Source organism: Pseudomonas sp. P4_C4, from assembly GCF_056402055.1.
Genome location: NZ_JBFUID010000009.1, coordinates 57672 through 113526, shown reverse-complemented (window position 1 = coordinate 113526; position 55855 = coordinate 57672). Strand labels below are relative to the sequence as shown.

Here is a 55855-nt window from a genome sequence, read left to right as displayed (position 1 = left end):
AAGGTCAGGGCGAGCAGAACTGGGCCTGTATCGAACACAGCCTCTCGGCCAGTGTCGGCGACGATCACCACGCCTGGCATCGCATGCTCGACCAGGCGCTGACTCAGCAACGTTTCGAGCTGTATTTCCAACCGGTAGTGGCCGCCCAGGACACGCAACTGGTACTGCATTACAAAGTACTGTCGCGACTGCTCGACGAACACGGCCAGACCATCCCCGCCGGGCATTTTTTGCCATGGCTGGAGCGCTTCGGCTGGACTGCGCGTCTGGATCGGCTGATGCTCGAACGGGTGTTGGAGCAAATGAGCGAGCATGAGGAGTCTCTGGCGCTGAATCTGTCGTCGGCGACCCTGGGCGACCCGCAGGCGCAAAACAAAATCTTCGAGATACTGCGTGCGCATTCCAACCTGGGCCCGCGCCTGACCCTGGAGATTGGCGAAGAGCAACTGCCTGACCAGGCGGTGCTCGAGCAGTTGACCCGGCGCCTGCGCGAACTCGGCTTCTCCCTGAGCCTGCAACGTTTTGGTGGCCGCTTCAGCATGATCGGCAACCTGGCACGGCTGGGGCTGGCGTACTTGAAGATCGACGGCAGCTATATTCGGGCCATTGACCTGGAGAGTGATAAACGCCTGTTCATCGAGGCGATCCAGCGAGCGGCGCACAGCATTGATTTGCCGCTGATTGCCGAGCGGGTCGAGACTGAAGGCGAGTTGTCGGTGATTCGCGAGATGGGGCTGTACGGTGTGCAGGGCCAGTTGTTCGGCGAGCCCAGGCCCTGGAAGTAACTCTTTAGAGCTGGGTTGCCCGCGATGAGGTTGGAACAGTCACTGAAGATCAATGATCAGATCAACCCGGTCTCTTCATCATCGATCAATTGGCTCAAGCCACCCAAGGCTTCACGGGCCTGGTTACGGTCCATGAGCTTGGCCTGGGCCGCCGTTGGCAGGTCGGTGACGCGGATCACGCCTTTCTGGGTCAGCACCTGAATCAAGTCATCGAGTACCCGGATCATTTCCAGGTCACTTTGCTTGAGCTGCTTGAGGCTGTTCTCCACAGCCGCGTTGGCAAACCAGGTCTGGATTTCATGATGGTCGGCCGGCAGCGTTTCCGTGGCCTCGGCGTAGGCGGCGGGTTCCACGCGTACCAACAGACCCTGCGCATCGCGTTGCACGTAAAACATTGAGCACCCCTCGGATTTGAGCCAGCGTCATGCTGTCAGCAGCATAGGTCAACTGCACGCCAGTATGTGGCGCGGTGACGAAATCGTCACCGGGCAGTGGATGCAAACGTGACGGCCACCCCATCAGCGTGTCGTTGCCAGTGCCGCCGAGCAGGATGTCATTGCCCGCACCTCCAAGCAGACGCAGTATCGCCAGCAATTGGGCTTCCAGCGTCAGGAAATCAGCATGTCCGAGCCGTTGGTGGCCCAGGGCGCGGTATCGCCGGTGGAAGTCCTGCGGCTAAGGCGTGCCGAAGCGGAGACCCATGGTCGGCTCGACGCCACCACCCTGGCGATTCCGCGAGCCGAATCGGCAATCAAGGAAATGCAGCGCAAGGTTGATGAAACCCGTGGCAAATTCCGTAGCGAAGCCCTGACCCAACTCAACGAAGCACGCACCGAGCTGAACAAGGCCCAGGCCACCGGCAAGGCCTTGGAAGACCGGGTCAGCCGGACGCTGGTCACTTCGCCGGTCTGGAAACCGTACTACCAGAGCTATCTGACCAGAGGCCTAAAAGGCACTCAAGCCTTGGTTATCCTGGCACGCAAGCTGGCCAGAGTGATGTTCGCGCTGATGAAAAACCAAAGTGAATACAGGCCAGATTCTATGCTTGGGGTTCCCCCCAAACATAGAATCTCCCACATTGGATTTTTGCTGGAGCACAATCTTGTGCCCAACGGAGAACCACTGTGGTAGCGAGCTTGCTCCGGGCGGCGTTCCGACGATGGCGTCAGTGGAAACACTCAATCCACATCAATAAGTGACATAAAACGTCACTCATCATCCCCGACCATTCCTGATCAATCGCCATATCGTTATTCATTAACGGTATTTAAATTTCAATTCTTATATCTATAAAGTCAATCTCCTGCGTACCTGCCGATCAATCGGCGCGCCGCACGACACGAACCAACACGGGATCTCCGTGAGTTTCTGATCGACGCGCGCGCCTTTGAGCGTGCCGTGCGTGGGAGTGATTTATGTCTGCAGCTTCAGCTTCGCCAAGCATCGCGCCACAGTTCTTTGAAATCCGCCCGTTCAGCGGTGCGGTGGGGGCCGAAATCATCGGCCTCGACCTGTCCCGTCCGATCAATGATCAGGACTTCGCACGCATTCACCGCGCGCATCTGGACCATCATGTGGTGGTGTTCCGCGACCAGCGCATCACCCCCGAACAGCACATCGACTTCAGCCATCGTTTTGGTGTGTTGCAGATTCACGTGCTCAAGCAGTTCCTGCTGGCAGGGCATCCGCAAATCCTCATCGTTTCCAACATCGTCGAGAACGGCCAGAACATCGGCCTGGGCGACGCCGGCAAGTTCTGGCATTCAGATCTCTCCTACAAAGAACTGCCGAGCCTTGGCTCGATGCTGCATGCCCAAGAGCTGCCAGCGGAGGGCGGCGACACGCTGTTCGCCGATATGCACAAAGCCTGGGACAGCCTGCCCGACGCGCTGCGCAAAGCGGTGGAAGGTCGATCGGCGGCACATTCCTACACGGCGCGTTACAGCGAGACCAAATTCGAAGGCAACTGGCGCCCGACCCTGACCCCGGAGCAACTCGCCCAGGTCGCCGAAGTGGTGCATCCGGTGGTGCGCACCCACCCGGAAAACGGTCGCCAGGCGTTGTTCGTCAGCGAAGGGTTCACCACCCGTATCGTTGGTCTGCCGGAGGACGAGAGCCAGCAACTGCTGACCGAGCTATATGCCCACAGCGTGCTGCCGCAAAACATCTATCGCCATCAATGGCAGGCCCATGACCTGGTGTTCTGGGACAACCGTTCGCTGATCCACCTCGCTGCTGGATGCCCCAGCCATCTGCGCCGCAAGCTGTATCGCACCACCATCCAGGGCGACACGCCTTTCTGATTTGTCGGAGATTTGATCATGTCCAAACGTCTTCCATTCGCGCCGCTGGCCGCAGCCATCGGCCTGGGTTTCAGCCTGATCGCCGGCAGCCTGGTGGCGCCGACCGTGGCCCACGCCGAAGGTGAAATCCGCATCGCCGAACAGTTCGGCATCGTCTACCTGCTGCTCAATGTGGTGCGCGATCAGAACCTGATCGAGAAATACGGCAAGCAGGAAGGTATCGACATCAAGGTCGACTGGACCCAGCTCTCCGGCGGTGCAGCGGTCAACGATGCGTTGCTGTCGGGCTCGATCGACATTGCCGGCGCAGGCGTCGGCCCGCTGCTGACCATCTGGGACCGCACCCATGGCAAGCAGAACGTCAAGGCCGTGGCTTCCCTGGGCAACTTTCCGTACTACCTGGTGAGCAATAACCCCAAGGTTAAAACCATCGCTGACTTCACCGAGAAGGACCGCATCGCGGTGCCGGCGGTGGGCGTGTCGGTGCAGTCGCGCTTCCTGCAATACGCGGCGGCCAAACAGTGGGGTGACAAGGACTTCAATCGCCTCGACAAGTACACCATCGCCGTTCCACATCCTGATGCCACGGCTGCGCTGGTGGCCGGCGGCACCGAGCTGAGCGGGCACTTTTCCAACCCGCCATTCCAGGATCAGGAACTGGCCAATCCCAATGTGCACGTGGTGCTGAACACCTATGACTTGCTCGGTCCGAACTCGCCGACGGTGCTGTTCGCCACCGAGAAATTCCGCGACGAGAACCCGAAAACCTACAAGGCATTCATTGATGCGCTGACCGAAGCGGCCGCGTTCGCCCAGAACGACAAAGGCGCGGCGGCGGACACTTACATCCGCGTTACCAAGGCCAAAATCGACCGCGCCGCGTTGCTGAAAATCATCGACAACCCGCAGTTCGAATTCAGCGTCACGCCGAAAAACACTTACCCGTTGGCCGAGTTCCTCTACCGCGTCGGCGCGATCAAAAACAAACCGGATTCATGGAAGGACTACTTCTTCCAGGACGCCAAGCCGCTGCAAGGGAGCTGATCGAAATGAACGCCCCTTTGCAAGGCCACACGGTCAGCAATCCGATCGCGGCAGCCCAGGCGCTGCTGTCGGTCGATAACGTCAGCCTCGAATACCGCACGCCGCAGCGTGTGGTGCGGGCGACCCATCAGGTCAGTTTCGAGATCGACCCGGCGGACCGCTTTGTCCTGCTCGGGCCGTCCGGCTGCGGCAAGTCGACATTGCTCAAAGCCGCCGCCGGATTCATCCAGCCCGTGGAAGGCGAGATCCGTCTGCAAGGTCAGCGCGTCGATGCGCCGGGACCGGACCGGATCGTGGTGTTCCAGGAGTTCGATCAACTGCCGCCGTGGAAAACCGTGAAACAGAACGTGATGTTCCCGCTGCTGGCCTCGAAAACCCTCAAGCGCAAAGAGGCCGAAGAGCGGGCGCTGCACTATCTGGAGAAGGTCGGTCTGGCGGCGTTTGCCGATGCTTATCCGCATACCCTGTCGGGCGGGATGAAGGCGCGGGTTGCTATTGCCCGGGCACTGGCGATGCAGCCGAAAATCCTCCTCATGGACGAACCCTTCGCCGCCCTCGATGCGCTGACCCGACGCAAGATGCAGGAAGAATTGCTGCTGCTCTGGGAGGAAGTGCGTTTCACGCTGCTGTTCGTCACGCACTCTATCGAAGAGGCGCTGGTGGTGGGTAACCGCATTCTGTTGCTGTCACCCCATCCGGGCCGGGTGAGGGCGGAAGTCCACAGCCACCAATACGATTTGCACAGCCTTGGCGGTGTGGCGTTTCAGGAGTCGGCGCGACGTATTCACCGGCTATTGTTCGATGAAGGTCAATCACCGCAAGCCGAGCATGAACTGGATTTCGCCGACATCCGCATCGCTTATTGAGCCAGTTGAGAGGAGGGCCCGATGAGCCATTTATCATCCCCGCGTGAAGAGTTTGAAACGGTTTTGCAGCCACTGACCAGCGTGCCGCTGGAGCGGGAGCTACCCCTAGGCCAAAGACTGTGGCAGCAAGGTTGGCTGCGTAAAAGCCTGATCCTGATTCTTCTCGCGGTACTGTGGGAAGCCATTGCTCGCTATCAGAACAACGACCTGCTGTTGCCGAGTTTTGTACAGACCGCTCACGCACTGTATGACGGCCTGCTCAGCGGTGAATTGCTGGGCAAGGTGTGGATATCACTGGTGGTGTTGCTCAAGGGGTACCTGATCGGCATCGTCCTGGCGTTTGCCCTGACGACGTTGGCGGTGTCGACACAATTCGGTCGAGATCTGCTCAGTACCCTGACCTCGATGTTCAACCCCTTGCCAGCCATCGCCCTGCTGCCGCTGGCGCTGCTGTGGTTTGGATTGGGCCAGAACAGCCTGATTTTCGTGCTGGTGCATTCGGTGCTCTGGGCACTGGCGCTGAACACTTACGCTGGCTTCCTCGGCGTCTCGGAAACCCTGCGCATGGCCGGGCGCAACTACGGCCTCAAGGGCATTCGCTTTGTGCTGTTCATTCTGATTCCGGCGGCGCTGCCGTCAATTCTCGCCGGGCTGAAAATCGGCTGGGCGTTTGCCTGGCGTACGTTGATTGCTGCTGAGTTGGTGTTTGGGGCTACCAGTGGCAAAGGTGGGTTGGGGTGGTACATCTTTCAGAATCGCAATGAGCTGTATACCGACAAGGTGTTTGCCGGGTTGGCGGTAGTGATTCTGATTGGGTTGCTGGTGGAAAATCTGGTGTTTGATTCGTTGGAGCGGGTGACGGTGAAACGGTGGGGGATGGTTCGGTGATGTTTGCTAGCATTGCGTCTGAATCAACCCTGATCAGACACGAGTGCTCGCAATGCAATTGCCAGACATGAACCTGTTGGTCGCCCTCGATGCCTTGCTCGACGAGGGCAGTGTGGTGGGCGCGGCGCGGCGGATGAACCTGAGCCCGGCGGCCATGAGCCGGACGTTGACACGCATCCGCGAAGCCCTTGGCGATCCGATTCTGGTGCGCGCCGGCCGGGGCCTGGTGCCGACCCCCAAGGCGCTGGCGTTGCGTGAGCAGGTGCGCAGTGTGGTGGAGCAGGCCGGGTTGCTGTTTCGTTCGGCCGATACGGTGGAACTGAGCTCGCTGCGGCGGCGGTTCAGTATTCGCGCCAACGATTTTTTTGTCGGCGTCTACGGCGGCAAGCTGTTCGACACCCTTGACCGGCAGGCACCGCACTGCGAATTACGTTTCGTCCCGGAAGGCGATGGCGATGATGAGGCGTTGCGCGAAGGGCGGATCGATCTGAGCGTCAGCAACACCCGGCCGCTGACCCCGGAAGTGAAGATTCAGAACCTGTTTTCCACCCACTTCGTTGGTCTGGTGCGCGAGGATCATCCGCTGTTGGAAGAAGAGATCACGGCAGAGCGCTATGCGGGTTATTCCCATATCAGCATGTCCCGGCGTGGCATTGCCCGGGGGCCGATCGATACCGCGCTCAATGCCCTGGGGCTGGAACGACGGGTGGCGGTGATCGCGCCAAGCTTTCATGCGGCGATGTTTGCCTTGCCCGATTCCGACCTGATTCTGCCGGTGCCCAAAGAGGCGCTGCTGAGCGTGCGACGGCTCGGGCTGAAGCTGCGCTCGTTCGACCTGCCGATCCCTTTGCCGACCCTGATGCTGACCCAAGCCTGGCATCCGCGTTTCGACAAGGACCCGGCACATCGCTGGTTGCGTGAAACGCTGAAATCCTGCTGCGATGAAACGTGGTTGGCCGCGCAACCGGACTGAGGTGAACGCAAAACCCTGTGGGAGCGAGCTTGGTCCGGGCGGCGTTCCGACGATAGCGGCAGGTCAGCCAATAAAGATGTTGAGGCTGCCGGCCTCATCGCGAGCAAGCTCGCTCCCACAGGGTTTTGTATCGTTGCGTATAACGCACTTATAACCTGTCAATAAGTTGATTTTCGTCAGGCATCACGCTTCCTAGAATGCTTCGGTCTTTCCACGACGGAGCTTGCAGTACATGACTTCCCTTACGGTCACGGCACCTGTTGCTGCGGCCAGCCCGGCAGCCGCTCCACCCGTCTTCGGCCCGCGGATCATCATCGGCCTGGTGGGCGTGCTGCTGGCGGTGCTGGTGTCGGGCCTGAACGAGATGGTGACCAAAGTCGCCCTGGCTGACATCCGTGGTGCGTTGGCCATCGGCTACGACGAAGGCACCTGGCTGGTCGCCTGTTACACCGCGACTTCGGTGGCGGCCATGGCGTTCGCACCGTGGTGTGCGGTGACGTTCTCGTTGCGGCGTTTCACCCTGTGCGCCATCAGCCTGTTCACCCTGCTGGGTGTGTTGTGTCCCTTCGCCCCGAATTACGAAAGCCTGTTGTTGCTGCGCACCTTGCAAGGCCTGGCGGGCGGCGCATTGCCGCCGATGCTGATGACCGTGGCCCTGCGGTTTTTGCCGGCCAATGTGAAGTTGTATGGCCTGGCCGGTTATGCCCTGACGGCGACGTTCGGCCCGGGCCTGGGCACGCCATTGGCCGGGTTGTGGACCGAGTATGTCGGCTGGCAATGGACCTTCTGGCAAATCATCGCGCCGTGCCTGATTGCCATGGCCGCGGTGGCGTATGGCTTGCCCCGGGACCCGCTGCGTCTGGAACGCTTCAAGTCCTTCAACTGGCGCGGTGTGCTGCTGGGTTTTCCCGCCATTTGCATGCTGGTGATCGGCATTCTGCAGGGCAATCGCCTGGACTGGTTCGAGTCGAACCTGATCTGCGGATTGCTCGGTGGCGGGCTGTTGCTGCTGGTGCTGTTTTTGAGCGGCGAGTGGTCGCAGCCGATGCCGTTTTTCAAGATGCAGATGCTCGGCATCCGTAACCTGTCTTTCGCCCTGCTGACTCTGGCGGGCGTGCTGGTGGTGTTGCAGGCGGTGATCATTATTCCGTCCAGCTACCTGGCGCAGGTCCAGGGTTATCGTCCGGTGCAGACCGCGCCGATCATGCTGCTCGCGGCGCTGCCGCAATTGATTGCGCTGCCGTTGGTGGCGGCGCTGTGCAACTTTCGCTGGGTTGATTGCCGCTGGGTGTTGGGCATCGGCCTGAGCATGCTGGTGCTGTCGTGCGTCGGCGGCTCGCAACTGACGTCCGCGTGGATTCGCGACGATTTCTATGTGCTGCAATGGCTGCAGATTTTTGGTCAGCCCATGGCGGTGTTGCCGCTGCTGATGCTGTCCACCGGCAGCATCAACCCGATGGAGGGGCCGTTCGCATCGGCCTGGTTCAACACCGTCAAAGGCCTGTCGGCGGTCATCGCCACCGGGGTGATCGAAGCACTGACCACGGCACGACTGCATTTTCACTCGACCATGCTGGTCGACCGCCTCGGCAACTCGCCGCTGGCCGAGCACGACAGCGCAAGCCTCGCTCATCGTCTGCATGAGCAAGCGGTGGTGCTCACTTCCTCTGATCTTTACCTGTGCATGGCCGGTATCGCCGTGACCTTGATCCTGCTGATTTTCTGGCTGCCAACGCGGATCTATCCGCCGCGCGCACCGACCTGAATGCTCCACTGATACAGAAGGTTTTTATGAACACTCAAGCAAAGCAGAAAGTCGCGGTTGCCGTGGCCGCCGCAGTGGCCGTCGGCGTATTGCTGTACCTGGCGATGCCCGGCCTGTTCGGCAAGCGCACCCAACAGAACACCAACGATGCTTATGTCTCGGCGGATTTCACCCTGGTCGTGCCGCGGGTCGCCGGGTTTATCAAGCAAGTGCTGGTCGAGGACAACCAGCAGGTCAAGGCCGGGCAGTTGCTGGCACTTATCGATGACCGGGATTTGCGCGCAGCCGCCCAGGCCGCCGATGCCGAAACGCTGGTGGCCAGGGCGCAACTGCAAAACGCCCGGGCGACCCTCGAGCGCCAGGCGTCGGTGATTGCCCAGGCGCAATCCTCGGTGGTCTCGGCCAAGGCGGAAATGGCGTTTGCCGAACATGAGTTGAACCGTTACAACCACCTCGCCGGAGTGGGCGCCGGCACAGTGCAAAATGCGCAGCAGGCGCAAACGCGCATCGACCAGGCCTCCGCGCGGCTGGCCAACGCCACTGCAGTACTGGCGGCGGAACGCAAGCAGGTGGAGATCCTCACGGCCCAGCGCGATGCCGCCGAAGGCGGTCTGAAACGGGCGCAAGCGAAGCTGGAAATGGCCAGCTATGAGTTGTCCTATACGAGGATCGTTGCGCCACAGGACGGTATGGTCGGCGAACGCGCGGTGCGGGTCGGCGCCTACGTCACGCCGGGCAGCAAAATCCTCGCAGTGGTGCCGCTAGCTCAGGCTTACGTGATGGCCAATTTCCAGGAAACCCAACTGACAGATGTGCAGCCGGGGCAGGCTGTGCAAGTGCGCGTTGACAGTCTGGGCGGTGCGGCACTCAACGGTCGTGTCGAAAGCATTGCGCCGGCTACCGGGGTGACGTTCGCCGCGGTCAAACCGGACAACGCCACCGGCAACTTCACCAAAGTGGTGCAGCGGATTCCGGTGAAGATCGTGCTTGAGCCGGGGCAGTCGCTGGCCGAGCGCTTGCGGGTGGGGATGTCGGTGGAGGCGAGCATCGATACCGCAAGTGATGTATTGCGTGAGGTGACTCAGCGATGAAAACCAGTGTTGACGGCGCGGACGCCATCGCGAGCAAGCTCGCTCCCACAAGGGTTATGTGCGATGTACAAGATTTTCGCATCACAGAAAGTCCATTGTGGGAGCGAGCTTGCTCGCGAAGGGGCCAACTGTCGCAACTTACCTTGAGTGCCTTGCTCGTCATGAGTTTCAGTGGCTGCACCGTCGGCCCCGATTTCCAAAAGCCCGAAACCACACAAATCACCGATTGGGCAAAACCGGCCAAATCCGCCGCCAGCCAGGCCGTCGCCGAAACAATGGCCGAGCGCTGGTGGGAGGTGTTCCACGACCCGAAACTCTCGGCCCTGAGCCAGCGCGCCCTGACCGACAACCTCGACCTGAAACTGGCCGGTAGCCGCTTGCAGCAAAGTCGTGCTGTGCATCAGGTCATCACCGCCGAGCGCTACCCCAACACGGCCGCCAGCGGCCGTTACGGACGCAACCGTAACAGTGGTGAAGGCCTGAACGACCCATCAGGACACAACGGCAAATCCGCCTTCAACCTGTGGGATGCCGGCTTTTCCGCTTCCTGGGAGCTGGATTTATGGGGCCGCGTGCGGCGGGAAACCGAAGCCGCCGACGCCAACCTGGAAGTCGCCGAGAACGACCGGCGCGGTGTGCTGCTGTCGGTGCTGGCCGAAACCGCCCAGGACTACATTCAACTGCGCGGTGTGCAGAACACCCGGCTCGTCACCGAACAGAATCTCGACGTTGCCCGCCATAGCCTGAAGCTCTCGCAGTTGCGCCTGGCCGACGGCGTCGCGACGGACCTGGATGTCGCCGAAGCCGCCGCACAAGTGGCGGCCATCGAATCGCGCCTGCCCGCACTGGAGCAGCGCCAGTGGCAACTGATCAACGCCTTGAGTTTGTTGATGGGCGAACCGCCCCAGGCATTGGCGGCGGAGTTATCCACAGACGCACCGGTGCCACAAACGCCGCGCCAGGTCGCCATCGGCTTGCCCTCGCAACTGGCTGCACGTCGGCCGGACATTCGCCAGGCCGAAGCACGGCTGTATGCCGCCACGGCCAGCATTGGCGTGGCCAAGGGCGATTTCTATCCGCGAATCACCCTGTCGGGGAACATCGGTTCCCAGGCCATGCAACTGAGCGATTTCGGCTCCTGGGGTTCGCGTTCGTTCGGCATCGGCCCGCAATTCACTTTGCCCTTGTTCGACGGCGGCCGCTTGCGTGGCGTGCTCGAGTTGCGTGAAGCACAGCAGCAGGAAGCCGCTATCGCCTATCAGCAAACCGTGTTGCGCGCCTGGCATGAAATCGATGACCAATTGACCGCCTACAACGCCAGCCAGTTGCGCCGCGACAGCCTGGCCGAAGCCGTGCGCCAGAACCGCATTGCGCTGGACACCGCGCAACAGCAGTACGTTGAGGGCGTGGTGGATTTCGTCACCGTACTCACCGTGCAAGGGGCGTTGCTGGCGACGCAGGAGCAGTGGGTCGAGAGTTCGACCGGCGTGTCGCTGGCGGCCGTCGGGTTGTACAAGGCGTTGGGTGGGGGGTGGGAGTCGGTGTATCCGTTGGTTGAGACGGCGCAGCGCTGACGGTGCAGCCGCCGGCTATCGCTTCATTATCGGGTCAGCATCGACGTTGCTCGGCTTGAAGGGCTAAAGTGATGCACAAACAATCTGGCTCTTCACTCAACGTCGCAAGGGGAGGCAATGGAGGCGCGCAGAGAAACGCCGATGGGCGACACTCAGGGACCGCACGCCAATCCTGGTTTCGCCAGGGGCGCGCAACCGTTGATCCGCTGGGCGCGAGAGCATTGGCTGGTGCCGATTCTGGTATTGGCCGCGCTGGTGCGCTTTTACGATCTGACCGCTGCCGCGATTTGGGGCGACGAGGGTTCCAGCCTGCTGCTGGCCCGTTACTCATTACCTGATATCTGGGTGCACGCCGCCTACGACGTGCACCCGCCGCTGTATTTCATACTGCTGCACGGCTGGATCGCGATGTTTGGCGACGGCATATTGTCGATCCGCTGCCTCAGTGTCCTGCCGGGGATTGCCTCGGTCGGGCTCGGTGTGTGGCTGGTCGATCGGCTCGCCACCCGCCGTGCCGCGATCTTCGCCGGCCTCCTGCTGGCCCTGCTGCCCACGGCGGTGCGCTACAGCCAGGAAGTGCGAATGTATTCGCTGCTGGGACTGTGGTTGCTGGGGGCAACCATTGCGCTGGTGTACTGGATCCGCAAGCCACAGCGTCGGCGCTATCTGGTGATCTATGTCGTGCTGATGAGCGCGGCGTTTTACACCCATTACTTCACGGCCCTGTGCGTGCTCTGCCATTGGTTGTACCTGGGGATCATCCGCGTGCAGCCGGGGCATCGTCTGCGGCACATCCAGCGGGGTGACTGGTGGCTGGCCAATGTGGCTATCGTGGCGCTGTATCTGCCGTGGCTGCCGGGGTTTGTCGACCTGCTACGGCACCTGGACCAACTGAAGGCCAATGGCGATGTTGGCTGGGAACTGCCCGTCAGCCTGGATTCCTTACCGTCGATGGTCTGGTCGTTGCTGACCCAGGACGACGGAGAAACCCTGCCTCCCCTGGTGTTTATTGCCTTGCCGGTGACCTTGCCGGTGTTGGCGTGGGTGGCGCTGGCACGTGATCGCAGTGTGTTCCGTGGCAGCGCGTTGCTCGCGATCTACACCTTTGTCCCGATGCTGCTGGTGTTTGCGGTGTCGTTTTTTTCGCCGATATTCATCGAGCGCTACCTCACCGCGTATGCCCTTGGCCTGCCGCTGTTGGCAGCATTGGCAATCGACCGCTTGTACTCCGGTTCCCGGGTGCTGGCCCTGACGGTGCTGGTCCTGTTTGTCGGTGTTGAACTGGTGGGCCTGAAAAACAACGCGACGGTGGACGTCCATGATCAGGTCAACGTCCTGGTGGAAGACGTCAATCTGCATTTTCAGCCGGGGGACCGGATCGTTACCAGTGACATGCTCTGGTACTTGAGTTACGTCTACTACAACCGCACCAGTACCCAGCCCCTGCTCTACACCCCGCCACGGGCCGATGGCACTTCGAGCCGGCCGAACGACTATGGTTTCGGTACCTTGACGATGCCAGACGTGTATCTGGACCACTTGAGCGACCTGCCAAAGGGCACGGGACGAACCTGGCTGATCAGTACCGCCGACGTACCTGACGAGTTCGCACCGTTGCCGGCGCAATGGCAGATCGCTCGTCAGATGAAGGCTGGTGGTGTTGCCGCGAGGTTGTACCTGTCCGGCAATACCGGACAATGAGTGGCGTCATCGCAACCTTCAAGGTTTCGACGACAAGTCCGCCATGCCCTTGAGCAACTCGATTGGCAGCGGAAAGACGATGGTCGAACTCTTGTCGCCGGCAATCGAACTCAGGGTCTGCATGTAGCGCAGCTGCATGGCCCCCGGTTGGCGGCCAAGCATTTCGGCGGCCTGCATGAGTTTTTCCGAGGCCTGCAATTCGCCTTCGGCGTGGATCACCTTGGCTCGCCGTTCCCGTTCGGCCTCGGCCTGCTTGGCAATGGCGCGGATCATCGATTCGTTGAGGTCCACATGTTTGATCTCGACGTTGGCAACCTTGATGCCCCAGGCGTCGGTCTGGGCGTCGAGCACTTGCTGGATGTCCAGGTTCAACCGTTCGCGTTCGGCCAGCAGTTCGTCCAGTTCGTGTTTACCCAGCACCGCCCGCAACGTGGTTTGCGCCAATTGGCTGGTGGCCATTAGAAAGTCTTCGACCTGGATGATGGCCTTTTGCGGATCGAGCACACGGAAATACAGCACCGCGTTGACCTTGACCGACACGTTGTCGCGGGTGATCACGTCTTGCGGCGGAACGTCCAGCACCACGGTGCGCAAATCGACCCTGACCATTTGCTGGACCACCGGAATCAGCAGGATCAGGCCGGGTCCCTTGACCTGCCAGAAGCGCCCGAGCTGGAACACTACGCCGCGCTCGTACTCGCGCAGGATGCGAAACGTCGCCCCCGCCAGTGCGATGAGCAATAGCAGCAGCGCGACAAGACCCAATTGCAAACCCATGACTATTCTCCGCCCGACGCCGCGTCAGCCGCGGCCACTTGCAGCAGCAAACCCTTGCGCCCCACCACCCGTACCCGTTGTCCGGGTTGCAGTGGCGTCGCGCTGAGCACTTGCCATCGTTCTCCTTGCAGATGAACCCAGCCGCCATAGGCGTTGCCGAGCTGCACTGACGTGACCGGCGTTTCGCTGCCGACCAGCCCGGCATCACCGCTGACGGTGTGGCGCGGTCGGGTCTTCAGGGCGTGAAACACCAGGTAGATCAGCAACAGCGCGCTGACCAGTCCCAGGCCGATCATTAGCGGCTCGGGCACATCGGTATTGGTCAGGATCACCGCGCCGATCACGAACATCACGATGCCGCCCAGGCCGATCACACCGTAATTGGGCAAGGCAGCCTCGGCGATCAGAAACGCGAGGCCGAAGGTGATCAGCCAGATCCCGATGGGGTTGGGCACCAGCAACACAACCGTGTCGGCGGCGCAGGCCGATCCGCTCAACGCCAACAGCAACGCAACTGCACACCAACGCGTGTTCACTTGACCCTCCGGGAGAGTCGTGGAGTGGCTCTGCATACAGTTTAGTTGAGCCTTGGCCGGTATGAATTTTGCTCAACTGCCGTCGACATCCGATGGGCGGATTTCCCGCCGGATCGCGCGGACGGGCCTAGACTTTTACTACGCAAGCAAAACTTTAACCATCGTCCGCCGGCGGTCATGGCGGACACCGAGGTGCATCATGCGTATGGCAAGAACCGTGCAGCGAAGCCTGGAAAAGGCTCAATGCGAGTATGACATCGTCAGCCACCCACACTCGGCCAGCAGCCTCGAAACGGCACGGGTCGCAGGTATTCCTGCCGAACGGGTGGCCAAATCGGTGATCCTCGACGATCACCATGGGCATTACCTGATGGCCGTGCTGCCCGCCAGCCGTCACCTGGACCTGAGCAAAGTCCGCAGCAGCGGTGAGTGGCAGGTTTCCCGCGAAAGCAACCTGGCGCACCTTTTCGATGATTGCGAACGCGGTGCCGTACCGGCGCTGGGTGAGTCCTATGGGTTGGAGGTGGTGATCGATCCGATGCTGACCCGGCAGAAAGACATCTATCTGGAGGCCGGCAACCACGTCAATCTGGTGCGCATGGACATGCCAGAGTTTCTGAAAATGGTGCCGCATGCCGAGGTGCGGGAGTTGAGTCATTGAGTTTTGTTTCGTCAATGCTGCCGTCATCGCGAGCAAGCTCGCTCCCACAGGGGGAACGCATTTTCCTGTGGGAGCGAGCTTGCTCCGGGCGGCGTTCCGACGATGACCGCGCAGCGGTCCCTAAATTGGTCATCAGGAGTTCGTCATGGAAAACCCGACCCACAACCTTCCATCCCTGTTCAAGCAACTTGGCCTGCCGGACGATGCCGAAAGCATTGATAAATTCATCGCCACCCATTCACCGCTCAAACCGGAGCTGCACCTTGCGGATGCATTTTTCTGGAGCCCGAGCCAGGCGGACCTTCTGCGTGAAGAGATACTCGATGACGCGGATTGGGCCGAAGTGGTGGATCAGCTGGATGTGCTGTTGAGGAAGGGGCGGGGGGTGTGAATCGTCATCGTCCGGGCGGCCACTGTCGGGAGGTATGGACCAAGGCGAGTATCCAGATGGCGTCCAGTCCCTGTTCATAAACAATGCGGTAACTCTGATATGGGATCAGCTCGCGAGTGCCTGAAATGATCCCGGCAGGGCCGCTTTCCGGGTATTGGGCAAGCCGGGATAGCGCATCGCTGAACCGGTAGTCCATGTCGATGGCTGCTTTCGGGTTAACGGCATGCAGGTAATCCCAAATGTCTGCACGGTCCTGTGCTGCTTCTTTCGTCCATATTATTTTCATTCCTGTAGCTCGGCCCGCCTGCGCCTGGCAGCGAACTCTGCCTCGATTTCCTCATTTGTCAGCCCGTCGCCGGCGCGCATCGAAGCGCGTGCGGTGTCGACCTTGCGCTGCAGGAATGCTTCGTACTCGCGAGCCTCCCGCTGCGTTTGAACAAACTGACGCATCATTTCCCGAACGATTTGCGAGGCGGGGCGATGAGCGGCTTCTGCCTCTGCCATGAACTGTTCACGCAATTCAGACTCAAGTTTCATTGTAAAAACGGCTGGTTTCGACATGGCTGCCTTCTCGGTTGTCTTACTGACAAAGTATATACATCTTCAGTACGGTGGCTGGTTCACCCCCTATGGCTTCGCGACGGATGGAAGCGAATTTGTTTCAAAACTTGACGGAAAATCCTCTCCAATGCCATATTGATAGTTAGCAAACTAACAGTGTGTGTTTTCCCTCGTGCCGAATAACCTCGACGTTCTCCAGATGAACATCAGCAGCGCCATGGTGGTGGCCGCCAGGCATTGGCGCAAAATCTGCCAGACCACGCTGGCCAACTATGGAATCTCCGAAGCCTGCGCCGTCCCGCTGTTGATGATCGGGCGTCTGGGCGAGGGTGTGCGCCAGGTGACGGTGGCCCAGGCAGCAGGGATGGAGAGCCCGTCGCTGGTACGCTTGCTCGATCAGTTGTGTCATGGCGGCTACGTTTGCCGCACCGAAGATGCACAGGATCGCCGCGCCAAATGCCTGAGCCTGACCGAAACCGGTCGGGAGCTGGTGCAGGCGGTCGAAGTGGAACTGGTGCGCTTGCGCCACGAAGTACTCGAAGGCATTGCCCCGAGTGATCTGGAAGCTACGCTGCGGGTACTGAGAGCTTTTGAAGCGGCCACGCCGCCATCGGTGGCCAACTCTTGAACGGATTTTTCTCTGGCATGCCCACGGCGCGGGACTGGTTCTACGGAGTCCGCACTTTCGCCGCATCGATGATCGCGCTGTACATCGCCCTGCTCATGCAAATGCCGCGTCCGTACTGGGCGATGGCCACGGTGTACATCGTTTCCAGTCCGTTTCTCGGCCCTACCAGTTCCAAGGCGTTGTACCGGGCGGTTGGCACCTTTATCGGCGCTGCGGCGGCGGTTCTGTTTGTGCCAATGTTCGTGCAGAGCCCCTACGTGCTGGTGGTGGTGATTGCGCTGTGGACCGGGACGCTGCTGTTTCTGTCCCTGCATTTGCGCACGGCCAACAACTACGCGTTGATGCTCGCCGGTTACACCTTGCCGTTGATCGCCCTGCCGGTGGTGAATAACCCGCTGGGGGTGTGGGACGTGGCCGAAGCGCGGACCGAAGAAATCTTTCTCGGCATCGCTGTGGCGGCGGTGGTCGGTGCGATGTTCTGGCCCCGGCGCCTGGCGCCGGTGTTCAATGATTCGGTGAGCAAATGGTTTGCCGATGCCTCGACCTACAGCCTGCGCTTCCTCAGCCGCAACGTGCAGCCTGAAGAAGTCAGCGCGTTGCGGGCATCGATGGTCGCCACGTTCAACTCCCTGGAGTTGATGATCGGTCAGTTGCCCCACGAAGGCTCGCGTCCGCAGACAGTGCGCAATACCAAGGAATTGCGCGGACGGATGATTCACCTGTTGCCAGTGATCGATGCCCTCGACGACGCGCTTTACGCCCTGGAACGGCGCACCCCCGAGCTTGTGGACAAGTTCGCGCCATTGCTGACGGCCACCACCGAATGGCTCGAACACAAGGATGCCGATCTCGTCCGCTGGCAAGCCCTTAAGTATCAACTTGAGGCCCTGCAACCGGCTCCCGAAGCGCTGGATGACCGCAAGCAACTGCTGTTCTCCAACGCCATTTACCGTCTCGGCGAGTGGATCGATTTGTGGCAAGACTGCCGCAGCCTGCAATACGCCATTCAGTGCGAAAGCCAGGACAGCTGGCGCGCGGTGTATCGGCACTGGCGGCTGGGACGGCTATCCCCTTTTCTGGATCGCGGCCTGATGTTCTATTCCGCTGCTTCCACCGTCACCGCGATAATCGTCGCTTCGGTGTTGTGGATTCTGCTCGGCTGGACCGATGGCGGCAGCGCCGTGATCCTGGCGGCGGTGGCGTGCAGCTTCTTTGCCTCGATGGACGACCCGGCGCCGCAGATTTACCGGTTCTTTTTCTGGACGGCGATGTCGGTGGTGTTCGCCAGCCTTTATCTGTTTCTGGTGCTGCCCAACCTGCATGACTTTCCGATGCTGGTGCTGGCGTTTGCCGTGCCTTTCATTTGCGTCGGCACCCTGACGGTCAAGCCGCAGTTTTACCTGGGCATGCTGCTGACCCTGGTCAACACCTCGTCCTTCATCAGCATTCAGGGCGCTTACGACGCGGACTTCCTCAGTTTCGCCAACTCCAATCTGGCCGGCCCCATGGGTTTGCTGTTCGCATTCATCTGGACCCTGATCGCCCGGCCGTTCGGTGCCGAACTGGCAGCCAAGCGCCTGACCCGTTTCAGCTGGCGTGACATCGTCAGCCTCTCCGAGCCGGCGACGTTGTCCGAGCATCGGCTTCTGGGCATACGGATGCTCGATCGGCTGATGCAGCATCTGCCGCGCCTGGCCATGACCGGCCAGGACTCCGGCGTGGCGCTGCGGGAAGTGCGGGTGGCGCTGAATCTGTTGGACCTGCTCGCTTATACGCCGCGGGTCCTCGGTGTGCCGCAGGTGCTGCTGCGCCAGGTGGTGGCCGAGGTTGGCGAGTACTTCAAGGCCTGTCTCAAGGCCGGTGAGCGCTTGCAGGCACCGAGCCCGTTGCTGATGACCCTCGACCGCACGCGTCGTGCCCTCAGCGGTGCCGGCGATGATGAAACCCGTCGGCATTTGCTGCACGCCCTGAGCGGCCTGCGCCTGGCATTGTTGCCCGGCGTCGAATTCGTTGGTGCCGCCGAGCCCGAAGAACCGCTTCCCCATGGCATTGATGGAGCACCTTTATGATCGGTGACCTGGATATGAGCGGGGTGTTCCTGCCCACGCTGCTGGTGCTGATGGGCATTACGTATGTGTTGTACCTGTTGGTGCACGGGGTGCTGACGCGCCTGCACTTTTACCGTCTGGTCTGGCACCGGGCATTGTTCAACGTGGCCCTCTACGCCTTGCTGCTTGGCGCCGTGGACTCACTCAGTCGATACCTGATGACATGAAAAAACCGTTTCTAACCCTGGGTCGCGTTGTGTTGACCCTGCTGATCGTGAGCTTCGCCGTTGTCGTGGTCTGGCGCATGGTGATGTATTACATGTTCGCGCCCTGGACCCGCGACGGGCACATCCGTGCCGACATCGTGCAAATAGCGCCGGACGTGTCCGGGCTGATCCAGCAAGTGGAGGTGCGCGACAACCAGTTGGTCAAGCGCGGCCAGGTGCTGTTCAGCATCGATCCTGACCGCTTCAAGCTGGCCCTGCGCCAGGCGAAAGCAGCAGTCGCCGACCGCGAAGAAACCATGGCCCAGGCCCAGCGCGAGGCCAAGCGGAACAAGGGTCTTGGCAACCTGGTGCCGGGTGAGCAACTGGAAGAAAGCCAGTCAAAAGTGGCCCGCGCCCAGGTGGCGTTGATGGAAGCCCAGGTGGCGGTGGACAGCGCGCAGCTCAACCTCGACCGCTCGGTGATCCGCAGCCCGGTGGACGGCTACGTCAACGACCGCGCGCCACGGGCCCAGGAGTTCGTCAGCGCCGGGCGTCCGGTGTTGTCGGTGGTCGACAGCAACTCGTTCCATATCGATGGCTATTTCGAAGAAACCAAACTGAACGGCATCCACATCGGCCAGAGCGTCGACATCCGGGTGATCGGCGACAATGCGCGCCTGCGCGGGCATGTGGAGAGCATCGTCGCCGGTATCGAGGATCGCGACCGCACCAGCGGCAACAACCTGCTGCCCAACGTCAACCCGGCCTTCAGCTGGGTGCGGCTGGCCCAGCGGATTCCGGTGCGGATTGCCTTCGATGACGTGCCGGAAGATTTCCGCATGATCGCCGGGCGCACCGCCACGGTATCGATCATCGACGATCAGAAACGGGAGCCGGCGCAATGAGCAAGGCCTCGGGTTTGGCAGTCGCCGGATTAGGCTTGCTGCTGTCGGCGTGTCAGATGGTCGGGCCGGATTATCATTTGCCCGAAGAGGCGGCCGTCCATCGTCCAGACTTCCAGGGCGATCTGGCGGTCGACGGCAAAACGGTGGTGTCCGCGCCGGTGCCGGCCGATTGGTGGCGTTTGTATCAGGACCCGCGACTCGACCAGTTGGTGCAGCAGGCCATGGCCTCCAACACTGATTTGCGCGTGGCGGCGGCCAGCTTGTCGCGGTCTCGCGCTCAGGTCGATGAGGCGCAAGCGGCGGGCGGCTGGAGCGGCGGCGTGCAGATGGGTGCCCAGCGCTTGCAGGAGTCCGGCCAGGCCTTCCTGATACCGGAAAAAGTACCGGTGGCCAACATCGGCGATATCGGCATCAGCGCGTCGTACCAGTTCGACTTGTTCGGCACTTTGCAACGTGGCATCGAAGCGGCCAAGGCCAATGCCGATGCGACGCAGGCCGCCGCCGATACTGCACGCATCACCGTGGTGGCCGATGTAGTTCGCGCCTACACACAAGTGTGTGCGGCCAATGAAGAGCGGGAAATCGCCCAGCATTCCCTCGATCTGCAAGCCCAGAGCACCACGCTGATCCAGCGCCTGCGCGATGCCGGACGTGGCGATGAAACCCAGGTCACCCGCTCGCAAACCCAATTCAAATCCCTGCGCGCCGACATGCCGCGTTATGAGGCCTCACGTCAGGCCGGGCTGTATCGCTTGTCGATGTTGCTGGCCAAACCCGTGGAACAACTGCCGGCCGGCACCGCCACCTGCGACGAACTGCCAAAAATCGCGCAATTGATTCCGGTGGGCGATGGCGCCGCGTTGCTCAAGCGTCGCCCGGATGTGCGGCAGGCTGAGCGGCGGCTGGCGGCCGCGACGGCCGGTATTGGCGTCGCCACGGGTGAGCTGTACCCGAATATCAGTATCGGCGCGACCATCGGTACCGTCGGTATCCTGGACGATCTCGGCGACCCGTCTACCAACCGCTGGGGCTTCGGCCCGTCGCTGACCTGGAAGGTGCCGACCAACGGCGCCCGGGCGCGCATCCGCGAGGCCGAGGCGGTGACCCAGGCGACGCTGGCGCATTTCGATGGGGTGGTGCTCAACGCCATTCGTGAAACCCAGACCGGCCTCGCCCAATACACCGCGTTATTGCAACGTCGCGATGCCTTGGCGGACGCCGAGCAATCGGCGAAACTGGCGGCCGACCAGACCCACCGCTTCTTCCAGGCCGGACGCGCCTCGTTCCTGGCCGACCTGCAAGCCACTCGCACCTACATCGATGTCACCGCGCAACTGGCGGCCGCGAACACTCAGGTTGCCGCAAGCCAGATCGATTTGTTCCTTGCGCTGGGCGGCGGCTGGGAAAGCGGACGAACGCAAGCGTCGAACTCCGGCAAACCCTGAGGCCGTTGCTATGCTTTGAAGTGTTGGACGGGCGCCCGTGCAAAGCGCCCTTTCTTCGCACAAGGCACGCGCAGGTCAGGGGGAAACCAAGAATGAAAAACCCTTATGCTCTCGGCTTCTGGTGCGCCATCGTGGCATTAGTGCTGCTGTCGGCCACCTATTTCTACGGCATCATGCTGGCCCACCAGATCGACAAGGCTCTGGCGTTCCTCGACAGTGCCGTCGCGCTGATTGCCGTGATGTCCATTGCGGTGGTGGCCTGGGCCTCGGTCCAGAATCAACGCATCAAGAAAAGACAACTCGAACAAGGCAAGACCCTGGTCCTGATCTGGGACACCAAGGTGGCATTGCGTCGTGTCGAAACGGTGTTCGACCGTTATTTCTGGGGCAGTTACTGGCAACCGGGGCGCACGTTTCAGGAAGTCATGGGCGAATTGACCGGCACGCCACTGGAAAAAAGCCTCGAGAGCCTTAAAAAACAATGCCTGGCGCTGGACCGGCAGGTGGCTGACGACGGTCGGCACTGGCTCAGCAATGCTCGGGAGCTGGCCGATGTCGCCACGGCCATGGCCCGCGAACGTTATCAACTGGACGTCTGCGACCCGCGTGCGGAAGTGACGGGCGGGGCGGTGATCAACCGCGACTTCGAAGTGCTGGTGTACACCTGGACTGCGCGGCTCAAAAGCTTCGATCATCAGCTTGATGAGATCGAGGTCCAGTATTCCTGATTTAGTGGTGGCAAGACTGACGCCTTCGCTGGCAAGCCAGCTCCTACGGTACAAGGTGATCCCTGTAGGAGCTGGCTTGCCAGCGAACGCAATAGTATGACCGCCGAAAATCTTGAACCGTGCGAACTACCCCAAAACACTCTTTCACCTTTAATCATTGGGCCGTTCGTCGCGCCCGGTGCTAACCTGCATTCCACTTTCAGCACAGTCGAGCTGCAATCCGTCATGGGTTCAGGGAAGACGACCTCACTTTCAACAACGGACATTGAACGGGTCATACATGAATAAATCAGCAGGCGTGCTACTGGGAATCGTTGTCGCAATCGGTGCCATCAGCGCAGGCGGAGCCTGGTTCACCGGCACCAGGCTCGAAGGTGTGTTGAACACCTCGATTGCCAATGCCAACAAGGAATTGCAGGCGGCCATGGTCGGTTCCAACGGCACAGCGTCGCTGGAACTGGTATCGCTGGAACGTCATGTATTCAGCAGCACCGCGCACTACCGCCTCAAGGGCGAAGGCGAAATGTTCGGCGAAGCGCCGGTCGAGTTGCTGTTTGTCGATCATATCGAACACGGCCCGTTGCCGTTCTCGCGGCTGATGTCGCTGAAGTGGTTGCCTGTCTTGGCGACCAGTCACTACGAACTGGAAAAGACCCCGTCCACCGAGAAGTGGTTTGCCGCCGCCAAGGACAAATCCCCGCTGACCGGCGTGGTCAATATCGGCTATGACAACGCTACCAATGGCACCTTCGAGTTGCAGCCGCTGGAAATGGCCCTGGATGACAAGTCGAGCATGAAGTTCTCCGGCTTGAGCATGGACGTCGATGCCAGCGCCCAGGCGCAGAAGGTCAAGGCCAACGGTTACATGGACAGCCTGAAAGTGGCCACCGTGTCCGAAGACCAGGCACCGGTGCAGGTTGAATTGAACGGCCTGACCCTGGCCAGCAACCTGACAAAAAGTACCTACGGTTTCTACACTGGCGAAAACGTCCTTGAACTGGCCAGCGGCAAATCGACCTTTGGCGCCAAGCAGTCGGTGCTGGACTTCAAGAAATTCGAGATGAAAAACCTGACCGGAGAATCGGGCAGCAACGCCTCCGGGCGTGCCGATTACAAGGTCGGCGAAGTGTCCCTGAACGGCAAGACCATCGGTTCCGGTGCGCTGGCCATGAGCCTGAAGAACCTCGACATTCCGGCCACCCTGTCGTTAATGCAGGTTTACCAGAGCAAACTGCAGCCGTATGAAAGGGCGGCAGCGGAAGCGACGGCGGCCGGGCTGCCGGCACCGGAGCTGAAACTGACCGAAGCCGAAGAAGCACTGCTCAAGTCCAGCCTGGAAAAACTGCTGGCGGCCGGTCCGCAAGTGGCCCTGGAAAACCTGTCGTTCAACACCGTCAACGGTGAGAGCCGCGCCAATATGGTGCTCGACCTGACCAAGCCGCAAGCCATCGATCTGCCGACCGATCAGTTGGTCAGGCAGCTGATTGCGCTGCTGGACTTCAAACTGCAAGTGTCCAAGCCCATGCTGGTCGATGTGCTTACCGTGCAATCGCAAATCGACGGTCAGACCGATGCCAAGCTGATTGCCGACCAGGCCACGGCCACCGCAGACATGTTCAGCAGCATGGCGGTCGGCAGCCAACTGGCAAAACTGGACGGCAACAACATCGTCACCAACTTGCATTACGCCAACGATCAGGTGGACTTCAACGGCCAGAAAATGACCGTCGAGGAGTTTGCCGGTTTTGTGATGAGCAAGTTCGCGGGGGCTAATGCCACCGAATAACGGCGGTCGTGTACCCGGCAACGCCCGGCCTTTGCATCGTGCAGACGCCGGGCGTTTTGCTGTCCGGCATCTAGGGGGCGTTCTCAATTAGTTTCCCCACCGCGTTGTCGCCTTAAAGCTGGCCAGGCAAGGCGTAGGCCGCTGGGAATGGTTGTTCCCTTTCCAAGGCCTGCAACGCAGCATGGCCAGCTTTAAGGCACAACCCGAAGGGCCGGGCCTGCTGTTGTGCAGGGCTGTGTTGCTCGAAGCTGATTTGGAATGACCAAACTGCGCTTCTCGCGCCTTGCCCTGCACAACAGCAGACCCGGCGCGGTAGGGAAACTAATTGAGAACGCCCCCTAGGGAACATCACGGATCAGTCGCCATGCCTCTTCCCATGGCAACGGCTGTTTCATCCGCTCGGCGAGCATCGCCATGGCCCGGTCCATCTCGCAGGCGACCGCCGCCGACACCACGCCGTTTTTTCCAAACAGGCCAATGAAGGGCGGATCGCAAGGGTCGCCCTTGAACTCGACTTCGTCCCAGTTCTCGGCGTGACCGAGGTAGTCGTAGGTTTTACCGAAATGCCAGGTCCAGAAAAATGGCACGTCGAGGTAATGCTCGTCACCACCCAGCATATTCGCCGCGGCGATCCGCGCTTGCTGCTGGGCCAGTCGCCAGTGTTCGATGCGCAGGTATTGGTTGTTCAGCGGGAACGTGGCGATATCGCCAGCCGCCCAGAGGCCGTCGGCCACGCGCATTGCGCCGTCGACACGCAGCGAGTGATCCTGCTCTTTCGCCAGCCCGGTGAAGGCGGCAGTGGCTGGCGTGACGCCAATGCCGACCAGCACCAGATCGGCCGGCAAACGTTGGCCGTTGTCCAGGCGCACGGCTTCGACCTTGTCCGTTCCTTCGATCTGTACCGCATTGCCCTGGGTGTGAAACACGACGCCATTGGCTTCATGCCGCGCGCGAATGGCCTTGCCGACCGTGTCACCGAACTGCTTGGCAAACGGCACTTCGTGGCGGGCCAGCACTGTCACATTCAGGCCAAGCTGGCGCAGGGACGAGGCGGACTCCATGGCAATGAAACTGTCGCCGATGATCACGACTCGCTGGCCGGCGCTGGCGCTGTCCAGAATCTGTTGCGCATGGGCTTTGGAGCGTAAGACGAACACTTGCGGCAGGTCGGCGCCCGGCAGCGTCAGCGGGTTGGGCACGCCGCCGGTGGCCAACAGCGCGGCGTCGTATGTCAGTGTTTGGCCGTCAGTCAGCCGCAGCGTCCTGTTTGGCGCATCCAGGCTTGCCACTTCGCCTCGCAGGCGCTCGATCCGCTGCTCGCGGTAAAAATCCTCGTCGCGCAGCGGCGGGACTTCGTCCAGCGGCATCTCCCCGGCGATCACGTATTTGCTCAGCGCGGTACGGTCGTATCCAGCTTCGGCTTCGCGGTCGATCAACAGTAACCGGCCGCCGAAACCTTTCTCGCGCAAACACGCTGCCGCCGCCGTGCCTGCCGCGCCAGCGCCGACAATGATGAAGGTTCGTGGATCGTCGGCCGGTGGCGTGTGGGCGTCCGGCAACGGCTGGTCGCCGACCCAGATGTCGCCGTCACGGACTTCGAGGGGATAGCGCTTGAGACTATCCAGGGCTGGTGGTTCACACAGCCCGCCATCCTCGATCCGAAACTGCGCCTTGTGCCACGGGCAGGTCAGGCGCCCATTGCATACCGCACCGTAGGCCAGCGGGGCGCCGGCATGCGGGCATTCGGCCTGATAAGCGCGCAGTTGTTCACCGGCCCGCAACAGCAGAATCTTGCTGTCCTGGACCCGCACTTCCAGACCCCGGTCTTCGGGCACATTGGCGACACGCGCAACGCGATGCAGAGTCATGATTGCTCTCCAGACAGACGTTTCACTTATGAGTCTGGCGCTTATCGCGAGGTTCAGCCAATTCCCCCCTGCCACGGCGTGAACGGTCCGGCTATAGTTTGCACGCCGACGACGGCCCAACACGCACAAGGTGCTCCGGTATGACCCGATTGACCTCAATCAACACTTGGCTCGCGGCCTTGGCAGTCGCCCTTTGCGTGCAGTTCCCGGCGCAGGCCCAGGAACGTTTCACCCTGAACATTCCGGGTGTCTCCGATGACCGTCTGTTCACGTCCGCCGCCGCCGGCGATTCCGCGGGCTGTGGCGGACATAACATTTCCCCGGCATTGAACTGGAACGCCGGCCCGGCAGCCACCCAAAGCTACGCCATCGTCATGCACGACCCGGACGGCCAGAAAGGCCAGGGCGTCGATAACTGGGTGCATTACGGCATCAAGGCCGCTACCCACCAGATCCCGGCCGGTGCCGGGACCAAACCAGGCCTCGAGGGCGTCAGCGGTACCAATAGCAAGGCAACCACCGGCTACATTGGCCCTTGCCCGCCCGTTGGCGACAGCGCGCACCACTACATCATCCAGATCTACGCCCTGGACCTGGCCCCGGAAGCCTTGCCCGCCGGCCTGACCCGTGCGCAGCTGCTGGAAAAAATCAAAGGCCACGTCCTGAGAAACAGCAGCGTGGTGCGGCGCTATCACCGCTAAGGCTGATCGCCTCAGCAGATTTGCAGAAAACTGAAGTGCGCGGCATTCCTGGGATTTGGCATCCACCCCCGAAAGCGCGCACTATCAGGCTATAGCCGATGCGTTGGAGGATGCCGTGGCAAAAAAAATCGACCGCATCGCCCAAATGCTCAACTGCCCACAAAAGGGTGAGGAACTGCGGCGAGCGATTACCGAGAGTCGCAAGGATTTTCTGCTGAATCAGCCGGAAGAGGACATTGTTGAAGACGACGACCTTGAAGAGGAGTTTTTCGAGGACGACGAGGACGATGATGAGTACGACGAGTTCGACTGGACGACAGAATGAAAAAAACCGCTTCGGCGGTTTTTTTGTGGGCCAGGGCAGCACCGGTCGGAGATTCGTTGACCCTCATGCAGGGAATGGAACACTATAAGGTACTTTTTTTCGTACCTTTGGAGCCGTCATGGAGCAGCTACTTGCCAGCCGTTCGGTCAGTATCACCGAGCTCAAGCGCAGCCCGAGCACTGTCATCGAGCAAGCGGGTTCCGAGCCTGTTGCCGTGCTCAACCACAATCGCCCTGCCGCCTATCTTTTACCGCACGCGGCCTATCAACAGCTGCTGGATCGGCTACAGGCTGCCGAACTTCGTGAAGCCATTGCGGCCAGCCGCAATGATCCGCGTCCGGCCATTGCTGGCGATACGGTGTTTGCCGAGCTTGATGCGCTGATTGATGAGGTAGCAGCCGAGCAAAGCCGTCCATGAGGCAATTGCTTTTCTCTGCATTGGCACGGGACGATCTGCTGCAAGTCGCTCGTTTTATCGCCCGAGACAATCCTGAGCGGGCCCGGACGTTTGTGCGCGAGCTTCGCATGCAGTGCACACGATTGATCGATCAACCGAACTTGGGTGTTTCAAGAGACGATTGCGCGAAGGGATTGCGAATGCTTGCCCATGGCCGATATCTGGTTTTCTACTGTTTGATGGACGACGGGGTCAAGGTCGAACGCGTGCTGCATAGCGCGAGAGACATTGGCCGGCTGTTTGAAAAAAACAGCATTGATCATTAGGTGCCAAGCCTTCAAACACCCACAAAAAAGCCCCAGACCCATAAGACCTGAGGCTTTCTCGTTACAGCGTATGGTGCACCAGGCGGGATTCGAACCCACGACCCCTGCCTTCGGAGGGCAGTACTCTATCCAGCTGAGCTACTGGTGCAATGCGGGCGCCATGATACTCATATGCATTGCGGGCGTCCATGCTGCTGATTCGCCTGCGTTTATTACAAGCGTAACGGACGTTTGCTACGTTGATCAGAAAAAATAGGCAAAAGCGTCGTTTTCGTTCTTTTTTTCGAACAGGCTATTGTCCTTTACCCCCTTTGATCCTAGGATTCGTTTGAGATTTCAAACGCTCTTATCTGGGTGCTGAACCGCACGAGTTCAATCAGTGCGCTATTTATGTGCTTCAGCCCGGTGAATGATTTCCCTGACGGCAGCCTATCGAGGCGCCTTTCAACAATCATAATTTGCTCCGCGCGTGCGCGGTGCTGTTAAGGAAAGCCGACATGCAGCTTAAAGACACCCAGTTGTTCCGCCAGCAAGCCTTCATCGATGGCGCGTGGGTTGATGCGGACAATGGTCAGACGATCAAGGTCAACAACCCGGCAACGGGCGAAATTCTGGGCACCGTGCCGAAAATGGGTGCTGCCGAAACCCGCCGTGCGATCGAAGCTGCTGACAAAGCGCTGCCGGCCTGGCGTGCACTGACCGCCAAGGAACGTGCAAACAAGCTGCGTCGCTGGTTTGAGCTGATCATCGAGAACCAGGACGACCTGGCTCGCCTGATGACCCTGGAGCAAGGCAAGCCATTGGCCGAAGCCAAGGGCGAAATCGTTTACGCCGCTTCCTTCATCGAGTGGTTCGCCGAAGAGGCCAAGCGCATCTACGGTGACGTGATTCCGGGCCACCAGCCAGACAAGCGCCTGATCGTGATCAAGCAGCCAATCGGCGTGACCGCTGCCATCACCCCGTGGAACTTCCCGGCTGCAATGATCACCCGTAAAGCCGGCCCGGCCCTGGCCGCCGGTTGCACCATGGTGCTCAAGCCTGCTTCGCAAACTCCGTTTTCCGCTTTCGCCCTGGCCGAACTGGCCCAGCGTGCCGGGATCCCGGCTGGCGTGTTCAGCGTTGTTTCCGGCAGCGCCGGCGACATCGGCAGCGAGCTGACCAGCAACCCGATCGTGCGCAAGCTGTCCTTCACCGGTTCGACCGAAATCGGTCGTCAACTGATGTCGGAATGCGCCAAGGACATCAAGAAAGTGTCCCTGGAACTGGGCGGCAACGCTCCGTTCATCGTGTTCGACGACGCGGACCTGGATAAGGCCGTCGAAGGCGCGATCATTTCCAAGTATCGCAACAACGGTCAGACCTGCGTCTGCGCCAACCGCCTGTACATTCAGGATTCGGTCTACGACGCGTTCGCCGAGAAGCTGAAAGTGGCTGTGGCCAAGCTCAAGATCGGTAACGGTCTGGAAGCAGGCACCACCACTGGCCCGCTGATCGACGAAAAAGCCGTGGCCAAGGTGCAAGAGCACATTGCCGACGCCGTTGCCAAAGGCGCCACCGTGCTGTCCGGCGGCAAGTCGATGGAAGGTAACTTCTTCGAGCCGACCATTCTGACCAACGTGCCGAATAACGCTGCCGTGGCCAAGGAAGAAACCTTCGGTCCATTGGCTCCACTGTTCCGCTTCAAAGACGAAGCCGATGTGATCGCGATGTCCAACGACACCGAGTTCGGTCTGGCCTCGTACTTCTATGCTCGTGACCTGGGTCGCGTGTTCCGTGTGGCTGAAGCCCTGGAATACGGCATGGTCGGCGTCAACACCGGGTTGATCTCCAACGAAGTCGCACCGTTCGGCGGCATCAAGGCCTCGGGCCTGGGCCGTGAAGGCTCCAAGTACGGCATCGAAGATTACCTGGAAATCAAATACCTCTGCCTGGGCATCTAAGCTCGAAGGTATAAGCCGGGAAGGCATTGCTTGAAACGCAAAGGGCACGAGAGCGCTGTCCCTTTGCGTGCGTAAAACCGGAATTTTCTCGGTGGCCGGGAACGCTGTGGCAGTCGATCATCGCATGCTGCCGCCGTTGCTCCCCGTCGCTTTATCCTTGAACCACGCCGCCCGATGAGCGGTGAATGAGGAATGTATGAGCAAGACTAACGCTTCTTTGATGGCCCGCCGTACCGCTGCTGTTCCACGTGGTGTTGGCCAGATTCACCCGATCTTCGCCGATTCCGCGAAGAACGCGACCGTAACCGACGTTGAAGGTCGTGAGTTCATCGATTTCGCCGGCGGTATTGCTGTGCTGAACACCGGCCACGTGCACCCGAAAATCATCGCTGCCGTGACCGAGCAACTGAACAAGCTGACCCACACTTGCTTCCAGGTTCTGGCCTACGAGCCGTACGTGGAAGTGTGCGAAAAAATCAACGCCAAGGTCCCAGGTGATTTCGACAAGAAAACCCTGCTGGTGACCACCGGCTCCGAAGCCGTGGAAAACTCGATCAAGATCGCCCGTGCCGCTACTGGCCGTGCCGGCGTGATCGCGTTCACCGGCGCTTACCACGGTCGCACCATGATGACCCTGGGCCTGACCGGTAAAGTCGTGCCTTACTCGGCCGGCATGGGCCTGATGCCAGGCGGCATCTTCCGCGCGCTGTACCCGAACGAACTGCACGGTGTGAGCATCGACGATTCGATCGCTTCCATCGAACGCATCTTCAAGAACGACGCCGAGCCGAAAGACATCGCCGCGATCATCATCGAGCCGGTTCAGGGCGAAGGCGGTTTCTACGTCGCGCCTAAAGAGTTCATGAAGCGTTTGCGTGCCCTGTGCGACCAGCACGGCATCCTGCTGATCGCTGACGAAGTACAGACTGGCGCTGGCCGTACCGGTACTTTCTTCGCCATGGAACAGATGGGCGTTGCTGCCGACCTGACCACCTTCGCCAAATCCATCGCTGGCGGCTTCCCGCTGGCCGGTGTGTGCGGCAAGGCCGAATACATGGACGCCATCGCTCCAGGCGGCCTGGGCGGCACCTACGCCGGTAGCCCGATCGCTTGCGCCGCGGCCCTGGCCGTAATGGAAGTGTTCGAAGAAGAGCACCTGCTGGATCGTTGCAAGGCTGTTGGCGAGCGTCTGGTAACCGGCCTGAAGGCCATCCAGGCCAAGTACCCGGTGATCGGCGAAGTCCGTGCCCTGGGAGCGATGATCGCTGTCGAGCTGTTCGAAAACGGCGACAGCCACAAGCCGAACGCTGCAGCCGTGGCATCGGTTGTGGCCAAGGCTCGCGACAAGGGTCTGATCCTGCTGTCCTGCGGTACCTACGGCAACGTTCTGCGCGTCCTGGTACCGCTGACTTCGCCGGACGAGCAACTGGACAAAGGCCTGGCGATCATCGAAGAGTGCTTCTCCGAGCTCTGATCACCCAGTGTGACCTGATCCACAAAAAAACCGCTTCGGCGGGTTTTTTCATGTCCCTGGAAACCCATTAGCGCTGTATCGAATGGCCAGCATTGGCTAAGGTTCCTGCATCGCCAGGGAGAGCTGTATGACAACCGTCATTTTACCCGCCGTTCCAAGAGTCCTGATCGCCGAGGCCGACCCCTGGTCCCGGGATTTGCTCAAGGAAGTGTTGTTGAACGTACGCTGCGATGCGCGGCTGGATTTGTGCGCCGATGGCCAGCAAGCGCTGGAGCTATTGGCTGCCAACCCCTATGACCTGGTGATCGCCGACTGGGAGTTGCCCGGTGTCGATGGCCTGAATGTCCTGCGCAATATACGACAGCGCAAACGCAATCCGCCGCTGCCGTTCATTCTGATGAGCAGCCGCAACGACAGTGCCAGCGTGCGCGAGGTCTTGCCGCTGGCACCGGCCGCTTACTTGACCAAACCCCTGAATATGGAAAGCCTGACCCATCGGTTGCAGGGGTTGCTGCTGAATGCTGGCGAAGAAGTCTCGTGCGAAGTGCCGTCGCTGGCACCGGGCATGACGCTGTCGGTGTTTCTGGAGCGTCGCCGGGAATTGGCCGACGGCGCGCCGCTGATGACCGACGTGCAAGTGGCGGTCAAACGCAGCCTCAATCCCAATGGCCTCGACCTGACGGTGCTGGAAGACGAAGTCCGCACCGATCCGCAGGTCACGGCCGTGTTGATCGCCGCTGCCAGCAGCGCGGCCCAGCACCACGGCGCCGCTGTGCAAACCCTGTCCCAGGCGCTGCATCGCCTGGGCACCGGGCAGAGCATGAACCTGATTCTCGGGCTGGCGCTCAAGCGCAGTGCCCGGCTCAGCGATCCGCAACTGGCCGACTATGCTGAGCGATACTGGGATCTGTCCCTGCATACCGCCGAATACGCGCGAACCCTGGCGCGCTTGCTCGATCTGGATCAGGAGCGCTGCTATTGCGCCGGCATGTTGCACCGTCTCGGCGATCTGGCGTTGCTGCGCTGTTTGCAGGAATGGAAGCAGGCCGGTGGTGAACTGGACGAGCTGGAGGAAGTGGGCGAAGCGCTGGTTGAATTTGGCGCGGCCTATGGTTCGGCCCTGCGCACGCGCTGGCGCCTGCCACTGGAGTTGCGGGAGCTGATTGCGGCGGCCTACCAGCTCGGTGGCGGGGTTTATTCCCGCGAAGCGCTGGTGATGAACATGGCGGCGCAGATGGCGCGCCTGACTGAGCATGAGGGCATCGAGGAACTGGCGAAGAGCCGGACGGCGCGGTTGCTCAAGATTGGCTTGCCGGAGTTGATGCGTTTGCGCAGGAAGTAAGTACACCACCCCCTGTGGGAGCGAGCTTGCTCGCGATGAGGGGCTGACATTCAACATCAATGTCGACTGATAGTCCGCCATCGCGAGCAAGCTCGCTCCCACAGGGTTCCTGGGTGATCCTGTCAGGCAGTGACAATCCGGTTCTTGCCCTCGCGCTTGGCCTGGTACATCGCGGCATCCGCGCGGGAAAACAGGTTTTCCACGTTTTCGTCCGCGGCGGTCAGGCTGGTCAGGCCCTGGCTGACGGTGATGCCGAACGTCTGGCCTTCATGGGTGAAACGCAATCGCTGAATCTGCTGTTGCAAGCGTTCAGCCACTTGCAGGGCCATCTGCGGCGTACAGCCGGGAAATACCGCTGCGAATTCCTCACCGCCAATGCGCCCGAACAGGTCGCCACGGCGCAACGCTGCGCGGCCGCTATCGGCGATGCGTTGCAACACGTTGTCGCCTTCCTGGTGACCGTAGGTGTCGTTGATTATTTTGAAGTCATCGATGTCCAGCATCAGGAACGACAGCGGCTCGCCCCGTTGCCGGGCGTGTGCGAACTCGCGGTGGGCGCATTCGAAGAAATGCCGGCGATTGCTGCTCTGGGTCAGGGCGTCGGTGGTGGCCAGGCGGTGCAGCTCGCTTTCCATCCGCTTCTTGTCGGTGATGTCTTCGGCAATGCCGACGATGATCACCGGTTGCCCCGGCTCGGCCTGGCGGTTGATGTAGCATTTGTCGCTGAGCCAGCGCACCTGTCCGTCGGCGGCGATGATTCGATACTCGCGGTCTTCGACGGCGCCTTTGTCCAGCACTTCGGCCAGGCTGCGTTCGGCATAGTCCAGGTCGTCGGGATAGATGCTGTCGCGCCATTGATCGCAGTCGGCCAGCAGTAGATCGGCCGAACGGCCAAAGATCCGCTCATAGGCCGGGCTGACGTAAAGCACCCGGCGGGTTTCCCAATCGAATGCCCACAGCACCGCGTTGACGCTCATCAGCAGGGTGTTGAACAGCTGTTCGCGTTCGCTCAGGCGTGCGACTTCGCCTTGGGCGTGCATGAGCGCCATCAGGGTCTGCGCGGCCTCGGGCCAATGGGACGGAGATGAGTCTTGCAGGTTTTTTTCGTCCATCGACACAAATCTCAAAGGGCATGCCGCGTGCGATCGCGGCCAACATCAAGCCCGCCGGGGATGGCGAAGTGTCTTTGAGATAGGGCTTTTCAGATGAAGTTCCCGCCTTTTGTGGCGAGTGAGCTGGCTCCCGCCGGGCGGTACTGGCGACGCGATTTTTTCAGTCAGGCGATAAACCAATGTGGGAGCGAGCAGGCTCGCTCCCACAGGTTTTGCGGCTGCGCGCTGCAATCAGACAGCGGCAGGACGCAGGGAGTAGGTTTTCAACTGATCGGCGAAGTCGCGCAGAGACTGAATCCCGCTGGCTTCAGCTTCGTGTACCCAGTCCTTGATGGCCGCCAGCATGTCGTGACCATTTGAGCTGGTCTTGATCCAGATCTGCTGCAGGGCCAGGCGTTTCTCGTAAATTACCTTCAGCGCCTGACTGTGTTCGAGCATGTTCTGGATGCGTACATGGTGTTTGTCATCCAGCAGGCTGGTCTCCCGCGAAAGCAGGCGTTTGGCCCGGTGGAACTGGTGACGTACCGAGTGATCGACCTTTTCCAGCTCTTGCTTGACCAGCGGGCCGATCACCAACTTGCGGTACTGGGCCATGATCTGGAAGCGGTTGTTGAGGATCGCCATGGCGGTGTCCATGTCCAGGTTGCCCTTGCCTTCGACGCGATGGGCAATCGGCGCAACCCGTTGAACCTTGGCCAGGCGCAGGAAGCTGAAGACTTGAATCCACGCCCAGCCCAGGTCGAATTCCCACTTCTTCACCGACAGTTTTGCCGAGTTAGGGTAGGTGTGATGGTTGTTATGCAGTTCTTCGCCGCCAATCAGGATGCCCCAAGGCACCAGGTTGGTCGCCGCATCGCGGCATTCGAAGTTGCGGTAGCCGATGGCATGGCCCAGGCCATTGACCACGCCGGCGGCCCACACCGGGATCCACATCATCTGGATGGCCCAGATGGTGATGCCGATGGTGCCGAACAGCAGCAGGTCGATAACGCCCATGATCGCGATGCCCAGCAGTGGGTAGCGGCTGTAGAGGTTGCGCTCGATCCAGTCTTCGGGGCAGTTCTTGCCGTAGATGCGCAGCGTCTCGGGGTTTTCCGCTTCGGCGCGGTACAACTCGGCGCCTTTGCGTAGCACCGTGGACAAACCCTTGACGACCGGGCTGTGCGGATCATCGACGGTTTCGCATTTGGCGTGATGCTTGCGGTGGATGGCGGTCCACTCGCGGGTGTTCTGCGCCGTGGTCAGCCACAGCCAGAAACGGAAGAAATGCTTGAGGCCCCCATTCAGCTCCAGGGAGCGATGGGCCGAGTAACGATGCAGATAGACCGTTACGGCGATGATTGTGACATGGGTCATCAGCAGGGTGACTGCCACCAGCGACCAGGCGGACAAGCCAAGAAAACCTTCGTACCACATAGGCTGTAGGGCCCTCGATAAAGAAAAAAACAGCCGTTGCATTATCACTAAGCCCGCACAGAAAACCAGTCGCCCTTTCAGATAAGAGTGGCTGGATGTGTCTTTAAACCATCATTCCAACCTTTTTGTAGGGACATGGGCCGCCGGATGTCTGCCACCTATCGCAATGCCTTGCGCGCAGCGCTGCTCTATCTGTTGCTTTCTGCGGTTTGGCTGCAGATCAGTGGCTATTTATTAAACAGTTTCTTCGATAGCTCTGCCGAGCGACTGCGATGGCAACTGATCAACGGTTATGTCTGGGTGCTGTTCAGCGCGGGGTTGATCTTCATTGCCCGGGCGCGGCTGCTGCGGTGCTTGGGGGGCGGCGACAAATTGCGTGAGCGCGATGCCGACCGCATGCACCTGGCGCACCACGATCCGCTGACCGGCCTGCCGAACCGCCTGTTGTTCACCGACCGCGCCAACACCAGCATCGGCATCGGCCTGTTCCCCAGCGATGCCTTGAGCGTCGAGCAACTGCTGCGCAATGCCGACTCTGCACTGTTCAAGGCCAAGAGTGCGGGGCGCAATGATTATGCCCTGTACACCGAAGAGCTGACGGCCCACGCCCAGCAACGGTTCGAGATTGCCTTCGAATTGCGCCGCGCCCTGGATCGGCAAGAGCTGCGGGTTTATTACCAGCCGGTTCACGACCTCAAGCCCCGTCGCCTGATTGGCGTCGAGGCGCTGGTGCGTTGGCAGCACCCGCAGCGGGGCCTGGTGTCGCCGGCGGAATTCATTCCGGTCGCCGAACGAACCGGTCTGATTGCTGAAATCGATGCCTGGGTCATGGCGCAGGCGTGCCGGCAGATGTGCCAGTGGCAGCAGAGTGGAGTGGTGCTGTCGTTCGTTGCGGTCAACGTTTCTTCGCGCCTGTTCGCCCGTCGTGAGCTGTATCAGCAGGTGGCGCAGGTCTTGCGCGAAACCGGGCTGGAGCCGGCGTTTCTGGAGCTGGAAGTAACCGAAAGCGCGGTGATGGAGGACCCGGAAGTCGCGCTGGAGCAAATGCATCGTCTGCGCGAGTTGGGTGTGCGCCTGGCCATCGACGACTTTGGTACCGGTTATTCATCGTTGCTGCGGCTCAAGCGTCTGCCGGTGCAAAAATTGAAAATCGACCAGGGTTTCGTTGCCGGTTTGCCGTGGGATGAGGACGATGCGGCGATTTCAAGGGTGATCATTGCCCTGGCGCAAAGCATGGGCATGCAGGTGCATGCCGAGGGGATCGAGCAGGTCGAACAGGCTGCTTTCCTGCTCGAACAGGGATGTGATCTGGGTCAGGGCTATTGGTTTGGGCGGCCGGTGCCGGCGGTGCAGCTGGATTGGGCTCATGTCCCGGTCATCGCCTGATTTACAAAATCCCTGTGGGAGCGAGCTTGCTCGCGATAGCGGAATATCAGTCGACATTTCTGGCGACTGACACTCCCTCATCGCGAGCAAGCTCGCTCCCACAGGTTTTTCTGTGTCCCTGAAAGTGGGCTATTCACCTCAAGCCCTTGTCCCTTCAGTTAATCTCTTCTGGTTATATAAACATTCTTAAATAGTCTTTTTAAGAATATCTGTGTCTCTCTAGTATTGCTCTCACGCCGCAAGCAGTGCCGACACTGCGAGGCAACCTCTCAGTTGAAGGAGCAGCAATATGAGCGCATCCCTGCGTAGCGTCGACGGTCAAGACGAAGCCACCATCCTGCGTGAAATCCAGAGTGCCCTGCGCGACCTGCGCTTTGGCGCCGTGGAAATCACTGTGCACAACGCCCAGGTGGTGCAGATCGAACGCAAAGAAAAATTCCGTTTGCAGCAGCCGGGCAACAAGTCGGGCTGAGGCGAATCAGGTACCGCGATTTCCGATATCCCATAAGAAAAGCCAACACACCAAGAATTCCAGGAGCTTTCACCATGTCGTCGATTCGTCATTTCGCTTTGGCCGCCCTGGCCAGCGCCCTTTTTGCCGGTTCCGCCGTTGCCAAGGACTACGAGTTGCTCAACGTGTCGTACGACCCGACCCGCGAGCTGTACCAGGACTACAACGCTGAGTTCATCAAGTTCTGGCAGAAGGACCACGCCGGCGACACCGTGAAGGTCCAGCAATCCCACGGCGGTTCGGGCAAGCAAGGTCGGGCGGTGATCGATGGCCTGCGTGCCGACGTCGTGACCCTGGCCCTGGCCGGTGACATCGACGAAATCGCCAAACTCGGCAAAACCCTGCCAGCCGACTGGCAAAAACGCCTGCCGGACGCCAGCACGCCGTACACCTCGACCATCGTGTTCCTGGTGCGCAAGGGCAACCCCAAAGGCATCAAGGACTGGGGCGACCTGGTCAAGAATGACGTCTCGGTGATCACGCCGAACCCGAAAACCTCCGGCGGTGCACGCTGGAACTTCCTCGCGGCCTGGGCCTATGGCCTCAAAGCCAATGGCGGCGACGAAGCCAAGGCCAAGGAATACGTACAGACCCTGTTCAAGCACGTGCCAGTGCTGGACACCGGCGCTCGCGGTTCGACCATTACCTTCGTCAACAACGGTCAGGGCGACGTATTGCTGGCCTGGGAAAACGAAGCTTTCCTGGCCCTGAAAGAAGAGGGCGGCGCCGACAAGTTCGACATCGTCGTGCCTTCGCTGTCGATCCTCGCCGAGCCACCGGTGGCGGTGGTCGACAAAAATGCCGAGAAAAAGGGCAACGAGCAGATCGCCGAGGCCTACCTCAAGCACCTGTACAGCCCGGCCGGCCAGGAAATCGCGGCGAAGAACTTCTATCGTCCACGTGACAAGGACGTGGCCGCGAAGTACGCCCAGCAGTTCCCGAAACTGGAACTGGTGAGCATCGACAAGGACTTCGGCGGCTGGAAAGCCGCACAGCCGAAATTCTTCAATGACGGGGGCGTGTTCGACCAGATCTATCAGGCACAGTAATATTAAATAGCCATCAACGAGCCCCGGATTCACCTCCGGGGCTCAGTGCGTTCTCAACCAAGGACTTTTATGTCGCGTCGTATCTCCCCCGTCATACCCGGCTTCGGGCTGACGCTGGGCTACACCTTGGTGTACCTCAGCCTGATTGTGCTCATACCACTGGCGGCGATGTTCGTGCATGCCGCTCAACTCACCTGGGATCAGTTCTGGGCAATCATCTCGGCACCACGGGTGCTGGCGGCGCTGAAGCTCAGCTTCGGCACCGCCCTGTGTGCCGCGATCATCAACGGCATCATCGGCACGCTGCTGGCCTGGGTATTAGTGCGCTATACCTTCCCTGGACGAAAAGTGATCGATGCAATGATCGACTTGCCGTTCGCGTTGCCCACGGCGGTCGCCGGTATTGCGCTGACGGCGTTGTACACGCCTACCGGCCTGGTGGGTCAGTTTGCAGCGGATCTGGGTTTCAAGATCGCCTACACCCCCCTGGGCATCACCCTTGCCCTCACTTTCGTGACACTTCCATTCGTGGTACGTACCGTACAGCCAGTATTGGCGGATATTCCTCGTGAAGTGGAAGAAGCGGCAGCGTGCCTGGGTGCAAAACCCTTGCAGGTTTTCCGCCATATCCTGCTGCCGGCACTGCTGCCTGCATGGCTCACCGGTTTCGCTCTGGCCTTTGCCCGCGGGGTCGGCGAGTATGGTTCGGTGATATTCATCGCCGGCAACATGCCGATGAAAACCGAGATTCTGCCGCTGCTGATCATGGTCAAGCTCGACCAATACGATTACACCGGCGCTACCTCCATTGGTGTACTGATGCTGGTGGTTTCCTTCGTCCTGTTGCTGCTGATCAACTTGTTGCAGCGGCGCATCGAAACCCCATAAGGAGGCGCACCCATGTCCCAATCGTCTATTGCTGCCGCTTCCTCGAACGCTGCCCGCCGTGGCAGTGCGAATTCGCGGCGAATCCTGATTGGCCTTGGCTGGCTGATTTTTGCGCTGTTCCTGCTGCTGCCGCTGTTCATCGTGGTGTCCCAAGGGCTGAAGCTCGGCCTCGGGGCGTTTTTCACAGCGATCTTTGAACCGGACGCGCTGTCGGCACTGAAACTCACGGTCATCGCCGTGCTGATTTCGGTGCCGCTGAACCTGGTGTTCGGCGTCAGCGCCGCCTGGTGCGTGAGCAAATACTCGTTCCGCGGCAAGAGCATGCTGGTGACGCTGATCGACCTGCCGTTCTCGGTATCGCCGGTGATTGCCGGTCTGGTGTACGTGCTGATGTTCGGCGCCCAAGGCTTGTTCGGGCCTTGGTTGCAGGATCACGACATCCAGATCGTTTTCGCCCTGCCGGGCATCGTGCTGGCGACGATTTTCGTCACCGTGCCGTTCGTGGCCCGTGAGCTGATCCCGCTGATGCAGGAACAAGGCACCCAGGAAGAGGAAGCTGCGCGCCTGCTCGGGGCCAACGGCTGGCAGATGTTCTGGCATGTCACCGTGCCCAACATCAAATGGGGCCTGATCTACGGCGTGGTGTTGTGTACCGCGCGGGCCATGGGGGAGTTCGGTGCGGTGTCGGTGGTTTCCGGGCACATTCGCGGGGTGACCAACACCCTGCCGTTGCACGTCGAGATCCTCTACAACGAATACAACCACGTGGCCGCGTTCGCCGTGGCGAGCCTGTTGCTGATCCTGGCGCTCTTCATCCTGCTGCTCAAGCAGTGGAGCGAAAACCGTATCAACCGCCTGCGCGCCAGCGCCGCGGAGGAATAATTCATGTCGATCGAAGTGCGTAACGTCAGCAAGAACTTCCATGCCTTCAAGGCGCTGGACAACATCAGCCTGGACATCCAGAGCGGCGAACTCGTCGCACTGCTCGGTCCGTCGGGCTGCGGCAAGACCACGCTGCTGCGGATCATCGCCGGCCTGGAAACCCCGGACCAGGGCAACATCGTGTTCCACGGTGAGGACGTCTCCGGCCACGACGTACGGGATCGCAACGTCGGTTTCGTGTTCCAGCACTACGCCCTGTTCCGCCACATGACGGTGTTCGACAACGTCGCGTTCGGCCTGCGCATGAAACCGAAAAACCAGCGCCCGAACGAAAGCCAGATCGCAACCAAGGTTCACGAACTGCTGAACATGGTGCAACTGGACTGGTTGTCGGATCGCTACCCGGAACAACTCTCCGGCGGTCAGCGCCAGCGCATTGCGTTGGCCCGAGCGCTGGCGGTGGAGCCGAAAGTGCTGCTGCTCGACGAACCCTTCGGCGCCCTCGATGCCAAGGTCCGTAAAGAACTGCGCCGCTGGTTGGCGCGTCTGCACGAAGATATCAACCTGACCTCGGTGTTCGTGACCCATGACCAGGAAGAAGCGATGGAAGTCGCCGACCGCATCGTGGTGATGAACAAGGGAGTGATCGAGCAGATCGGCTCACCGGGCGACGTCTACGAAAACCCGGCCAGCGATTTCGTTTATCACTTCCTCGGTGATTCGAACCGTCTGCATCTGGGCGAGGATAAACACGTGCTGTTCCGTCCGCACGAGGTGTCGCTGTCGCGCCATGAACTGGAAGACCATCACGCGGCTGAAGTGCGGGACATTCGGCCACTGGGGGCGACGACCCGGGTGACCCTGAAGGTCGAAGGGCAGAGCGATCTGATCGAAGCCGAAGTGGTGAAGGATCACGACAGCCTGATCGGTCTGGCGAAGGGCGAGACGCTGTTCTTCAAGCCGAAGGTCTGGCAGAAGGTTGCCAACATTTAAAGCAAAAGCATCGCGAGCAAGCTCGCTCCCACAGGGTTTTGGGTTGGCACAAAAATATTGTGTTCAACCCTGATTCACTGTGGGAGCGAGCTTGCTCGCGATGGCGTCTTACGCCGCAGCGTTTTTCTGACGCAGACGCACCCCACCCGCCCGCGCCTCGATCTGCTCTTTGAGCTCATGCCGCATCCCCAGCATGAACGCCAGCTCCGCCACCACAAACAACGGCCCGACAATCAGCCCCATCACATCATCGACAAAGGCCGGTTTGCGTCCTTCGTAGTGATGCCCGACAAACTGAATCGCCCAGCCCACCACAAACATGCCGATGCCGCTGGCGAGCCAGACGAATGTGCTTTGCTGCGCCAGCGCATGACCGGCCCAGACACTCAGCCCGAGCAACACGGTCATCAACACGCCCAGGCGCAACTCCAGGCGCAGGTAAAACCACGCCGATGCCAGCGAGACAAGCACCGCCGGTGACAGCCACACGCCGCCCAGCGACCACTGCGGCCGCGACAGCAACACCGCAACGGCCACCACGATCAGCGGGATACCGATAAAGTGCGATGCGATGTTGCGCGGGTCACGATGGTAGGCAGCGTATTGACTGAGGTGGTCGACGAGGCTTTTCATTGTTGTTCTCCTGTGGGGTGATTGATCATGCCCCGGGTTCATTTCCCGCTCTGTCAGCCAGGCGACAATCTCTAGGAGTTTTCATGGATATGCAGGTCTGGCGTCCACGCCTGATGAGCGGTCAGTGGTTCAGCCATTTGCCTGATTCCCTACAGGATAGTCTGCTGTCGGCGGCCAGGTTGCGGCGCCTGTCGCCGGGCCAGCGGCTGTTCAAGCGCGGTGATCCGCCCTGTGGCCTGTACGCGGTACTTGAAGGCGCGGTGCGCGTCGGTGCCGTGAGCGAGCAGGGCAAGGAAGCCTTGTTGAGCCTGGTGGAGCCGCCGCACTGGTTCGGCGAAATCTGCCTGTTCGATGGCCAGCCACGCACCCACGATGCCTACGGCGTCGGCCAGTGCACACTGCTGAATATTCCCCAAAATACGTTGCTGGCACTGCTCGACGAGCATCCGCAGCACTGGCGGCAACTGGCGTTGCTGATGAGCCAGAAATTGCGCATGACCTTCATCAACCTCGAACAGTTGAGCCTGTTGCCGGCCCCGGCACGGCTGGCGCACCGCTTGTTGATGATCGCCGAAGGTTATGGCGAGACCGCCCCCCCGCGTCGCGTCCTGCAACTGCCCCAGGAGCAGTTGGCATCGATGCTGTCGCTGTCGCGCCAGACCACCAACCAGATCCTCAAGGATTTGCAGGGGCAGGGAATCATCGGGCTGAGTTACGGCGAAATCGAAATTATCGATGCCGCGCGGTTGCGGGTGTTGGCGATGGTTTGATGCCTGATTAGGGCGTCAGCAAATGTAGCTGGACTTCGATCAAAATCTGCACTAAATACAATGCATAGTTGTTAATTTGACAATATATGCACTGTATGTAATGCATGGTGATGATATGGAAAACCTTGGCGAACTGATCCGAACCTTGCGCAAGGAGAGAAAACTCTCTCAGCAAGACGTGGCACAGAAGTACGGAATGAGCCGTGCAACAATCTCCGGCATCGAAAACAACACCATTTCCGAAATTGGTCTGCGCAAGGTCGAGGCGATACTCAACGGCTTCGGTTATGAGCTGACCGCCGTGCCGCGACAATCGAAGCGGCCGACGCTGGACACCCTGAAAAAGGTGGATTTCCATGGATGAGCCGCAGGAAAAGGATCGACTGGCTATCAGCGTTTCCAACAGTGCGGTCGGAATCCTCGGTCGTGGCCAGCCTCCCATCGACACCGTGTTTGCCTACGCCGAAAACGCGCCCGAACAAAACGCCGTCTCGTTGACCATGCCGGTGCGTCTGGAGAGTTACGCGTGGGAACCAGGTGTCCCACCGGTTTTTGAAATGAATCTGCCTGAGGGAGCCCTGCGCGATGAATTGACACGACGCTTCAGCAAGGCCGTTCGAGGGTTTGACGATTTTTCGATGCTGGCCATCGTCGGCCCGCACCAGCTCGGAAGAGTCGGCATTTCAAAGGCGCAGGATCCGGGCGACCGGCCACCTGAAACCAGCCTGGCGGACCTTCTTGTACATGATGGTGCGCAAGGTTTGTTCGAGGACCTCTTGCAGACCTATGGCCAGTATTCGGGCGTTTCCGGTGTACAGCCGAAGGTACTGGTGCGTGACAGCGCGTCATCCATTGATCGGCTGTCCCATCGGGGGGCGACGCATCTGGTCAAAGCCTTTCGTCCAGAGCAATACCCGGAACTCGCTGCCAATGAATACTTCTGCATGCGGGCGGCGTTACATTCGGGACTTGAGGTACCGAAGTTTCAGCTCAGTGAACACGGTAAATTTCTGATCGTTGAACGCTTCGACCTGAATGAAAAAGGTTACTTGGGGTTCGAGGACTTCTGCGTGCTCAATGCGTGGCCTTCAAAAGCCAAATACGATGGTTCATACGAAGGTGCGGCCAAGCAGATCAAGGCCTTTGTTTCTCCTCCTTTGCTCAATCAGGCACTTGAGTCGTTTTTCAAAATCGTCGCGCTTTCATCGGGTCTGAAAAATGGCGACGCGCACCTCAAGAATTTTGGCGTTCTCTACGAAGATTGTGGTGTCGATGCGCCAATCAGCCTGGCACCTGCCTACGACATCATCACCACTTCGATCTACATCAAGACCGATAGCATGGCGTTGTTATTGGGCGGATCGAAGGCGTGGCCCAAGTACAAAATGCTGATGCGATTTGGTCGCTCCGCCTGCAATTTGACCGAGGGGCGCTGCAACGAATTGCTGCAACAAGTCATCCATGGGATGGAAATGGCGATGGGCGAGATGGGCCAACACATAAAGGCAAACAGTGCCTTTGCCGAGATTGGAGAGGCAATGCTGGAGCAGTGGAACGAGGGTATGGTACGCAGTCTGGTCAAAGGCTAGATCAGCGCAACCCATCCCGAAACTGCCCCGGTGTCATCCCGGTCCAGCGCTTGAACGCACGACTGAAGCTGCTGGTGTCGGCAAACCCGAGCAGATAACTGATTTCGCTCAACGAGCATTGCGGATCGCGCAGGTGCAGCAACGCCAGGTTCTCACGGCTTTCGTTGAGCAGCGTATCGAACCGGCAGCCTTCATCGGCCAGGTGCCGTTGCAGGCTGCGCAGGCTCAGGTGCAGGGCCTTGGCGATGTGTTCGGCGCTGGGTTCGCCTTCGGGCAGTTGTTCTTCAATTGCATCGCGGACCTTGCGTTCCCACGTCAGCGGCTGGAGTTGTGCCAGGGTGCGCTTGAGCACCGTTTCATTGTGTTCGGCCAGTTCCGGGTTGGCGTCATCCAGGTGGCTGTCGAAGTCGACGAGGGCGAATTCCAGTCGATCCTCGTCGGCGCCGAAGTGCACGGGCGAGCGAAAGACTTTATGCCATTGATGCGCGTCTGCCGGCTCCGGACGGCGCAGGTAGGTCGCCAGCGGTGCATAGTCGCGGCCTAGGCGATTGCGGCAGGTGCGCACGTAAATCGCCATGAACGCATCGATGGCCTCGAAGGCCGGGGCCGGGTTGCCGGCAGGGATTTTCAGGCGGAAACAGTAGTGATCTTCGGTGCGGGTCAGTTCCAGTTCCAGGGCATCGCTGACCACCTGGTGATAGCGCACGATGCGCTCGAACACTTCCCGCAGGCTGCCGCTGGCGACCAGCGCATAACCCAGCGCATGGAAGGTGGTCGGGCTGACGAAACGCGAAACCCGCAAACCAATCGCCGGGTCACCGCTGGCCTGCACCGCCAGACTCCACAGGTGCGTGGTGCCCGACAGCGGGTAGCGCGCGTTCGGGTCGTCCATCAGTTGCGGGTCGAGCCCCGCTTGCTGGCACAGGGCGGTGCTGTCGATGCCCAGGGCATCGAGTTGCTTGCGCAGGGCGCGGGTCCAGCTGGCGAGGGAGGTCGGTTCAGTCATGCTGATTGGCGCTTCCGGTCAACAGGTTGGCGTTCTCGGCTACCGCATTGCGAGGTTCCGCAAGGCAGGATGCAACCATCAATAACCAGAGGATGGAAGCATGAGTGGCACTTCTGCAAGCCCCCAGCGACTGAATACATCACAGCGATCAGCGCATATCCGTGAAGTGGTACTGGCCAAAGGCGTCGAGTTGCGCGAGCGCTATCCGTTTTTCAAGCATCAGGACGCCATGGGCGCGGGCATTCTGGCCTTCGCCCTGGCCGGCATGGTCGGTTCGGCCGCGCTCTACATGACCGGCCACATGGCCTGGTGGGCGTGCGTGTTGCTCAATGCGTTTTTCGCCTCGTTGACCCATGAGCTGGAACACGACCTGATCCACAGCATGTACTTCCGCAAGCAGAAAGTGCCGCACAACCTGATGATGGGCTTGGTGTGGCTGGCGCGGCCGAGCACCATCAACCCATGGATTCGCCGCCACCTGCACCTCAACCACCACAAGGTCTCCGGCTCCGAAGCCGACATGGAAGAACGCGCCATCACCAATGGCGAGCCATGGGGGTTCGCACGGTTTCTGATGATTGGCGACAACATCATGTCGTCGTTAATCCGCATGCTGCGGGCCAAGACCTTGGCCATGAAGTTCAGCATCATTTACCGCACGCTGAAGGTCTACGCACCGCTGGCGCTGATGCATTGGGGGGCGTGGTACGTGTTTCTCGGCTTCCACGCAGCGAACGGCGTTGCGCATCTGATGGGCGCACCGATCGAGTGGTCCGCGACTACGTTGTCGGTGATGCAGGTGATCGACATCGCGGCAGTCGTGATCATCGGCCCGAACGTGTTGCGCACGTTCTGCCTGCACTTCATCAGCTCGAACATGCATTACTACGGAGACGTGGAGCCGGGCAACGTGATGCAGCAAACGCAAGTACTGAACGCGTGGTGGTTGTGGCCGTTGCAGGCGTTCTGCTTCAACTTCGGCAGCAGCCACGGGATCCATCACTTTGTGGTGAAGGAGCCGTTTTACATCCGCCAGTTGACCGTGCCGGTGGGGCACAAGGTGATGCGCGAGATGGGTGTGCGGTTCAATGATTTCGGAACGTTTGCGCGGGCTAACCGGTTTGAGCGCAAGGAAGAAGTTCAGGGGCAGGCTGTGGAGGGTGCGCGTGCCTGATGGCCTCTTCGCTGGCAAGCCAGCTCCTACAAAGGCCGCGCATAACCTGTAGGAGCTGGCTTGCCAGCGAAGGCGGTAGTTCAGGCAACATCAATCCGGCTGAAACGGCGACTCACTCAGGATCACCCCGGTCTCATCCACATACCGCTGCCAGTGCTCGATCAAGGCACCAAGCTTGTGCGGTTGGCTCGACGCCAGGTCATGAATCTCCCCCGGATCATTGCCCAGGTCATACAGTTGCCAGGTCGCCGGCCCCACCGGTCCCGGAATGTACACCGCCTTCCATTGCCCCTGTCGAATCGCTCGCCGACCGAACAGTTCCCACCCGGTGACAGTCTGCTCGTCATGCACTTGCGCCGTCTCGCCCGACAGAAACCCCAGCCACGACTTGCCGCGAACTTCCGCCACGGGTTTGCCATGCCACTGCTTGCCCGGATGGCGCACACCGGCGAGGTCGAGAATGGTCGGCGTGATGTCCATCACCGTGCCGAAACCGTGGCTGATCTGTCCCTTGAGCGGCAGTTGCGGGTAATGCACCAGCGCCGGCACGCGAATCCCGCCTTCGGTGGTGAAGGCCTTGAACAGCCGCGATGGCGCGGTCGCCACTTGCGCCCAGTTCGGCCCGTACCAGACGTAGGAGTTGGCGCGGCCGATGTTGTCCAGGCTGTTGTCGTAATGCTGGTTGAGATAGGTCAGCAACTGCGGGCCGAATTTCGGGAAGGCCTCCAGCAATGCCCCTTCGGCGCCGTTATCGGACATGAACAGGATGAACGTATTGTCCAGTTGCCCTTGCTGGCGCAGATAGTCAACGACACGCCCGATGTTCCAGTCCATGCGCTCGACCATCGCCGCATAAACCTCCATGGCCCGCGCGGAGATCTGTCGTTGCTCGTCGCTCAGGGCATCCCATTGTGCAGTCAGCTGGATCAACGGATGCGGCTCGACATCGGCCTCGATCAGCCCCAGTTTTTTGAGTTTTTCCAGGCGCTCGAGGCGCAGTACTTCAGGGCCGGCGTCATAGCGCCCATGGTATTTCTCCACCACCTCGGCCGGTGCCTGCAATGGCCAGTGTGGTGCGGAAAACGGCAGATAGGCGAAGAACGGCCGGGTCTGGTCGCGCTCCTTGAGGTATTGCAGCAGCTTGTCGCCAAAGGCGTCGGAGGAGTAGAAATCCTTGGGCAGTTCATCAATGAAGGTGTCGTCTTCGATGTACAGCGCCGGCGTGGATTTCAGCAGCCGTGGCGTCGTTTCATCGTAGGTCGGCTCGAACCCGTAGTGGTTGGCCGCGCCGGGCAACAGCGAAAACGAACGCTCGAAACCCCGGGCATGGGGCGCCAGTTCTGCGGTCAGGCCCAAGTGCCATTTGCCGCTCATCAAGGTCTGGTAGCCGGCCTCGCGCAGCAGTTCGGGCAGGGCGACCACGCGGTCGTTCAAGTGCCCTTCGTAACCGGGTTTACCGATCAGATCCGGGGTCAACGCTTCGGCCATGGTGCCGATGCCGGCGATGTGGTGATCGGTGCCGGTGAGCAGCATCGAACGGGTCGGCGAGCAGGTTGGTGCGGTGTGAAAATCGGTCAGGCGCAGGCCATTGTTGGCCAATGCATCGAGGTTCGGCGTGTTGATTTCGCCACCGAAGGCGCCGAGGTCGGAAAAGCCCAGGTCATCGGCCAGGATCACTAGAAAGTTGGGACGTTGCGGCATCAAGCATTTCCTTTTTCAGTAGGCTATGAAGGACAGCGGCAGATCGCGGACCTGCACCGGCACGGGGGGCTGGTAGTGATCGTCGCTGGTGAGTTCGTGCAGCAGTTCTTCGCGCAGCTGGTGGAAGTCGAAACTGCTACGCTGGCGCGGATGGGGCAGGGCAACGTCGACCACTTGCTTGATCCGCCCCGGACGCGGCTCCATCACCACCACGCGGTCGGCGAGGAAGATCGCTTCCTCGACGTCGTGGGTGACCAGCACCGTGGTGATTTTTGCCCGCGCGCGGATCGCCAGCAGTTCGTCCTGCATCTGTTGGCGGGTCAGCGCATCGAGGGCGCCGAAGGGCTCATCCAGCAGCAGAATCCGTGGGCTGGCCACCAGGCCGCGAGCAATGGCCACGCGCTGCGCCATGCCGCCGGAGAGCTGGTGCGGATAGGCGCGAGCGAAGTCGCTCAAGCCCACCAATTCGATGAAATCGCTGATGCGCTTTTGCTTTTGCACAGCGCTCAATGGCTCGTTGACCAGGCCCAGGCCGATGTTGTCGGCCACGCTCAGCCACGGGAACAAGCGGTGTTCCTGAAAGACGATGCCGCGCTCGCCGCCGATGCCGGTGACGGCTTTGCCGTCCACACGGATCTGCCCGCGAAATTGTGTGTCGAGGCCCACCAGCAGCCGTAGCAAAGTGGATTTGCCGCAACCGCTGGAACCGACGATGGCGACGAACTCGCCCTCGGCAATCTCCAGGTTGAATTCTCGAATGGCCTCCAGTTCGAAGCCGTCGACATCGAAGGTTTTGCCCACGTGATTGAAGCTGACAATTGATGCGTTCATGCGTGTCTCCAGCGAGTGGCGCGGATTTCCAGGCGTTGGCCAATGAGGTTGAGCAGGGCACCGGTCAGGCCCACCAGCAGCATGCCGGCCATGATCAGGTCCATGCGCAGCAGTTGTTGGGCGCCGATCATCTGGCTGCCGATGCCGCCGTTGGACGGCATGAAATATTCGGCGCCGATGGTGCCGAGCCAGGCGTAGATCAGGCTCAGCCTGAGCCCGGCGAAAATTCCCGGCGCCGCGCCCGGTAGCACCAGTCGACCGAGGCGCTGGCGCAGATCCAGGCGTAACACCTGCGCGGCTTCGTTCAGTTGCGGCGACAGGTGCGCGACGCTGCGTTGGGTGGCGATAAACAGCGGGAAAAAGGCGGCGAGGGCAACGAACACCCACTTGGCCAATTCCCCCAGACCGAACCACGCGGTGAGCAGTGGCACCCAGGCGAATATGGCGATCTGGCGGAGGGCGGCGAGGGTTGGGCCGAGCACGCGTTCACTGGTGTGCGACAGCCCGAGCAGTAATCCCAAGGCAAACCCGAGCCCGCCACCGAGCAGTAACCCGCCAAGGGTTCGGCCCAGGCTCAGGGCCATGCTGCCAATCAAAGTGCCGTCGAACAAACCATCCCGGGTTGTCTGCAGGACGGCCAGCGGGCTGACCAGAATGCTCGCGTCAACCCACTGCTGATCCGAGGTCAGTTGCCACAACGCCAGAAGCACCAATGGCAGCAGCCACGGTTGCAGACGTTGCCAGCCTTGATAATGCGGCCCGCGACGGATTTCGGCGGTGGCCGGGTGCGGCCAGTGCACCAGTTTCCTGTCCAGCAGACCGATGCCGCGATCCATCGCCACGCCGATCAGGCCGATCACCACGATGCACACGAAGACGATGTCGAGCATGAACAGCTGTCGCGCCCAGACCATCAGGTAACCGATGCCTTCGCTGGACGCGAGCAGTTCGACAGCCAGCAGCGAGGTCCAACCGGCAGCCAGCGCGAGGCGTACACCGGCCATGAATGCCGGCAGTGCGGCAGGCAGCACCAGGCGTCGGATCAACAGATGCCTGGGCAAGCGCAACACGGCGGCGGCCTCGCGCAGCTTTGGTTGTGCATCGCGCACACCGACCAGTGTATGCAAGGTCACTGGCACCACGATGGCCTTGATCAGCACCACCAGTTTCAGCACTTCGCCAATGCCGAAAAACACCATGAACAATGGAATCCAGGCCAAGGTCGGAACTTGCGCCAACCCGGCGAAGGTCGGAAACACCAGGCGCTCCAGTCGACGACTGAAACCCAGTGCCGCACCCAAAACAGCACCAGCGCTGATACCGGCCAGCAGCCCCCAGAACAAGCGTTGCAGGCTGATCCACAAATGACTCCACAACTCGCCTTGGGACAATTCCAGCGCGCTGTTCCAGACCAGGCTCGGTGCCGGCAGGATCTGCTCGCTCATCCAGTGCTGGCGGCTGGCGAGCCACCACAATGCAAACAAACCGACTGGCAATAACCACGGCAGCAACCGCTGGCCCAGCCGCGGCCACAGCAACTTGCCGTTAAGCGGCGGTGCGGCAAGGGGTAGGCTGAGAAGAGAAACACGGGCCATGGGCGACCTCCGTTGTCGGGTTGCAATACAAGCCTGCTTTTTGTGGGAGCGAGCTTGCTCGCGATGAGGGCGTGTCAGGCGGCTTATGTGCTGGATGACACACCGCCATCGCGAGCAAGCTCGCTCCCACAGGGTTCAAGGCGTATGCAAAATTGATCTATAAAAATTAAAATCAATGCTATTGAGAGATAAGAAAAGCCATTTAAGGCCTCCAGCTCAGCTGCATCCAATGCATTCAACGAATATTTTCAATGCCGTTCCTGCATACCCGGGCAAGAGGCCCGGAAGTGTTGATATAGATCTAAATGGTCTAAAAATGTGAATTTATAGTATTTAAGTGTTGGTTCCACTTCAGCCTACTTTCGGCTCCTCAACGCCCGTTGCCCCAAGGAGCCGCACCCATGAACCTTCCCTTCAAACGTGTCATCAGCCTGTTCGCCGCACCGGCCCTGGCGGGTCTGCTGGCCATCACGGCCAACGCTAGCGAACTCAAGGAAATCCGCATCGCCGTGCCGGACCTGAGTGCCGGTACCCAGCACAGTGGTGGCGGTGTCGTGGATGTGCTGCGTGATCAACAGATCTTCGAAAAGGCTTTCGCCGATCAAGGCATCAAGATTCAGTGGAGCTTCTTCAAGGGCGCAGGCCCGGTGATCAACGAGGCATTCGCCAACGGTCAAGTGGACCTGGCCTACCTCGGCGATCTGGCGGCCATCATCGGCAAGTCCAATGGTCTGGATACGCGACTGCTCAGTGCCTCTGCGCGCGGGGTGAAGCATTACCTCGGCGTGGTACCGGGTTCGGGGATCAAGACCCTGCAGGACCTCAAGGGCAAACGCGTGGCCATCTTCCGTGGCACCGCCAGCCAGTTGTCCTTCGATGCGGCGCTGGCCAGCCAGGGGTTGAGCGAGAAGGACGTGAAAGTCATCAACCTCGACTTCAACGCGGCGGTCGCGGCGCTGGCGGCGAAGCAGATCGATGCCTCGTGGGGCGGTTCCGGGCTCACGGCGTTACAGGCCAAGGGGCTGGCCGAGTTGCCGCTCAATACCAAGGATCTGGGCGGTGCCGGCAGCGTGCAGGCGGTGCTGATAGGGACCGGGAAGTTTGTCGATGCGCATCCGGAGGCGGTGGCGAAACTGCTCAAGGCCCAACAGCAGGCCGTTGAGTGGCTGACCCAGGACAGCAACAAGGACGCCTACATTCAGTTGGTGTCGGGGTTGGCGAGTTATCCACCGGTGATTCTTTCTCAGGATTTGAAGGATCAGAAGCTGAGCGAGGTTTTCCCTTCGACGCTCGATCCGGTGTTCCTTGGCAAGTTGCAGGATGCTGTGGATTTGGCTTCGCAGCAGAAGTTGATTCGCAAGTCGTTCAAGGTCAGTGACTGGGTAGCGCCCGAGTTGGCGGCGGCGAAGCTTTGAAATCTCAGATGATCGCAGCCTTCGGCAGCTCCTACATCGATCAGTGTAGGAGCTGCCGAAGGCTGCGATCTCTTGATCCTCAAACCGCAACGGCCATCTGCTGCCTGTCCACCGCCACCAATGTCTCGATCATCGCCCGCGCCGCTGGCGACAACCTGAACCCTGTGCGACTGACGATCCCGCACCGTGCATTCATGCTCTCGATGTTCTGCGGAAGGTTGCGCCAGTGCAGCAGCGCCAGTGAACCCTGTGCGATGTCTTCAACAAACGCCTCCTCGGTGCCCACGCCAATCGCATTCGATTGCAGCACCACTTTCACCAGCGCCGGAAAATGTTCGGTCTCGATGGTCGGTGAAAAATCCACCCGTCCACTGAGGTTCGCCAGCAGTTTGCGAATGCCTGGCGGGATCATCGTGGTCGCAAGCGGGTAATCGAACATGTCGTTGGTCGACAGGCTCTCCTTGGCCAGCAGCGGGTGCCCCGGCCGGCAGAAAAACACACCGCGCTTGGGCGTCAGGGCCTGGGTCTGAAAGTTCGGGTCGGATTCGAAATGGCGGATGTCGGCGATGAAGAATTCGATCTCCTCACGGCTCAGCGCACGGCTGAGTTTTTCCCAGTTATCCACCTCAAAGCAGGTGCGCACTTTCGGGTGCGCGTTGATGAATTGCGCCACCGCATCCGGCACCAGTTTCACCGCCGGTGCCGGGCCGCAGCCGAAACGCAGCTCACCGGCATCGAGCTTGGTCATCTGCGTCACTTCGGCATTCAAGAGGGCCGCGCCTTGCACCAGGCTGCGGGCATGTTGCAGCACCACCAGGCCTTCGGGGGTGGGGCGCAAATCCTTGTTGCCGCGGTCCACCAGGACGCAGCCAAACTCGTGCTCCAGCCCCTGAATGCTGCGGCTGAAGGCGGGCTGGGTAATGCCCATGGCCTCGGCTGCGCGCACGAAACTGCGGTGTTCGTCGAGGGCGATGAAGTAACGCAACTGGCGAAGATCCATATGCTTTTCCGGCATCCTAAAAATAGCTCGAAGGCATTTGCGACGAGGGTTGACTGAGGTTTTAAATGCAACCTCTTATTCCGTCAACGAAGCATGTAGATATCTATTAGATCTAAATTGAATATAGATAGAGCAGTGTTTCGCGGCCGGTTCAACCGCAAGCAGTCTGATGAGGGTCTACCCATGAGCAATGCCGCTTTCGCAGTACAACCCGCTGTTCACGCGCTTGAAATCCACCCGGTGGCTGGTCGCATCGGTGCCGAAATTCGTGGCGTACAGCTTTCGGGCGAGCTGGATGCCGCCACTGTTGAAGCCATTCAACAGGCGCTGCTGCAATACAAAGTGATCTTCTTCCGCGAGCAGACCCAACTCGACGATCAGCGCCAGGAGGCGTTCGCCCACCTGCTCGGCGAGCCGGTGGCACACCCGACCGTACCGGTGCGCGAGGGCACGCGTTTTCTGTTGGAACTGGACGGTGCCGAGGGCCAGCGAGCCAGCTCCTGGCACACTGACGTGACCTTCGTCGAGGCCTACCCCAAAGCTTCGATCCTGCGCTCGGTGGTGGCCCCGGCTTTCGGCGGCGACACCCTGTGGGCCAACACTGCCACCGCCTATGACGGGTTGTCGGTGGAGCTGCGTGAGCTGGCCGACAAGCTGGTCGCCGTGCACAGCAACGAATACGACTACGCCGGTACCAGGCCAGACGTCTCGGCCGAGAAACTGGAGCGCTATCGCAAGATCTTCACTTCGACCGTCTACGAAACCGAACACCCGGTGGTCCGCGTGCACCCGGTCAGCGGTGAAAAGAGTCTGCTGCTGGGGCATTTCGTCAAACGCATCAAGGGCTATTCCCAGGCCGATTCGGCGCACCTGTTCGGCTTGCTGCAAAGCCATGTGATCCGCCAGGAGAACATCGTGCGCTGGCGCTGGAAGGCTGGCGATGTGGCGATCTGGGACAACCGCTCCACTCAGCATTACGCGGTGGATGACTACGGGACTCAAGACCGGATCGTGCGGCGGGTGACGCTCAAGGGAGAAGTGCCGGTGGGTGTGAATGGGCAGGTCAGTCAGACCGTGAAAGGGCCGGATATCGGCGGCGTCTGAGCCGACGCCTTCGCGGGCAAGCCCGCTCCCACACTGACCGTGTGAACACTGGAGATCCCCTGTGGGAGCGAGCCTGCTCGCGATGGCGGCCTGGCAAGCAATAAAGCATTTCTTTTGATCGGGAACCCCGCCTTATGAGTCCGTTGTACCTCGCCCCAACGTCGTCACCCCAACGGCTCAAACGCCTGCCTCTGGCCCTGCTGCTGGCAGGAAGCGCCGGTTGGACCCAAGGCTATGCGGCCGACAGCACCACCCCTGAAACCACCCCCGCAAAAACCGCCACGGCCGACAATGCACAACTGGAAACCGTGACCGTAACCACCCGCCGCCGCGAAGAAAGCGCGCAGGATGTGCCGACGCCCATGAGCGTGGTCAGCGGCCAGACCCTGGAAATCCAGCGGGTCTATCGCATCCAGGATTTGCAGCAACTGGTGCCCAGCGTCAACGTCGCCTACATGCATGCGCGTCAGTCCAGCGTGTCGATTCGAGGCCTGGGCAACAACCCGGCCAGCGATGGCCTGGAGGGCAGTGTCGGGCTGTACATCGACAATGTTTATCTCGGTCGGCCGGGCATGGCCGTGTTCGACCTGATGGACATCGAGCAGCTTGAAGTGCTGCGCGGTCCGCAAGGCACTTTGTTCGGCAAGAACACCACGGCGGGCGTGATCAACATCAGCACCCGTGCGCCGACTTTTACCCCGGAACGCAGCATCGAATCTTCGGTCGGCGAGGACGGTTATTTCCAGACCAAGGGCACGATTTCCGGCCCGCTCAATGACGAACTCGCCGGACGCTTTTCTGCGTATCGCACCCGCAGCGATGGCGATATCAAGAACGAATTCGACGGCCACGATTTGAACGGCGGCTCCCGCGATGGCTTCCGTGGCCAGTTGCTGTTCAAGCCCAACGAATCATTCAGCCTGCGCTGGATCGGCGACTACAACGAGGAGGATTCCAGCGCCGGCACCCGGGTGTTGTTCAACACCGGGCCGACCATCAATGGCACCAACCTTTACCAGCGTCGGGCCAATGCGGCGGGTGCGACACTGGTTGACGGCACGCACCGCAAGGTCAATCTGAACGATGACCAGCACGTCACCGTGCACCAGGGCGGCACGTCGGTCGAGGCCAACTGGACGCTGCCGAGCGACTTCACCCTGACCTCCATCAGCGCCTATCGCTGGTGGAATTTCACCCCACGCAATGATGATGGCCTGAACGTATCCGTCTTCCACAACGCCGGCGTTTCGGTGGAGGATAAGCAGTATTCCCAAGAGTTTCGCCTGGCGTCGCCTACCGGTGGATTCTTCGATTACGTGCTCGGCGCCTACTACTTCGGTTCCGACCTGGACAACAAATCCTTCACCTTTTACGGCCCGCAAGCGGACATCTGGAACGGTACGCCCAACGGTGCGCTGAACAACATCGACAGTGTCGGCAACGGTCATATCGAAACCAACAGCTTCGCGCTGTTCGCCCAAGGCACCTGGCACCTGACCGAGCGCCTGGATTTCACCGCCGGGTTGCGCGGCACCTATGAAGAGAAAAACGCCAGGGTGACCCGTGATGCGCCGGCCGGTGGTGCCGCGGTCACCGGTGCGGCGGCCGCGGCACGACGCGCTCGTGCGGGGGTCTTCGATTCCGGTGATCTTAACCAGTACAGTTCCAGTCCCTCGGGCCTGTTGAACCTCAGCTACCGCCTCACCGACGACCTGCTCACCTACGCCACGTTGTCCCACGGCGAAAAATCCGGAGGGGTCAATCTGGCTGTCGGCACCGCGCCGGTGGCCGGCGCCGATTCGCTGCTGATTGGCACCGAGCGCGCCAACAACGCCGAACTCGGTTTCAAGAGCACCCTGTGGGACCGTCGCCTGCAACTGAATGCCAACGTGTTCTGGACCCAGGTCAACGGCTATCAGACCAACGCCTTCGACGAAGTCAACCGCGTGCAGTTCCTGACCAACGCCGGCTCGGTGCGCTCCCGTGGCGTGGAATTCGAAAGCACCCTGCTTGCGTTGCGCGGCCTGACGCTGAACATCAATGGCTCGTACAACGATGTGAGCTACCTCTCGTACAAAGATGCACCCTGCCCACCGGAAGTCAGCCTGGCGCCGGGCGCTCCGGCATCCTGCGACCTCAGCGGGCATCAAGTGGTGGGCGCTTCGAAATGGATCGGCAACGCTAACGGCGAATACAAGTGGAACCTGAGCAACGGCTTCGAAGAGTACGTCACTGCCAGCTATGCGTTCCGCTCCAAAGCAGTGGGCACGGTGGAAGATTCCGACTTCGGGCAGATCCCGAGTTATGCAGTGGTCAACCTGTCCACCGGCCTTCGCGGCGACTTCAACCAGGGGCAGTGGGACGTTTCGTTATGGCTGAAAAACGCTTTCGACAAAACCTACTACACGACGCTGTGGACGGCTGCGAATGGCGGTTATGAAGGCCTGCTCGGCACGCCACGAACGCTGGGCGTGACCGGTCGATACGACTTCTAAGAAGGGGGGGTTCAGCAATGGGCAATGTCCAGACCGCTGCCAGTGCGCATGAAGTGTTGTGGCGCCAGGCACCTGGTGGCGAGTTGGTCGACCTCGGCCGACCGCACCGCGTGCCCTTGGGCCAGTTGCGTTTGCAGCGTTCGCCCAAGGGCATTTTGAGCCGAAGGGAAACGATCCTGCTCGGCGTGCTGGCGCTGCTGGTGCATGGCGCGGTGATTTATTGGGTCAATCAGCAACCGACCCCAGTGCTGCCGATCGTGCCGCCGGAAA

Annotated in this window: 55 protein-coding genes, 1 tRNA gene and 1 pseudogene (2 of these 57 only partly in view); 41 read left to right on the top strand and 16 right to left on the bottom strand. The window is 60.4% G+C overall.

Annotation, left to right across the window (positions count from 1 at the left end):
- Positions 1-785 carry the 3' end of a cyclic di-GMP receptor LapD gene (gene lapD / locus AC1DXW_RS07645; RefSeq protein ID WP_477759887.1) on the top strand. It extends 1162 nt beyond the left edge of the window, so only the last 785 of its 1947 coding nucleotides appear in the window; its start codon lies off the left edge, out of view; its stop codon occupies positions 783-785.
- A gap of 56 nt (positions 786-841) precedes the next feature.
- Here lapD and AC1DXW_RS07640 read toward each other — a convergent pair whose 3' ends face one another.
- Both AC1DXW_RS07640 and AC1DXW_RS07635 read right to left on the bottom strand, forming a co-directional pair.
- Entirely contained in the window at positions 842-1180 is a 339-nt protein-coding gene (locus AC1DXW_RS07640; protein ID WP_477757220.1) for a tryptophan synthase subunit beta, read from the bottom strand.
- Entirely contained in the window at positions 1083-1379 is a 297-nt protein-coding gene (locus AC1DXW_RS07635; protein ID WP_477759886.1) for a hypothetical protein, read from the bottom strand. The genes AC1DXW_RS07640 and AC1DXW_RS07635 overlap by 98 nt, the downstream gene beginning before the upstream one ends.
- Between AC1DXW_RS07635 and AC1DXW_RS07630 the strand changes: the two are divergent.
- The 10 genes and pseudogenes from AC1DXW_RS07630 to AC1DXW_RS07585 form a co-directional block, all read left to right on the top strand.
- A pseudogene (locus AC1DXW_RS07630) lies at positions 1338-1694 on the top strand (HlyD family type I secretion periplasmic adaptor subunit); the annotation flags it as partial. The gene AC1DXW_RS07635 and the pseudogene AC1DXW_RS07630 overlap by 42 nt on opposite strands.
- Positions 1695-2200: 506 nt before the next feature.
- Positions 2201-3088 (top strand): TauD/TfdA dioxygenase family protein, encoded by an 888-nt coding sequence (locus AC1DXW_RS07625; RefSeq protein WP_477756443.1) that lies wholly within the window; start codon positions 2201-2203, stop codon positions 3086-3088.
- An 18-nt stretch (positions 3089-3106) separates the two neighbouring features.
- Complete coding sequence (locus AC1DXW_RS07620; RefSeq protein WP_477759885.1) at positions 3107-4132, top strand: ABC transporter substrate-binding protein; 1026 nt, start codon at positions 3107-3109, stop codon at positions 4130-4132.
- Between the two features lie 5 nt (positions 4133-4137).
- On the top strand, positions 4138-4998 hold the full coding sequence (locus tag AC1DXW_RS07615) for an ABC transporter ATP-binding protein (RefSeq protein WP_218475516.1): 861 nt from the start codon (positions 4138-4140) through the stop codon (positions 4996-4998).
- Positions 4999-5019: 21 nt separating this feature from the next.
- Positions 5020-5886 (top strand): ABC transporter permease, encoded by an 867-nt coding sequence (locus AC1DXW_RS07610; protein ID WP_477759884.1) that lies wholly within the window; start codon positions 5020-5022, stop codon positions 5884-5886.
- A gap of 52 nt (positions 5887-5938) precedes the next feature.
- A complete protein-coding gene (locus tag AC1DXW_RS07605) occupies positions 5939-6859 on the top strand; it encodes a LysR family transcriptional regulator (protein WP_477756094.1) in 921 nt (306 codons plus the stop codon).
- Between the two features lie 232 nt (positions 6860-7091).
- Positions 7092-8624 (top strand): MFS transporter, encoded by a 1533-nt coding sequence (locus AC1DXW_RS07600; protein ID WP_477756095.1) that lies wholly within the window; start codon positions 7092-7094, stop codon positions 8622-8624.
- A gap of 26 nt (positions 8625-8650) precedes the next feature.
- Positions 8651-9715: an HlyD family secretion protein gene (locus AC1DXW_RS07595; RefSeq protein ID WP_477756096.1), complete on the top strand. Its 1065-nt coding sequence runs from the start codon at positions 8651-8653 to the stop codon at positions 9713-9715.
- Entirely contained in the window at positions 9712-11289 is a 1578-nt protein-coding gene (locus AC1DXW_RS07590; RefSeq protein ID WP_477759883.1) for an efflux transporter outer membrane subunit, read from the top strand. The genes AC1DXW_RS07595 and AC1DXW_RS07590 overlap by 4 nt, the downstream gene beginning before the upstream one ends.
- Before the next feature lie 117 nt (positions 11290-11406).
- On the top strand, positions 11407-12990 hold the full coding sequence (locus AC1DXW_RS07585) for a glycosyltransferase family 39 protein (RefSeq protein WP_477759882.1): 1584 nt from the start codon (positions 11407-11409) through the stop codon (positions 12988-12990).
- 18 nt (positions 12991-13008) lie between these two features.
- Here the strand turns inward: AC1DXW_RS07585 and AC1DXW_RS07580 are convergent, their stop codons facing one another.
- Together AC1DXW_RS07580 and AC1DXW_RS07575 are read right to left on the bottom strand one after the other, a co-directional pair.
- A complete protein-coding gene (locus AC1DXW_RS07580) occupies positions 13009-13767 on the bottom strand; it encodes a slipin family protein (RefSeq protein WP_477759881.1) in 759 nt (252 codons plus the stop codon).
- Between the two features lie 2 nt (positions 13768-13769).
- Positions 13770-14303, bottom strand: a complete 534-nt coding sequence (locus AC1DXW_RS07575; RefSeq protein WP_477755334.1) for an NfeD family protein — start codon at positions 14301-14303, stop codon at positions 13770-13772.
- 199 nt (positions 14304-14502) lie between these two features.
- Between AC1DXW_RS07575 and AC1DXW_RS07570 the strand changes: the two genes are divergently transcribed.
- Positions 14503-14964: an aminoacyl-tRNA deacylase gene (locus AC1DXW_RS07570; RefSeq protein WP_046040686.1), complete on the top strand. Its 462-nt coding sequence runs from the start codon at positions 14503-14505 to the stop codon at positions 14962-14964.
- A 145-nt stretch (positions 14965-15109) separates the two neighbouring features.
- The gene (locus tag AC1DXW_RS07565; protein WP_223461330.1) at positions 15110-15355 is read left to right on the top strand and encodes a DUF2789 domain-containing protein; all 246 of its coding nucleotides are present in this window, start codon (positions 15110-15112) and stop codon (positions 15353-15355) included.
- Positions 15356-15359: 4 nt separating this feature from the next.
- On the opposite strand, the gene AC1DXW_RS07560 is transcribed toward AC1DXW_RS07565, so the two are convergent.
- Positions 15360-15641: a type II toxin-antitoxin system RelE/ParE family toxin gene (locus AC1DXW_RS07560; RefSeq protein ID WP_477755335.1), complete on the bottom strand. Its 282-nt coding sequence runs from the start codon at positions 15639-15641 to the stop codon at positions 15360-15362.
- Positions 15638-15916: an antitoxin of toxin-antitoxin stability system gene (locus AC1DXW_RS07555; RefSeq protein ID WP_477755336.1), complete on the bottom strand. Its 279-nt coding sequence runs from the start codon at positions 15914-15916 to the stop codon at positions 15638-15640. The genes AC1DXW_RS07560 and AC1DXW_RS07555 overlap by 4 nt, the downstream gene beginning before the upstream one ends.
- Positions 15917-16115: 199 nt before the next feature.
- Here AC1DXW_RS07555 and AC1DXW_RS07550 point away from each other — a divergent pair, with 199 nt between their 5' ends.
- From AC1DXW_RS07550 to AC1DXW_RS07520, 7 genes are all read left to right on the top strand, one after another.
- Complete coding sequence (locus tag AC1DXW_RS07550; protein WP_095945024.1) at positions 16116-16544, top strand: MarR family winged helix-turn-helix transcriptional regulator; 429 nt, start codon at positions 16116-16118, stop codon at positions 16542-16544.
- Complete coding sequence (locus AC1DXW_RS07545; protein WP_477755337.1) at positions 16541-18613, top strand: FUSC family protein; 2073 nt, start codon at positions 16541-16543, stop codon at positions 18611-18613. The genes AC1DXW_RS07550 and AC1DXW_RS07545 overlap by 4 nt, the downstream gene beginning before the upstream one ends.
- Positions 18610-18819 (top strand): DUF1656 domain-containing protein, encoded by a 210-nt coding sequence (locus AC1DXW_RS07540; RefSeq protein ID WP_046040693.1) that lies wholly within the window; start codon positions 18610-18612, stop codon positions 18817-18819. Before AC1DXW_RS07545 ends, AC1DXW_RS07540 begins: the two co-directional genes overlap by 4 nt.
- Positions 18816-19703 carry an efflux RND transporter periplasmic adaptor subunit gene (locus AC1DXW_RS07535; RefSeq protein ID WP_477759880.1) on the top strand — a complete coding sequence of 296 codons (888 nt, stop codon included), beginning with the start codon at positions 18816-18818 and terminating at the stop codon, positions 19701-19703. The genes AC1DXW_RS07540 and AC1DXW_RS07535 overlap by 4 nt, the downstream gene beginning before the upstream one ends.
- Positions 19700-21148, top strand: coding sequence for an efflux transporter outer membrane subunit (locus AC1DXW_RS07530; RefSeq protein WP_477755339.1), 1449 nt, complete (start codon positions 19700-19702; stop codon positions 21146-21148). Before AC1DXW_RS07535 ends, AC1DXW_RS07530 begins: the two co-directional genes overlap by 4 nt.
- A 92-nt stretch (positions 21149-21240) precedes the next feature.
- Positions 21241-21876 carry an NADH:ubiquinone oxidoreductase subunit N gene (locus AC1DXW_RS07525; RefSeq protein ID WP_116264423.1) on the top strand — a complete coding sequence of 212 codons (636 nt, stop codon included), beginning with the start codon at positions 21241-21243 and terminating at the stop codon, positions 21874-21876.
- A 280-nt stretch (positions 21877-22156) separates the two neighbouring features.
- Positions 22157-23662 carry a YdgA family protein gene (locus tag AC1DXW_RS07520; protein WP_477755340.1) on the top strand — a complete coding sequence of 502 codons (1506 nt, stop codon included), beginning with the start codon at positions 22157-22159 and terminating at the stop codon, positions 23660-23662.
- Between the two features lie 338 nt (positions 23663-24000).
- Here the strand turns inward: AC1DXW_RS07520 and AC1DXW_RS07515 are convergent, their stop codons facing one another.
- The gene (locus AC1DXW_RS07515; RefSeq protein WP_477756515.1) at positions 24001-25530 is read right to left on the bottom strand and encodes an FAD-dependent oxidoreductase; all 1530 of its coding nucleotides are present in this window, start codon (positions 25528-25530) and stop codon (positions 24001-24003) included.
- Positions 25531-25670: 140 nt separating this feature from the next.
- Between AC1DXW_RS07515 and AC1DXW_RS07510 the strand changes: the two genes are divergently transcribed.
- From AC1DXW_RS07510 to AC1DXW_RS07495, 4 genes are all read left to right on the top strand, one after another.
- Complete coding sequence (locus tag AC1DXW_RS07510) at positions 25671-26231, top strand: YbhB/YbcL family Raf kinase inhibitor-like protein (RefSeq protein WP_477756514.1); 561 nt, start codon at positions 25671-25673, stop codon at positions 26229-26231.
- Between the two features lie 55 nt (positions 26232-26286).
- Complete coding sequence (locus AC1DXW_RS07505; protein ID WP_223457256.1) at positions 26287-26556, top strand: hypothetical protein; 270 nt, start codon at positions 26287-26289, stop codon at positions 26554-26556.
- 118 nt (positions 26557-26674) lie between these two features.
- Complete coding sequence (locus AC1DXW_RS07500; RefSeq protein WP_477756513.1) at positions 26675-26974, top strand: type II toxin-antitoxin system Phd/YefM family antitoxin; 300 nt, start codon at positions 26675-26677, stop codon at positions 26972-26974.
- On the top strand, positions 26971-27279 hold the full coding sequence (locus AC1DXW_RS07495) for a type II toxin-antitoxin system RelE/ParE family toxin (protein ID WP_477759879.1): 309 nt from the start codon (positions 26971-26973) through the stop codon (positions 27277-27279). The genes AC1DXW_RS07500 and AC1DXW_RS07495 overlap by 4 nt, the downstream gene beginning before the upstream one ends.
- A 71-nt stretch (positions 27280-27350) precedes the next feature.
- On the opposite strand, the gene AC1DXW_RS07490 is transcribed toward AC1DXW_RS07495, so the two are convergent.
- Positions 27351-27427 (bottom strand) — tRNA-Arg (locus AC1DXW_RS07490).
- 349 nt (positions 27428-27776) lie between these two features.
- Here AC1DXW_RS07490 and gabD point away from each other — a divergent pair.
- The 3 genes from gabD (at position 27777) to AC1DXW_RS07475 (ending at position 32035) form a co-directional block, all read left to right on the top strand.
- A complete protein-coding gene (gabD, locus tag AC1DXW_RS07485) occupies positions 27777-29219 on the top strand; it encodes an NADP-dependent succinate-semialdehyde dehydrogenase (RefSeq protein ID WP_442097738.1) in 1443 nt (480 codons plus the stop codon).
- Positions 29220-29415: 196 nt separating this feature from the next.
- Entirely contained in the window at positions 29416-30693 is a 1278-nt protein-coding gene (gabT, locus tag AC1DXW_RS07480) for a 4-aminobutyrate--2-oxoglutarate transaminase (protein ID WP_223444247.1), read from the top strand.
- A 127-nt stretch (positions 30694-30820) separates the two neighbouring features.
- On the top strand, positions 30821-32035 hold the full coding sequence (locus AC1DXW_RS07475) for an HDOD domain-containing protein (protein ID WP_477754285.1): 1215 nt from the start codon (positions 30821-30823) through the stop codon (positions 32033-32035).
- Positions 32036-32157: 122 nt separating this feature from the next.
- Here AC1DXW_RS07475 and AC1DXW_RS07470 read toward each other — a convergent pair whose 3' ends face one another.
- On the bottom strand, positions 32158-33147 hold the full coding sequence (locus AC1DXW_RS07470) for a GGDEF domain-containing protein (RefSeq protein WP_477754286.1): 990 nt from the start codon (positions 33145-33147) through the stop codon (positions 32158-32160).
- Positions 33148-33378: 231 nt separating this feature from the next.
- The gene (gene desA / locus AC1DXW_RS07465; protein ID WP_477754287.1) at positions 33379-34563 is read right to left on the bottom strand and encodes a delta-9 fatty acid desaturase DesA; all 1185 of its coding nucleotides are present in this window, start codon (positions 34561-34563) and stop codon (positions 33379-33381) included.
- Positions 34564-34710: 147 nt separating this feature from the next.
- On the opposite strand from desA, the gene AC1DXW_RS07460 reads away from it, so the two are divergent.
- The 6 genes from AC1DXW_RS07460 (at position 34711) to AC1DXW_RS07435 (ending at position 40272) form a co-directional block, all read left to right on the top strand.
- The gene (locus AC1DXW_RS07460) at positions 34711-35949 is read left to right on the top strand and encodes a putative bifunctional diguanylate cyclase/phosphodiesterase (RefSeq protein ID WP_477754288.1); all 1239 of its coding nucleotides are present in this window, start codon (positions 34711-34713) and stop codon (positions 35947-35949) included.
- A gap of 289 nt (positions 35950-36238) precedes the next feature.
- On the top strand, positions 36239-36421 hold the full coding sequence (gene oscA, locus AC1DXW_RS07455; protein ID WP_056726967.1) for a sulfur starvation response protein OscA: 183 nt from the start codon (positions 36239-36241) through the stop codon (positions 36419-36421).
- Positions 36422-36495: 74 nt separating this feature from the next.
- Entirely contained in the window at positions 36496-37509 is a 1014-nt protein-coding gene (locus tag AC1DXW_RS07450; RefSeq protein ID WP_223463259.1) for a sulfate ABC transporter substrate-binding protein, read from the top strand.
- 69 nt (positions 37510-37578) lie between these two features.
- Positions 37579-38397 carry a sulfate ABC transporter permease subunit CysT gene (gene cysT, locus AC1DXW_RS07445; RefSeq protein ID WP_007972956.1) on the top strand — a complete coding sequence of 273 codons (819 nt, stop codon included), beginning with the start codon at positions 37579-37581 and terminating at the stop codon, positions 38395-38397.
- Positions 38398-38409: 12 nt separating this feature from the next.
- On the top strand, positions 38410-39279 hold the full coding sequence (cysW, locus tag AC1DXW_RS07440; protein WP_429397638.1) for a sulfate ABC transporter permease subunit CysW: 870 nt from the start codon (positions 38410-38412) through the stop codon (positions 39277-39279).
- Between the two features lie 3 nt (positions 39280-39282).
- Complete coding sequence (locus AC1DXW_RS07435) at positions 39283-40272, top strand: sulfate/molybdate ABC transporter ATP-binding protein (protein WP_477754289.1); 990 nt, start codon at positions 39283-39285, stop codon at positions 40270-40272.
- A 108-nt stretch (positions 40273-40380) separates the two neighbouring features.
- Here the strand turns inward: AC1DXW_RS07435 and AC1DXW_RS07430 are convergent, their stop codons facing one another.
- Positions 40381-40905: an Mpo1 family 2-hydroxy fatty acid dioxygenase gene (locus AC1DXW_RS07430; protein WP_477754290.1), complete on the bottom strand. Its 525-nt coding sequence runs from the start codon at positions 40903-40905 to the stop codon at positions 40381-40383.
- Between the two features lie 83 nt (positions 40906-40988).
- Here AC1DXW_RS07430 and AC1DXW_RS07425 point away from each other — a divergent pair, with 83 nt between their 5' ends.
- From AC1DXW_RS07425 to AC1DXW_RS07415, 3 genes are all read left to right on the top strand, one after another.
- Positions 40989-41675, top strand: a complete 687-nt coding sequence (locus tag AC1DXW_RS07425; RefSeq protein ID WP_477754291.1) for a Crp/Fnr family transcriptional regulator — start codon at positions 40989-40991, stop codon at positions 41673-41675.
- Positions 41676-41790: 115 nt separating this feature from the next.
- Positions 41791-42039, top strand: coding sequence for a helix-turn-helix domain-containing protein (locus AC1DXW_RS07420; RefSeq protein WP_477754292.1), 249 nt, complete (start codon positions 41791-41793; stop codon positions 42037-42039).
- Positions 42032-43264 carry a type II toxin-antitoxin system HipA family toxin gene (locus AC1DXW_RS07415; protein ID WP_477759878.1) on the top strand — a complete coding sequence of 411 codons (1233 nt, stop codon included), beginning with the start codon at positions 42032-42034 and terminating at the stop codon, positions 43262-43264. The genes AC1DXW_RS07420 and AC1DXW_RS07415 overlap by 8 nt, the downstream gene beginning before the upstream one ends.
- A 1-nt stretch (position 43265) precedes the next feature.
- Here the strand turns inward: AC1DXW_RS07415 and AC1DXW_RS07410 are convergent, their stop codons facing one another.
- Positions 43266-44270: an AraC family transcriptional regulator gene (locus AC1DXW_RS07410; protein WP_477754294.1), complete on the bottom strand. Its 1005-nt coding sequence runs from the start codon at positions 44268-44270 to the stop codon at positions 43266-43268.
- 100 nt (positions 44271-44370) lie between these two features.
- Here AC1DXW_RS07410 and AC1DXW_RS07405 point away from each other — a divergent pair, with 100 nt between their 5' ends.
- Complete coding sequence (locus AC1DXW_RS07405; protein ID WP_477754295.1) at positions 44371-45444, top strand: fatty acid desaturase; 1074 nt, start codon at positions 44371-44373, stop codon at positions 45442-45444.
- A gap of 90 nt (positions 45445-45534) precedes the next feature.
- Here AC1DXW_RS07405 and AC1DXW_RS07400 read toward each other — a convergent pair whose 3' ends face one another.
- The 3 genes from AC1DXW_RS07400 to AC1DXW_RS07390 are packed head-to-tail and all read right to left on the bottom strand — an operon-like array spanning position 45535 to position 49571.
- Positions 45535-47145 (bottom strand): arylsulfatase, encoded by a 1611-nt coding sequence (locus AC1DXW_RS07400; protein WP_477754296.1) that lies wholly within the window; start codon positions 47143-47145, stop codon positions 45535-45537.
- A 15-nt stretch (positions 47146-47160) separates the two neighbouring features.
- Positions 47161-47976, bottom strand: coding sequence for an ABC transporter ATP-binding protein (locus AC1DXW_RS07395; protein ID WP_477759877.1), 816 nt, complete (start codon positions 47974-47976; stop codon positions 47161-47163).
- Positions 47973-49571, bottom strand: a complete 1599-nt coding sequence (locus AC1DXW_RS07390) for an ABC transporter permease (RefSeq protein WP_477754298.1) — start codon at positions 49569-49571, stop codon at positions 47973-47975. The genes AC1DXW_RS07395 and AC1DXW_RS07390 overlap by 4 nt, the downstream gene beginning before the upstream one ends.
- 401 nt (positions 49572-49972) lie before the next feature.
- Here AC1DXW_RS07390 and AC1DXW_RS07385 point away from each other — a divergent pair, with 401 nt between their 5' ends.
- Positions 49973-50986, top strand: coding sequence for an ABC transporter substrate-binding protein (locus tag AC1DXW_RS07385; RefSeq protein ID WP_477754299.1), 1014 nt, complete (start codon positions 49973-49975; stop codon positions 50984-50986).
- Between the two features lie 79 nt (positions 50987-51065).
- On the opposite strand, the gene AC1DXW_RS07380 is transcribed toward AC1DXW_RS07385, so the two are convergent.
- Positions 51066-51986 (bottom strand): LysR family transcriptional regulator, encoded by a 921-nt coding sequence (locus tag AC1DXW_RS07380; RefSeq protein ID WP_477755169.1) that lies wholly within the window; start codon positions 51984-51986, stop codon positions 51066-51068.
- 183 nt (positions 51987-52169) lie between these two features.
- Here AC1DXW_RS07380 and AC1DXW_RS07375 point away from each other — a divergent pair, with 183 nt between their 5' ends.
- The 3 genes from AC1DXW_RS07375 to AC1DXW_RS07365 form a co-directional block, all read left to right on the top strand.
- Positions 52170-53090, top strand: a complete 921-nt coding sequence (locus tag AC1DXW_RS07375; RefSeq protein ID WP_477755168.1) for a TauD/TfdA dioxygenase family protein — start codon at positions 52170-52172, stop codon at positions 53088-53090.
- A 134-nt stretch (positions 53091-53224) separates the two neighbouring features.
- Positions 53225-55585: a TonB-dependent receptor gene (locus tag AC1DXW_RS07370; RefSeq protein WP_477755167.1), complete on the top strand. Its 2361-nt coding sequence runs from the start codon at positions 53225-53227 to the stop codon at positions 55583-55585.
- Positions 55586-55602: 17 nt separating this feature from the next.
- Positions 55603-55855 carry the 5' portion of an energy transducer TonB gene (locus tag AC1DXW_RS07365; RefSeq protein ID WP_477755166.1) on the top strand. 563 nt of this gene lie beyond the right edge of the window, so the window shows 253 of its 816 coding nt (coding positions 1-253); the start codon lies at positions 55603-55605; its stop codon lies off the right edge, out of view.

Coding starts and splice junctions, on each gene's coding strand:
- AC1DXW_RS07560 (WP_477755335.1), bottom strand. CDS start 15,641: ATGAAAATAATATGGACGAAAGAAGCAGCACAGGACCGTGCAGACATT.
- AC1DXW_RS07590 (WP_477759883.1), top strand. CDS start 9,712: ATGAAAACCAGTGTTGACGGCGCGGACGCCATCGCGAGCAAGCTCGCT.
- AC1DXW_RS07555 (WP_477755336.1), bottom strand. CDS start 15,916: ATGTCGAAACCAGCCGTTTTTACAATGAAACTTGAGTCTGAATTGCGT.
- AC1DXW_RS07430 (WP_477754290.1), bottom strand. CDS start 40,905: ATGAAAAGCCTCGTCGACCACCTCAGTCAATACGCTGCCTACCATCGT.
- AC1DXW_RS07500 (WP_477756513.1), top strand. CDS start 26,675: ATGGAGCAGCTACTTGCCAGCCGTTCGGTCAGTATCACCGAGCTCAAG.
- AC1DXW_RS07600 (WP_477756095.1), top strand. CDS start 7,092: ATGACTTCCCTTACGGTCACGGCACCTGTTGCTGCGGCCAGCCCGGCA.
- AC1DXW_RS07370 (WP_477755167.1), top strand. CDS start 53,225: ATGAGTCCGTTGTACCTCGCCCCAACGTCGTCACCCCAACGGCTCAAA.
- AC1DXW_RS07620 (WP_477759885.1), top strand. CDS start 3,107: ATGTCCAAACGTCTTCCATTCGCGCCGCTGGCCGCAGCCATCGGCCTG.
- cysT (WP_007972956.1), top strand. CDS start 37,579: ATGTCGCGTCGTATCTCCCCCGTCATACCCGGCTTCGGGCTGACGCTG.
- AC1DXW_RS07390 (WP_477754298.1), bottom strand. CDS start 49,571: ATGGCCCGTGTTTCTCTTCTCAGCCTACCCCTTGCCGCACCGCCGCTT.
- AC1DXW_RS07475 (WP_477754285.1), top strand. CDS start 30,821: ATGACAACCGTCATTTTACCCGCCGTTCCAAGAGTCCTGATCGCCGAG.
- AC1DXW_RS07520 (WP_477755340.1), top strand. CDS start 22,157: ATGAATAAATCAGCAGGCGTGCTACTGGGAATCGTTGTCGCAATCGGT.
- AC1DXW_RS07425 (WP_477754291.1), top strand. CDS start 40,989: ATGGATATGCAGGTCTGGCGTCCACGCCTGATGAGCGGTCAGTGGTTC.
- AC1DXW_RS07540 (WP_046040693.1), top strand. CDS start 18,610: ATGATCGGTGACCTGGATATGAGCGGGGTGTTCCTGCCCACGCTGCTG.
- AC1DXW_RS07580 (WP_477759881.1), bottom strand. CDS start 13,767: ATGGGTTTGCAATTGGGTCTTGTCGCGCTGCTGCTATTGCTCATCGCA.
- AC1DXW_RS07495 (WP_477759879.1), top strand. CDS start 26,971: ATGAGGCAATTGCTTTTCTCTGCATTGGCACGGGACGATCTGCTGCAA.
- cysW (WP_429397638.1), top strand. CDS start 38,410: ATGTCCCAATCGTCTATTGCTGCCGCTTCCTCGAACGCTGCCCGCCGT.
- AC1DXW_RS07595 (WP_477756096.1), top strand. CDS start 8,651: ATGAACACTCAAGCAAAGCAGAAAGTCGCGGTTGCCGTGGCCGCCGCA.
- AC1DXW_RS07400 (WP_477754296.1), bottom strand. CDS start 47,145: ATGCCGCAACGTCCCAACTTTCTAGTGATCCTGGCCGATGACCTGGGC.
- AC1DXW_RS07460 (WP_477754288.1), top strand. CDS start 34,711: ATGTCTGCCACCTATCGCAATGCCTTGCGCGCAGCGCTGCTCTATCTG.
- gabD (WP_442097738.1), top strand. CDS start 27,777: ATGCAGCTTAAAGACACCCAGTTGTTCCGCCAGCAAGCCTTCATCGAT.
- AC1DXW_RS07565 (WP_223461330.1), top strand. CDS start 15,110: ATGGAAAACCCGACCCACAACCTTCCATCCCTGTTCAAGCAACTTGGC.
- AC1DXW_RS07585 (WP_477759882.1), top strand. CDS start 11,407: ATGGAGGCGCGCAGAGAAACGCCGATGGGCGACACTCAGGGACCGCAC.
- AC1DXW_RS07420 (WP_477754292.1), top strand. CDS start 41,791: ATGGAAAACCTTGGCGAACTGATCCGAACCTTGCGCAAGGAGAGAAAA.
- AC1DXW_RS07410 (WP_477754294.1), bottom strand. CDS start 44,270: ATGACTGAACCGACCTCCCTCGCCAGCTGGACCCGCGCCCTGCGCAAG.
- AC1DXW_RS07375 (WP_477755168.1), top strand. CDS start 52,170: ATGAGCAATGCCGCTTTCGCAGTACAACCCGCTGTTCACGCGCTTGAA.
- AC1DXW_RS07470 (WP_477754286.1), bottom strand. CDS start 33,147: ATGGACGAAAAAAACCTGCAAGACTCATCTCCGTCCCATTGGCCCGAG.
- oscA (WP_056726967.1), top strand. CDS start 36,239: ATGAGCGCATCCCTGCGTAGCGTCGACGGTCAAGACGAAGCCACCATC.
- AC1DXW_RS07550 (WP_095945024.1), top strand. CDS start 16,116: ATGAACATCAGCAGCGCCATGGTGGTGGCCGCCAGGCATTGGCGCAAA.
- AC1DXW_RS07435 (WP_477754289.1), top strand. CDS start 39,283: ATGTCGATCGAAGTGCGTAACGTCAGCAAGAACTTCCATGCCTTCAAG.
- AC1DXW_RS07525 (WP_116264423.1), top strand. CDS start 21,241: ATGAAAAACCCTTATGCTCTCGGCTTCTGGTGCGCCATCGTGGCATTA.
- AC1DXW_RS07515 (WP_477756515.1), bottom strand. CDS start 25,530: ATGACTCTGCATCGCGTTGCGCGTGTCGCCAATGTGCCCGAAGACCGG.
- gabT (WP_223444247.1), top strand. CDS start 29,416: ATGAGCAAGACTAACGCTTCTTTGATGGCCCGCCGTACCGCTGCTGTT.
- AC1DXW_RS07610 (WP_477759884.1), top strand. CDS start 5,020: ATGAGCCATTTATCATCCCCGCGTGAAGAGTTTGAAACGGTTTTGCAG.
- desA (WP_477754287.1), bottom strand. CDS start 34,563: ATGTGGTACGAAGGTTTTCTTGGCTTGTCCGCCTGGTCGCTGGTGGCA.
- AC1DXW_RS07450 (WP_223463259.1), top strand. CDS start 36,496: ATGTCGTCGATTCGTCATTTCGCTTTGGCCGCCCTGGCCAGCGCCCTT.
- AC1DXW_RS07535 (WP_477759880.1), top strand. CDS start 18,816: ATGAAAAAACCGTTTCTAACCCTGGGTCGCGTTGTGTTGACCCTGCTG.
- AC1DXW_RS07510 (WP_477756514.1), top strand. CDS start 25,671: ATGACCCGATTGACCTCAATCAACACTTGGCTCGCGGCCTTGGCAGTC.
- AC1DXW_RS07395 (WP_477759877.1), bottom strand. CDS start 47,976: ATGAACGCATCAATTGTCAGCTTCAATCACGTGGGCAAAACCTTCGAT.
- AC1DXW_RS07405 (WP_477754295.1), top strand. CDS start 44,371: ATGAGTGGCACTTCTGCAAGCCCCCAGCGACTGAATACATCACAGCGA.
- AC1DXW_RS07530 (WP_477755339.1), top strand. CDS start 19,700: ATGAGCAAGGCCTCGGGTTTGGCAGTCGCCGGATTAGGCTTGCTGCTG.
- AC1DXW_RS07625 (WP_477756443.1), top strand. CDS start 2,201: ATGTCTGCAGCTTCAGCTTCGCCAAGCATCGCGCCACAGTTCTTTGAA.
- AC1DXW_RS07380 (WP_477755169.1), bottom strand. CDS start 51,986: ATGGATCTTCGCCAGTTGCGTTACTTCATCGCCCTCGACGAACACCGC.
- AC1DXW_RS07605 (WP_477756094.1), top strand. CDS start 5,939: ATGCAATTGCCAGACATGAACCTGTTGGTCGCCCTCGATGCCTTGCTC.
- AC1DXW_RS07570 (WP_046040686.1), top strand. CDS start 14,503: ATGCGTATGGCAAGAACCGTGCAGCGAAGCCTGGAAAAGGCTCAATGC.
- AC1DXW_RS07385 (WP_477754299.1), top strand. CDS start 49,973: ATGAACCTTCCCTTCAAACGTGTCATCAGCCTGTTCGCCGCACCGGCC.
- AC1DXW_RS07640 (WP_477757220.1), bottom strand. CDS start 1,180: ATGTTTTACGTGCAACGCGATGCGCAGGGTCTGTTGGTACGCGTGGAA.
- AC1DXW_RS07615 (WP_218475516.1), top strand. CDS start 4,138: ATGAACGCCCCTTTGCAAGGCCACACGGTCAGCAATCCGATCGCGGCA.
- AC1DXW_RS07415 (WP_477759878.1), top strand. CDS start 42,032: ATGGATGAGCCGCAGGAAAAGGATCGACTGGCTATCAGCGTTTCCAAC.